This is a genomic window from Shewanella marinintestina (assembly GCF_023283845.1).
Classification (GTDB): Bacteria; Pseudomonadota; Gammaproteobacteria; order Enterobacterales; family Shewanellaceae; genus Shewanella; species Shewanella marinintestina.
Genome location: NZ_JAKILC010000025.1, coordinates 1 through 52981, shown reverse-complemented (window position 1 = coordinate 52981; position 52981 = coordinate 1). Strand labels below are relative to the sequence as shown.

The 52981-nt window shown below is 42.9% G+C and carries 49 protein-coding genes; 30 read left to right on the top strand and 19 right to left on the bottom strand.

Annotation, left to right across the window (positions count from 1 at the left end):
• The 6 genes from ftsY to L2747_RS19970 all read left to right on the top strand — a co-directional run.
• Nucleotides 1-1186, top strand: a 1186-nt coding sequence (ftsY, locus tag L2747_RS19995; protein WP_249000734.1) for a signal recognition particle-docking protein FtsY, incomplete at its 5' end; no start/stop codon positions are given.
• Nucleotides 1187-1281: 95 nt separating this feature from the next.
• Complete coding sequence (gene ftsE, locus L2747_RS19990) at nucleotides 1282-1974, top strand: cell division ATP-binding protein FtsE (RefSeq protein ID WP_249000733.1); 693 nt, start codon at nucleotides 1282-1284, stop codon at nucleotides 1972-1974.
• Nucleotides 1975-1982: 8 nt separating this feature from the next.
• Entirely contained in the window at nucleotides 1983-2948 is a 966-nt protein-coding gene (gene ftsX, locus L2747_RS19985; protein WP_249000732.1) for a permease-like cell division protein FtsX, read from the top strand.
• Between the two features lie 261 nt (nucleotides 2949-3209).
• The gene (gene rpoH / locus L2747_RS19980; protein ID WP_249000731.1) at nucleotides 3210-4067 is read left to right on the top strand and encodes an RNA polymerase sigma factor RpoH; all 858 of its coding nucleotides are present in this window, start codon (nucleotides 3210-3212) and stop codon (nucleotides 4065-4067) included.
• 326 nt (nucleotides 4068-4393) lie between these two features.
• A complete protein-coding gene (locus tag L2747_RS19975; protein WP_249000730.1) occupies nucleotides 4394-4735 on the top strand; it encodes a hypothetical protein in 342 nt (113 codons plus the stop codon).
• A gap of 189 nt (nucleotides 4736-4924) precedes the next feature.
• Nucleotides 4925-5572, top strand: a complete 648-nt coding sequence (locus L2747_RS19970) for a CatB-related O-acetyltransferase (RefSeq protein ID WP_249000729.1) — start codon at nucleotides 4925-4927, stop codon at nucleotides 5570-5572.
• A gap of 74 nt (nucleotides 5573-5646) precedes the next feature.
• Here the strand turns inward: L2747_RS19970 and menE are convergent, their stop codons facing one another.
• Genes menE through menD form a run of 4 tightly spaced genes read right to left on the bottom strand, consistent with a single transcriptional unit; the run spans nucleotide 5647 to nucleotide 10793 of the window.
• Nucleotides 5647-7125, bottom strand: a complete 1479-nt coding sequence (menE, locus tag L2747_RS19965; RefSeq protein ID WP_249000728.1) for an o-succinylbenzoate--CoA ligase — start codon at nucleotides 7123-7125, stop codon at nucleotides 5647-5649.
• Nucleotides 7126-7170: 45 nt separating this feature from the next.
• The gene (menC, locus tag L2747_RS19960) at nucleotides 7171-8253 is read right to left on the bottom strand and encodes an o-succinylbenzoate synthase (RefSeq protein WP_249000727.1); all 1083 of its coding nucleotides are present in this window, start codon (nucleotides 8251-8253) and stop codon (nucleotides 7171-7173) included.
• A 51-nt stretch (nucleotides 8254-8304) separates the two neighbouring features.
• Nucleotides 8305-9084 (bottom strand): 2-succinyl-6-hydroxy-2,4-cyclohexadiene-1-carboxylate synthase, encoded by a 780-nt coding sequence (gene menH / locus L2747_RS19955; RefSeq protein WP_249000726.1) that lies wholly within the window; start codon nucleotides 9082-9084, stop codon nucleotides 8305-8307.
• Nucleotides 9084-10793 (bottom strand): 2-succinyl-5-enolpyruvyl-6-hydroxy-3-cyclohexene-1-carboxylic-acid synthase, encoded by a 1710-nt coding sequence (gene menD, locus L2747_RS19950; RefSeq protein ID WP_249000725.1) that lies wholly within the window; start codon nucleotides 10791-10793, stop codon nucleotides 9084-9086. The genes menH and menD overlap by 1 nt, the downstream gene beginning before the upstream one ends.
• A gap of 246 nt (nucleotides 10794-11039) precedes the next feature.
• On the opposite strand from menD, the gene L2747_RS19945 reads away from it, so the two are divergent.
• On the top strand, nucleotides 11040-12014 hold the full coding sequence (locus L2747_RS19945) for a LysR family transcriptional regulator (RefSeq protein ID WP_249000724.1): 975 nt from the start codon (nucleotides 11040-11042) through the stop codon (nucleotides 12012-12014).
• A gap of 65 nt (nucleotides 12015-12079) precedes the next feature.
• On the opposite strand, the gene L2747_RS19940 is transcribed toward L2747_RS19945, so the two are convergent.
• Nucleotides 12080-13045: a LysR family transcriptional regulator gene (locus tag L2747_RS19940; protein ID WP_249000723.1), complete on the bottom strand. Its 966-nt coding sequence runs from the start codon at nucleotides 13043-13045 to the stop codon at nucleotides 12080-12082.
• A 666-nt stretch (nucleotides 13046-13711) separates the two neighbouring features.
• Between L2747_RS19940 and L2747_RS19935 the strand changes: the two genes are divergently transcribed.
• The 5 genes from L2747_RS19935 to L2747_RS19915 all read left to right on the top strand — a co-directional run bounded on the left by L2747_RS19935 (nucleotide 13712) and on the right by L2747_RS19915 (nucleotide 16587).
• Nucleotides 13712-14083, top strand: coding sequence for a DUF2726 domain-containing protein (locus tag L2747_RS19935; protein ID WP_249000722.1), 372 nt, complete (start codon nucleotides 13712-13714; stop codon nucleotides 14081-14083).
• A gap of 83 nt (nucleotides 14084-14166) precedes the next feature.
• Nucleotides 14167-14637 carry a multiheme c-type cytochrome gene (locus L2747_RS19930; protein ID WP_249000721.1) on the top strand — a complete coding sequence of 157 codons (471 nt, stop codon included), beginning with the start codon at nucleotides 14167-14169 and terminating at the stop codon, nucleotides 14635-14637.
• Nucleotides 14638-14651: 14 nt separating this feature from the next.
• A complete protein-coding gene (locus tag L2747_RS19925; RefSeq protein ID WP_249000720.1) occupies nucleotides 14652-15335 on the top strand; it encodes a 4Fe-4S dicluster domain-containing protein in 684 nt (227 codons plus the stop codon).
• Complete coding sequence (gene nrfD, locus L2747_RS19920) at nucleotides 15332-16273, top strand: cytochrome c nitrite reductase subunit NrfD (protein WP_249000719.1); 942 nt, start codon at nucleotides 15332-15334, stop codon at nucleotides 16271-16273. Before L2747_RS19925 ends, nrfD begins: the two co-directional genes overlap by 4 nt.
• A 23-nt stretch (nucleotides 16274-16296) precedes the next feature.
• Nucleotides 16297-16587 carry a cytochrome c3 family protein gene (locus L2747_RS19915; RefSeq protein WP_249000718.1) on the top strand — a complete coding sequence of 97 codons (291 nt, stop codon included), beginning with the start codon at nucleotides 16297-16299 and terminating at the stop codon, nucleotides 16585-16587.
• A 208-nt stretch (nucleotides 16588-16795) separates the two neighbouring features.
• Here the strand turns inward: L2747_RS19915 and L2747_RS19910 are convergent, their stop codons facing one another.
• The gene (locus L2747_RS19910; RefSeq protein ID WP_249000717.1) at nucleotides 16796-17269 is read right to left on the bottom strand and encodes a tellurite resistance TerB family protein; all 474 of its coding nucleotides are present in this window, start codon (nucleotides 17267-17269) and stop codon (nucleotides 16796-16798) included.
• 113 nt (nucleotides 17270-17382) lie between these two features.
• Complete coding sequence (locus L2747_RS19905; protein WP_249000716.1) at nucleotides 17383-17901, bottom strand: DUF2780 domain-containing protein; 519 nt, start codon at nucleotides 17899-17901, stop codon at nucleotides 17383-17385.
• A 258-nt stretch (nucleotides 17902-18159) separates the two neighbouring features.
• Between L2747_RS19905 and L2747_RS19900 the strand changes: the two genes are divergently transcribed.
• The 3 genes from L2747_RS19900 (at nucleotide 18160) to L2747_RS19890 (ending at nucleotide 22012) form a co-directional block, all read left to right on the top strand.
• The gene (locus tag L2747_RS19900; RefSeq protein WP_249000715.1) at nucleotides 18160-18894 is read left to right on the top strand and encodes a hypothetical protein; all 735 of its coding nucleotides are present in this window, start codon (nucleotides 18160-18162) and stop codon (nucleotides 18892-18894) included.
• Between the two features lie 138 nt (nucleotides 18895-19032).
• Entirely contained in the window at nucleotides 19033-20454 is a 1422-nt protein-coding gene (locus tag L2747_RS19895; RefSeq protein WP_249000714.1) for a DUF4145 domain-containing protein, read from the top strand.
• A gap of 283 nt (nucleotides 20455-20737) precedes the next feature.
• Complete coding sequence (locus tag L2747_RS19890; protein WP_249000713.1) at nucleotides 20738-22012, top strand: hypothetical protein; 1275 nt, start codon at nucleotides 20738-20740, stop codon at nucleotides 22010-22012.
• Between the two features lie 8 nt (nucleotides 22013-22020).
• Here L2747_RS19890 and L2747_RS19885 read toward each other — a convergent pair whose 3' ends face one another.
• Both L2747_RS19885 and L2747_RS19880 read right to left on the bottom strand, forming a co-directional pair.
• The gene (locus tag L2747_RS19885; RefSeq protein ID WP_249000712.1) at nucleotides 22021-22350 is read right to left on the bottom strand and encodes a hypothetical protein; all 330 of its coding nucleotides are present in this window, start codon (nucleotides 22348-22350) and stop codon (nucleotides 22021-22023) included.
• A 170-nt stretch (nucleotides 22351-22520) separates the two neighbouring features.
• Nucleotides 22521-23498 carry a LysR substrate-binding domain-containing protein gene (locus tag L2747_RS19880; RefSeq protein WP_249000711.1) on the bottom strand — a complete coding sequence of 326 codons (978 nt, stop codon included), beginning with the start codon at nucleotides 23496-23498 and terminating at the stop codon, nucleotides 22521-22523.
• Nucleotides 23499-23598: 100 nt separating this feature from the next.
• On the opposite strand from L2747_RS19880, the gene L2747_RS19875 reads away from it, so the two are divergent.
• Together L2747_RS19875 and L2747_RS19870 are read left to right on the top strand one after the other, a co-directional pair.
• Nucleotides 23599-24801, top strand: coding sequence for a multidrug effflux MFS transporter (locus tag L2747_RS19875; RefSeq protein ID WP_249000710.1), 1203 nt, complete (start codon nucleotides 23599-23601; stop codon nucleotides 24799-24801).
• A 158-nt stretch (nucleotides 24802-24959) separates the two neighbouring features.
• On the top strand, nucleotides 24960-25553 hold the full coding sequence (locus tag L2747_RS19870) for a tRNA-uridine aminocarboxypropyltransferase (protein WP_249000709.1): 594 nt from the start codon (nucleotides 24960-24962) through the stop codon (nucleotides 25551-25553).
• 253 nt (nucleotides 25554-25806) lie between these two features.
• Here the strand turns inward: L2747_RS19870 and L2747_RS19865 are convergent, their stop codons facing one another.
• Nucleotides 25807-27933, bottom strand: coding sequence for an EAL domain-containing protein (locus tag L2747_RS19865; RefSeq protein ID WP_249000708.1), 2127 nt, complete (start codon nucleotides 27931-27933; stop codon nucleotides 25807-25809).
• Between the two features lie 347 nt (nucleotides 27934-28280).
• On the opposite strand from L2747_RS19865, the gene L2747_RS19860 reads away from it, so the two are divergent.
• The 3 genes from L2747_RS19860 to L2747_RS19850 all read left to right on the top strand — a co-directional run bounded on the left by L2747_RS19860 (nucleotide 28281) and on the right by L2747_RS19850 (nucleotide 30365).
• A complete protein-coding gene (locus tag L2747_RS19860; protein WP_249000707.1) occupies nucleotides 28281-28640 on the top strand; it encodes a hypothetical protein in 360 nt (119 codons plus the stop codon).
• 48 nt (nucleotides 28641-28688) lie between these two features.
• On the top strand, nucleotides 28689-29324 hold the full coding sequence (locus tag L2747_RS19855; RefSeq protein WP_249000706.1) for a class I SAM-dependent methyltransferase: 636 nt from the start codon (nucleotides 28689-28691) through the stop codon (nucleotides 29322-29324).
• Between the two features lie 69 nt (nucleotides 29325-29393).
• Nucleotides 29394-30365 carry a hypothetical protein gene (locus L2747_RS19850; protein WP_249000705.1) on the top strand — a complete coding sequence of 324 codons (972 nt, stop codon included), beginning with the start codon at nucleotides 29394-29396 and terminating at the stop codon, nucleotides 30363-30365.
• 56 nt (nucleotides 30366-30421) lie between these two features.
• Here L2747_RS19850 and L2747_RS19845 read toward each other — a convergent pair whose 3' ends face one another.
• The gene (locus tag L2747_RS19845; protein ID WP_249000704.1) at nucleotides 30422-31087 is read right to left on the bottom strand and encodes a flagellar brake protein; all 666 of its coding nucleotides are present in this window, start codon (nucleotides 31085-31087) and stop codon (nucleotides 30422-30424) included.
• A 319-nt stretch (nucleotides 31088-31406) separates the two neighbouring features.
• Between L2747_RS19845 and L2747_RS19840 the strand changes: the two genes are divergently transcribed.
• Both L2747_RS19840 and L2747_RS19835 read left to right on the top strand, forming a co-directional pair.
• On the top strand, nucleotides 31407-32738 hold the full coding sequence (locus tag L2747_RS19840) for a M16 family metallopeptidase (RefSeq protein WP_249000703.1): 1332 nt from the start codon (nucleotides 31407-31409) through the stop codon (nucleotides 32736-32738).
• The gene (locus L2747_RS19835; protein ID WP_249000702.1) at nucleotides 32735-34195 is read left to right on the top strand and encodes a M16 family metallopeptidase; all 1461 of its coding nucleotides are present in this window, start codon (nucleotides 32735-32737) and stop codon (nucleotides 34193-34195) included. The genes L2747_RS19840 and L2747_RS19835 overlap by 4 nt, the downstream gene beginning before the upstream one ends.
• Nucleotides 34196-34300: 105 nt before the next feature.
• Here L2747_RS19835 and trmL read toward each other — a convergent pair whose 3' ends face one another.
• Complete coding sequence (trmL, locus tag L2747_RS19830) at nucleotides 34301-34762, bottom strand: tRNA (uridine(34)/cytosine(34)/5-carboxymethylaminomethyluridine(34)-2'-O)-methyltransferase TrmL (protein WP_249000701.1); 462 nt, start codon at nucleotides 34760-34762, stop codon at nucleotides 34301-34303.
• 206 nt (nucleotides 34763-34968) lie between these two features.
• On the opposite strand from trmL, the gene L2747_RS19825 reads away from it, so the two are divergent.
• Together L2747_RS19825 and L2747_RS19820 are read left to right on the top strand one after the other, a co-directional pair.
• On the top strand, nucleotides 34969-35898 hold the full coding sequence (locus L2747_RS19825; protein WP_249000700.1) for a LysR family transcriptional regulator: 930 nt from the start codon (nucleotides 34969-34971) through the stop codon (nucleotides 35896-35898).
• 66 nt (nucleotides 35899-35964) lie between these two features.
• Nucleotides 35965-36471: a GNAT family N-acetyltransferase gene (locus tag L2747_RS19820; protein ID WP_249000699.1), complete on the top strand. Its 507-nt coding sequence runs from the start codon at nucleotides 35965-35967 to the stop codon at nucleotides 36469-36471.
• Between the two features lie 572 nt (nucleotides 36472-37043).
• Here the strand turns inward: L2747_RS19820 and L2747_RS19815 are convergent.
• The 5 genes from L2747_RS19815 to exaC form a co-directional block, all read right to left on the bottom strand.
• A complete protein-coding gene (locus L2747_RS19815; RefSeq protein ID WP_249000698.1) occupies nucleotides 37044-37220 on the bottom strand; it encodes a hypothetical protein in 177 nt (58 codons plus the stop codon).
• Between the two features lie 151 nt (nucleotides 37221-37371).
• Nucleotides 37372-38247 carry a TIR domain-containing protein gene (locus tag L2747_RS19810; protein WP_249000697.1) on the bottom strand — a complete coding sequence of 292 codons (876 nt, stop codon included), beginning with the start codon at nucleotides 38245-38247 and terminating at the stop codon, nucleotides 37372-37374.
• A 624-nt stretch (nucleotides 38248-38871) separates the two neighbouring features.
• Nucleotides 38872-39750 carry a YjjW family glycine radical enzyme activase gene (locus tag L2747_RS19805; protein WP_249000696.1) on the bottom strand — a complete coding sequence of 293 codons (879 nt, stop codon included), beginning with the start codon at nucleotides 39748-39750 and terminating at the stop codon, nucleotides 38872-38874.
• 39 nt (nucleotides 39751-39789) lie between these two features.
• Nucleotides 39790-41343 (bottom strand): YjjI family glycine radical enzyme, encoded by a 1554-nt coding sequence (locus L2747_RS19800; protein WP_249000695.1) that lies wholly within the window; start codon nucleotides 41341-41343, stop codon nucleotides 39790-39792.
• A gap of 222 nt (nucleotides 41344-41565) precedes the next feature.
• Nucleotides 41566-43086, bottom strand: coding sequence for an acetaldehyde dehydrogenase ExaC (exaC, locus tag L2747_RS19795; RefSeq protein WP_249000694.1), 1521 nt, complete (start codon nucleotides 43084-43086; stop codon nucleotides 41566-41568).
• A 246-nt stretch (nucleotides 43087-43332) separates the two neighbouring features.
• Between exaC and acuI the strand changes: the two genes are divergently transcribed.
• Nucleotides 43333-44313, top strand: a complete 981-nt coding sequence (acuI, locus tag L2747_RS19790) for an acrylyl-CoA reductase (NADPH) (protein ID WP_249000693.1) — start codon at nucleotides 43333-43335, stop codon at nucleotides 44311-44313.
• A gap of 359 nt (nucleotides 44314-44672) precedes the next feature.
• Here the strand turns inward: acuI and L2747_RS19785 are convergent, their stop codons facing one another.
• The gene (locus L2747_RS19785; protein ID WP_249000692.1) at nucleotides 44673-45605 is read right to left on the bottom strand and encodes a LysR family transcriptional regulator; all 933 of its coding nucleotides are present in this window, start codon (nucleotides 45603-45605) and stop codon (nucleotides 44673-44675) included.
• 480 nt (nucleotides 45606-46085) lie between these two features.
• Here L2747_RS19785 and ardA point away from each other — a divergent pair, with 480 nt between their 5' ends.
• The 4 genes from ardA to L2747_RS19765 all read left to right on the top strand — a co-directional run bounded on the left by ardA (nucleotide 46086) and on the right by L2747_RS19765 (nucleotide 50904).
• The gene (gene ardA, locus L2747_RS19780; protein ID WP_249000691.1) at nucleotides 46086-47606 is read left to right on the top strand and encodes an acrylate reductase flavoprotein subunit ArdA; all 1521 of its coding nucleotides are present in this window, start codon (nucleotides 46086-46088) and stop codon (nucleotides 47604-47606) included.
• 29 nt (nucleotides 47607-47635) lie between these two features.
• The gene (gene ardB / locus L2747_RS19775; RefSeq protein ID WP_249000690.1) at nucleotides 47636-47989 is read left to right on the top strand and encodes an acrylate reductase cytochrome subunit ArdB; all 354 of its coding nucleotides are present in this window, start codon (nucleotides 47636-47638) and stop codon (nucleotides 47987-47989) included.
• 344 nt (nucleotides 47990-48333) lie between these two features.
• Nucleotides 48334-49578 carry a dimethylsulfoniopropionate lyase DddY gene (gene dddY / locus L2747_RS19770; protein WP_249000689.1) on the top strand — a complete coding sequence of 415 codons (1245 nt, stop codon included), beginning with the start codon at nucleotides 48334-48336 and terminating at the stop codon, nucleotides 49576-49578.
• 216 nt (nucleotides 49579-49794) lie between these two features.
• Entirely contained in the window at nucleotides 49795-50904 is a 1110-nt protein-coding gene (locus L2747_RS19765; protein WP_249000688.1) for a hypothetical protein, read from the top strand.
• 128 nt (nucleotides 50905-51032) lie between these two features.
• Here the strand turns inward: L2747_RS19765 and L2747_RS19760 are convergent, their stop codons facing one another.
• Nucleotides 51033-51920 (bottom strand): LysR family transcriptional regulator, encoded by an 888-nt coding sequence (locus L2747_RS19760; protein ID WP_249000687.1) that lies wholly within the window; start codon nucleotides 51918-51920, stop codon nucleotides 51033-51035.
• Nucleotides 51921-52041: 121 nt separating this feature from the next.
• Here L2747_RS19760 and L2747_RS19755 point away from each other — a divergent pair, with 121 nt between their 5' ends.
• Nucleotides 52042-52689, top strand: coding sequence for a TetR/AcrR family transcriptional regulator (locus tag L2747_RS19755; protein WP_249000686.1), 648 nt, complete (start codon nucleotides 52042-52044; stop codon nucleotides 52687-52689).
• Nucleotides 52690-52981 lie beyond the last annotated feature (292 nt).

Genomic DNA, 52981 nt, shown 5'->3' with positions numbered 1-52981 from the left:
TGAGCAAGCTGAAGCGCAAAGAATCGCAGCAGAGCAAGCGGCGGAAGCTGCTCGCATCGAGGCTGCTCGTCTTGAAGCTGAGCGTGTTGAATTAGAAAGAGTTGCCGCTGAACAAGCCGAAGCCCAAAGAATTGAAGCTGAACGCCTTGAGTCAGAAAGAGTGGCTGCTGAAGAGTTAGCTGCGCAGCAACTGGCAGAGCAACAAGTAGCCGAGGAGCAGCCTGAGCCACAAGCAAAACCTGTTAAAGAAGGTTTATTTGCCCGTCTAAAGCGCGGCTTAAAACGTACCAGTGAAAGTATTGGTAGCGGTTTTATTGGCTTATTTAGCGGCAAAAAGATCGATGACGATCTTTTTGAAGAGCTTGAAGAGCAGCTATTAATTGCCGATGTGGGTGTTGAAACAACCACACGCTTAATTAAAAACTTAACTGAGCAAGCAAGTCGTAAGCAGCTTAAAGACGGCGAAGCCCTGTACGAGCTATTACGTGAAGAGATGCAAAAGACACTCGATCCTGTATCTGTACCTCTTATTCCTGAAAACGCTGATGGCCCATTCGTGATCCTAATGGTTGGTGTTAACGGGGTGGGTAAAACTACCACGATTGGTAAACTTGCTAAGCAATATCAAGCACAAGGTAAGTCTGTGATGCTGGCTGCAGGTGATACGTTCCGTGCTGCAGCGGTTGAGCAGTTACAAGTTTGGGGTCAACGTAACGACATCCCCGTTATTGCCCAGCATACAGGAGCCGATAGTGCGTCTGTTTTGTTTGATGCATTGCAAGCGGCACGTGCGCGTAATGTTGATGTATTGATTGCCGATACCGCAGGTCGTCTACAGAACAAAGCTCACCTAATGGACGAGCTTAAGAAAGTGGTTCGCGTAATGAAAAAGCAAGATGAGTCAGCGCCGCATGAGGTGATGCTAACTCTTGACGCAAGTACTGGGCAGAATGCCATTAGCCAAGCGCAGCTTTTTCAAGAGGCTGTTGGTGTTACCGGTATTACTATCAGTAAGCTTGATGGTACGGCTAAAGGTGGCGTGATCTTCGCGATTGCTGATAAGTTTGGTATTCCAATTCGTCATATTGGTGTGGGTGAGCAGATTGATGACCTACGAACCTTTAATGCGAAAGACTTTATCGAAGCTCTTTTTAGCCAAACAAAAGACGACAAAGACGCGAAATAACGTTAGCTTATAGATTAAGCGTTAACTTAAGATAGCTAAAAATAAGCACCCTGCGGGGTGCTTTTATTAATACTAACTAACAAGAAATCTTATTAATGATTCGATTTGAGCAGGTAAGTAAAGTCTATCCCGGCGGGCAAAAAGCCTTATCGGATGTGAGTTTTCATATAAAGCGCGGGGAAATGGCCTTTTTAACCGGTCATTCTGGTGCGGGTAAAAGTACACTGCTCAAGTTGATCACCGTGATTGAACGTGCCAACGGTGGTCGTGTATCTATTAATGGCCATGATATCGCTAAGGTGAGTCGCTCGCAGGTGCCCTACTTGCGTCGTGATATTGGTATGATTTTTCAAAACCATCACCTGTTAATGAATAAGAGCGTATTCGATAATGTCGCTTTACCGTTAATGATTGAAGGTTTCTCTATTGGTGAGATCCGTAAACGAGTCGCGGGTGCATTAGACATGGTTGGTTTGTATGGTAAAGAGCGCCATAACCCTATTATGTTATCCGGCGGTGAGCAGCAACGTGTAGGCATTGCTCGCGCAATTGTTAATAAGCCTCCTTTACTGCTAGCTGATGAGCCAACAGGTAACTTAGATCCAAAGTTATCGATGGATATCTTACGCTTGTTTGAAACCTTTAACGATGCGGGTACTACAGTGCTTATTGCCACCCACGACTTAGGCTTGATAGCGCGTATGAAATACCGCACCTTAACTCTTAAACAAGGTCGTGTATTGGGTGCCGAAGAGCTTAATGACCTAAATCACTTTGGCAGTAACTGAGAATAGTCATGAGTAAAAAACCTCAGATAAACCGTAGCAAGTTACCGTTGTCAGGCCGTATTGTGATGTTCTTTATTCGTCACGTACAGCATGCCATGGCAAGTATGGGTGAGCTATGGCGCAACCCTGTGTCATCAATTATGACTATGGCTGTATTGGGCGTTAGCTTAAGTTTACCAGCTGCGCTACAGGTATTGGTTAAAAATGCTGAAACCATTACAGAGTCTTGGAATAGCGCGGCAGAGATTTCGCTATTTATTGACGAAGGGCGCAGTGAAACCGTCATTCAAAGCTTAATCACTCGGTTAAAGGTTTATCCAGAAATTAGCGATGTAACTTATATTAATCGCGATCAAGCTTTAGAAGAGTTCCAAAGCTTATCTGGCTTTGGTGAAGCATTATCTTATTTGGATTCCAATCCGTTGCCTGCTGTAGTGATGGTGACTCCAAGTGTTAAATACTCAAGCCCGACCGGTGCACGTGAATTATTACGTAAGCTTGAGCAAGAACCCGAAGTCAGCTTTGGCCGTTTAGATATTGAATGGTTAGAGCGATTGCAAGCTGTGGTTAAGCTGCTGGAACGCACTGTAATGGCTATCGCGGCCTTACTGGTATTAGCGGTAGTGCTGGTCATAGGTAATACGATTCGTTTAGCAATTATGAATCGTCGTACAGAAATTGAAGTCATGAAGTTAGTCGGGGCTACTGAAGCCTTTATTCAGCGCCCGTTTCTTTATACTGGGATCTGGTATGGCGTGATAGGTGGCTTCTTAGCTTGGGTGATTATTAACTTATTGGTTTGGTATTTAGATTCTGCTTTAGCTGAATTATTAGGCCTATACGGTAGTACTTTGCATATGGAATCGCTAAGTGTTGCTGAGTTAGGGCAGCTTGTATTGCTGGCATCTTTCTTAGGTTGGCTAGGCTCATACCTTTCAGTACGCCAGCACCTAAGAGCAATAGAACCGTCATAATAACAAGTTAAGCTTGCCAACCATTGATAGGTTAAAAGATGAACTTTGTTTCATTTGCGTTGCCTATCACTAGGTGTAATATTTTGTTGGCAGCAATATGCCGCTAGCTTTAGTTTGGCTTAGTGCGAATCGATACATATTAGATAACTACGATGGTTGACATATTTTGTCATTTAGTCGATAGTTCACTGTCCATTTCAGTAATGAATGGTCAGCAAGTAGATTTTAGCAAGACATTTGTAAGAAGTAGCAGGAGCGTAAATGACAGATCAAACGCAATCAATGGCACTAATGGTTCCCCAAAGTAGCGGCAGCCTCGAGTCTTATGTTCATTCAGCACACAACATCCCAATGTTGGAAGCTGATAAAGAATATGAGCTAGCGAAGCGTCTGCAAGAAACGGGTGATCTACAAGCTGCGAAGCAGTTGATTATGTCGCATCTACGTTTTGTGGTACATGTTGCAAAAGGTTACTCTGGCTACGGTCTACCGCAAGCAGACTTAATTCAAGAAGGTAATATCGGCCTGATGAAAGCGGTTAAGCGTTTCGACCCTGATGTGGGTGTTCGCTTGGTATCGTTTGCCGTACATTGGATTAAAGCAGAGATCCACGAGTATGTGCTTAAAAACTGGCGCATCGTAAAAGTGGCGACCACTAAAGCTCAGCGCAAACTGTTCTTTAATCTACGTAAAGCTAAAAAGCGCCTAGGTTGGTTTAGTGACAGCGAAGTAGGCATGGTGGCTGATAGTTTAGGTGTATCAAAAGCCGATGTCACCGAGATGGAATCACGTATGGCGGCGCAAGATCCTGCATTTGATCTGGCTAGTGATAACGATGATGAACACGATTATGCTCCTATGCATTATCTTGAGGATCACTCTTCAGATTTAGCGTCCCAAGTTGAAAATGACAACTGGGAACAGAATAACCAAGCGCGCCTGCTATCTGCTATCAAGACTCTTGATGAGCGTAGCCAGCATATTCTTAAAGCGCGTTGGTTAGATGAAGACAAAACAACATTGCAAGACCTAGCGGCGACTTACCAAGTGTCGGCTGAACGCATTAGGCAGCTGGAAAAGAATGCAATGAACAAGCTTAAGGGCTGTATGGAGGCTTAACTCCATTTTGCTTGATAATTAAAACCTGCTTATTTAGCAGGTTTTTTTATGTCTGGAAGATTTATGTCTCGAACAAATGCAAGATTCGTCATTTTAGGTTTATTGTCTTCGCTAGCAGCATGTAAATGAAAGCTTTACACCTTACGTACATCGTCAATTATTCATCCTCGTTTTCCCCTGAGTGATTTGCTAGAGTGCCTATTAACTGCGGAGCTAAACTTATCTGTTAGCACTAATAGATTTACTTTTGGCACATACGAGTAATATTAGGCATACGCACTTGCTTCGCATTCCAAGCTATGTGGTGGGAGAAATAGCTCTATATCATGAATAATCTATTTACTTATGTTTTAGCTGTAAAAGAGCATATTGTTGGCTTATCAGTGCTTGAAACAACACAGTATGGCAGCTGTATTGAAGATGATGACACTTTCATTGAAAGCCATGAATTAGTTGTAAGATTTGAAAATGGTGTAACGTTAAGAAAGCAAACCGAAGTTGATCATACTGAACTGGTTAGCGATGCACTTTGTTCTGAATGCTGGATTAGTTATGAGATTATTGCTCAGCCAGATAGCTTGAGTATTACACCCAATCAGAAAAGTTTTACAAATCAGTGCCAAGAAGATTTTTGGCTGAAAATGAGTAAAGTGCAGGCCAGTATATAACCTATGGTTAGATGCACCGAACCAACCTTTTACGCGCTCCTTTACCGAGTGTTATGTACTATCATTTATTTTCTCAAATTGCAGAGTGTAATTATGCAACTTATCCCTTTGTTAAAGCAGCCTTGGGTTCGCTGACGAGCGTAATGTTATTTCAATATTTTTATATTTAACATTAGCTTGAGGTCAAGTATGCAACAAAAACATTGGTCAAAATTTCAATTGTTACATGAAGTAGTAACAAACCCGAATATCTCAATTAAAGGTACGCATAGCTATTACAGTGATTGCTGGGATAACGGATTCGAAGAGTCGGTAGTCAGGTATTTACATGGTGATGAAGTCAGTCGTAATTGGCAACCAAGATGGGAAATCGACAAGCTACATATTGGTGATTATGTGTGTATCGGTGCCGAAGTCATCATCTTGATGGGGGGAAACCACACTCATCGAGCCGATTGGTTCTGCTTATATCCCTTTATGGACTACATTGATGAGGCCTATGTCGGTAAGGGGGATACTTATATTGGTGATGGCTCTTGGCTTGGAATGAGAGCGATGATAATGCCAGGTGTAACTATTGGAGAAGGGGCGATAGTCGCGGCCAATAGTGTTGTGACCAAAGATGTAGCTCCGTACAGCGTCGTCGGTGGTTCACCAGCCAAGTTTGTTAAGTATCGTTTTGAGCCAGTTATTATCGATGAACTATTACAGCTTAAAATTTATGATTGGCCGGTTGAAAAGTTTGAGGTGTTAAAAAGATATTTGTGCGCATCGGATATCCAACAGCTTAAAATTGCTGCTGCGGCCTACGATGCTAAAAAAGAGCATTGTATTTAAGCTTGTTCTCAACCCATAGTCTTTAGGTTCAAACATAGGGCTTATTTACGTTTAAATAGTTACAGAATGAGGCGTTAACTCTTAACCGCTTCAATGACCTGTTTTCGGATAACCTTAATCCCTGCACTGCTAACCTTGGGCCAAGGGTAATATTGCCTTGGCCTTTTAAAGCGGGCGATCTTATTGGCAAGAAACTCAGTTAACTCTGCTTCGTCAGGCATACGGCAACGAGAGTTATCAAGCTTACTCTCGTTAAGCTTCAGTATGGCTGCCGGTAAGTTGCCAAATTTTACATCTGCCACTGGAAAAACGATGGCCTCACTAATCATAACGTGAAGCTTGAGTGCTGCTTCTATCTCTTCAGGTTGGATATTCTCCCCACCGCTGATAAACATGTTGTCAGCTCTACCATCGATGCAGAGGTTGTCATTTGCGTCAAAGTGACCTAAATCTTTGGTGTAGAACCAGCCGTCGTTATCTAATGGTAGGTTAAAGCCTGCTTTGGTTAGATAGCCTAAAAACAGACTCTTACCTTTCACCCAGATCTCGCCATCCATAATTTTTAGCTCTCTATCTGATAACAACTTGCCGCTAGAACCGTCGGCAAGAGCAATACCTGTGGTGATCTGTGATGCCATTTCGGTCATGCCGTAGCTGGTGTATGCGTTAATGTCGCGTTTAGCTAATTCAGCCAATAGATTGGCAGAAATAGCGCCGCCACCAAGTAGCATAGCCTTAACCTGTGCTAGGCAGTCGTTGTCAACGCCAGTTTCTATCTTACTTTCGTCATTGCTAGTTACGAGCAACAGTTGTAACTGGGCGCTGACTAAGGATAGGTGGCTGATCTCATCTCGAACAAGCTGCTTAGCTAGAGATAAATTTTTGTCTTCAAAGACCACGCAGGCGCCAGCAAGTGCGCAGCGATTTAGTATTGCCAAACCACCTATATGAAACAGTGGCAATGACAATAACCAACTATCGCTTGCTGTAAGCTCTATTAATTCCTTTGAACCTGAAGCGCTCGCTATATGATTCGCTAGGCTATGGGCTGCAGCCTTTGGTGTGCCGCTGCTGCCAGAGGTGAGTATCGCATTCACCGCAATATTGGGATTAACTAAAGTGGCTTTTGAGTCACTAAGAGCATTAAAGTCAAAATTCACACGGGTGAATGATTGTTGATCCTTAAGGGCTAGATTAAGCTCTGATTGCTGCTGTGAGGTCATCCAACAGTATTGATACTGATGGGTCACAATAAGCTCAATGATTTGCTGCGGCGCAAAACGTGGTGAAATCGGACAAAATAACACCCCACTGTCAACACATGCCCAATAGAGTTGCAAAAGCTGCGGGTTGTTATGACTGATACACGCTAGACGATCGCCTGGTTTTAACCCGAGTTCGCTAAGTTGCTCTGCTAAGCCGATAACTTGCTGACTTAAAGTTCGGTAGCTGACTACCGCACCGGAAAAACGGTAGGCTGGTGCCTCACCTTGAGCTAATGCTTGTTGATGAAGCGGCGAGAGGATGTGTTTATTCGAGCGACTAAGCGTCATATCAATGTGCCGTTGACCTTTTAGGTTTGATCAATCAGTTATTATTTACTGGTTACAGTTTGTACTCGCTAACAAGGTTAAGTCATCAAGTTGCAAACATGTTGGCTTTGCAAAGCTTACGACTAAGTCTTGACTGAATGCTGCGAGCGTATCAACTCCAGGGATTTCATCAGGGGTAATGATTGTTGCTAAGCGAGTTAATGCGTCAATTCCAAGGCTTGTTTCTAAGCTTGAACTCAAGATACAGCGCACGCCGTGCTCGGTGGCGGTATCGATTAATTGCTGCAGTTTCTCTATGCTGCCAAGCAACATAGGTTTGATGATTAGCGCGGTTAAGCCTGCTTGCATTGTAAATTGGTAGTCTGGGCTATTTAACGATTCATCTAGTGCCCATGGCATCTCTATCGCCTGATAAAAAGCCTGATTGTCGTCAGGGTTTTGGCAAGGCTCTTCAATATACTCAATACTCGCTAGCGGCAGGCAAGCGGCGAACTCAATTGCTTGCTCTAGGTTAAAGCCGCGATTGGCATCTAAGCGCAACTTTAGATTTGGGCGAATTGCTAAAATTTGATGAATAAGTTTAATTTCATCTTCAAGCGAGTCTTGGGCGACTTTTATTTTTACCGCATAAACGTGACTCGCTAGGCTAGCTACGCGCTCGCTTACTGCGCTTAGCGGCTCATCATTGTGGCGATAAATGAGTGGAATAGTGCGCGGGGTAATGGCGTGACCATCAAATTTGCCTACAAGTTTTGCGTGTAGCTGACTTAGGCCAAATGAGAGTGACGGCAGCTTACTGCTTTCGGCAAAATCTAACAATTGGTCAATCGATTGCTGCTGTAACTGCGGCAGCATGGCTATTAGTTGCTCACTCACTTCAACCAATGTTTCGTGACTAAAACCGGCTAGAGGTTGGCCTTGATTATCTAGACCTGAAAGCGGCGAGATCTCAACTGAAGCTTGCTGTTGCGTAGTGCTATTACTTGCGATTGCGCTAAGCACCAGCCCTAAACGCTGCTCAATACGTTGTTTGCCAACCGGTAATGGTTTGTCTAAATCGATAGTAAACTGATGCAGGCTTATTTGAGTAAGAGTTAATGGCGTTACTTGCTGCTGCGTCGTGGTCATTGGCCTGCCTGATTATCGTTATATTAGGTAATGAATGTTAGCGAATATAAGCTAAGTGAAAAGCATGCGCAATTTATTGCTAAAAGGCTGCGGCGCCGCTAAGTGTACGTTGTGGCCGCTGGCATTAATACAATGTAAAGATAACGGCTGTTGCTGCTGCCAGCGTTTAGCTAACGCCATAAATTTACTGTCTTGGTGACCTGCTATAAAGTGGCTTGCGACTTTTAACTGACTTGGGATATTCCAGAGGTTACCTTGCTCAGCTAGTGACGTAGCTTGGTAGCAATTGGCTAGAACTAACGGATTATTATGTCTGCGCTTTAGTACTAATGCATGTTGCTCGGTAGTCGTTAAATTATTGAACACAGCTTGTTGGTACCAAAGCTGCAAAAATTCACTAATGGGCAGCGTGCTAAGCTTATTCGCCCAAGCACTATCGTTTTGCTTACGTGCAATTTTATCAGCTTCGCTTTCTAGTCCCGGATGGCAAGACTCTAATACTAAGCTTAGGAGTTGCTCTGGGTATAACTTGGCAATATGCAGTGCTATACGGCCACCTAATGAGTAACCGACTAAGTGAAACTGGGAAATATTAAGCGATGAAAGCGTTGCGGCGACTAGCTCTGCGCAGCGGTTAAACCCAGGAGTTGGTAGCTCATATGCACTGATTACTTTGTTATCGCCATGACCAGGCAGGTCGATACTAATGCAGTAAAAATCATCTTTTAGCTGCAAGATGATTTCACTCCAATCGTCTTTGCTGCCTAAGAAGCCGTGTAAAAAAACCACGGCTGGAGCATTGGCATTTCCTGAGCAGCAATAGCTAAGCATTAGTGCTGCTTCACCCAACTAGCGATTTGCGCTATTTGATCGCTAGCTTGGTTTTGCGCAACGCTGACCTCTATCACTGATGGCCCTGAATAGGTCATCGCATATTCATAAGATTCAATAAAGTCGGTAATTGAATCGACCTGGTTATAGGCAAGGCCAAACATGGCGGCACCAAAACCAAATTCAAGGCCGTGAGACAGACGGTAATAGTCGGTGCGTAATTGCTCATTAGGCACAGGTAATAGATTAAATATATTTCCGCCGTCGTTGTTCAAAATGACGATAACTAAAGGGCTGGTGACCGCGCGAGCAATCGCCAGCGAGTTGAGATCATGTAGCGCTGAAATGTCACCAATAATTAGTGTGGTAGGCTTACCTTCTGCACAGGCAACACCACAAGCGGTTGCTAATAGGCCGTCGATACCAGACGCGCCTCGGTTAGTGAAAACCTTAGCACTATCGCTACTAATAGGTGCAAACATGTCATAGAGACGCACCGGTAGGCTATTGCCAATAAATAGCTGCTGCTGGCTTGTCTGTCTTGTTGCTATAGCGCGGATCGTTTGTGCTTCGCCAAACTCGGCATTATCAATCTGCTGTTGATACAGAGTTTCTAGGTCGTCGTTATGTTGAACTAGGTTAAGAGCCCAGTTTGCTTGTGATGATCTTGGCCAAGGCAAAGCTGCAAAAGTATGAGCTGGTGCAAGCCAAAGCTGTTTTGGCTTGTTGCTTGGATCGAGTCTTTGCTGGTGTGGTAGCACCTGCCAATAATCTTTCCATTCTTGCTGTTCTAAATAGCTAATAAGGCGTTTAGATAGAATGCGGCCACCAAATACGATGACTCTTTCGGCTTGTGCTAACAAAGCTTTAGATTTCGGTTGATGCAATAATTGGTCAATGTTGCCAATGGCACCGGGGTGCTGTCTAAGCTGCGACTGTGCATCAGTGACTATCGGCCAGCCAAGCTTTTGTGCTAGCTGAATTAGTGCTTCGCTATGCTGCTCTGGAGCTAAAGTTGCCGCAACGATAACGCCTTTACCATGAACAAAGCGTGCGAGGGCATCTGACGTTGGTAATTGGCCTACATTCATCGTTGCAAATTGGCTATAAGGTGCGGTTTGTCTTTGCCAAGGCTCAATCGGTACAAGGTAACGTGAAAAATCCGCTACCGGTTCATTTGGGTATAGCGGTTCACGGTACATACAGTTTATATGCACGGGTTGTGATTGATTGCTAACGGCTTCATCAAGCAGGCTTAATAGCGCTTGTGGAGCGATATTCATATCAGGTGTTGGTAAGTTAATTTGCTTACCATACTGGGCAAAAATACCAGGCTGAATAATGGCCTGATTAGCACCACAATCAATTAACTCTGGTGGTCTGTCACCTGATAGTACGATTAGCGGAACATGAGTTAGCCATGCTTCAACGACTGCAGGGTATAGATTGGCGACCGCTGTGCCTGAAGTGGTAATTATCGCTACAGGAGCTTGGCTGGCTTTGGCCAAACCTAATGCCATAAAACCGAGTCCGCGCTCATCAAAATGCAGATGTTGCTTTAATTTTGTTTGCTTGGCTGCCGCTAGTGTTAGTGGTGTTGAGCGTGATCCCGGCGCCATACAGACATGCTTAACACCTAAGCGAGTCAGTTCTTCTAAGATCAACGTTCCCCAAAGTAGGTTCAGTTCTGCAGTATGTTCAGTGTGCATAGATAATTACCATATCATTGATACCCTTAGTTTAACTTGCTTTAAGCTAAAGGAGTATGATCGTGCTTGAGTTTTCTTGGCACAATAAGGGGATTAGTCATAGTTAAGGCCGTTACGTCAGTCTTTTGACTGCATCTACCTACTTTTGGGTATTAGGTGTGATTTGTGTGGCAAAATATTTTAGTTATCAGTGTTATAGTTTGGATACAATATTAATTAGAATGATAGGCTGTAGGTTAAATACCGATGCGCAAGGAACTTTCTAAGTTAGATTACTTTACCCTCAAAGTGTTTATTGGTTTAGTTGAGTTTAAAAATGGCTCGGTTGTAGCTCAAAAACTCAATACAACCCAACCTAAAGTGAGTCGAGCTTTAAGCAATATGCGAGAAGTGATTCACGATGAGCTGTTTGTTAGACGTCAGTATGGCGTTGAGCCAAATCTCATGGCAGATAAGTTATATCCTATTGCAAGAGCAATTGTGCAGGCTTACGAGCAAATGGCTGATGTAACAGCTAAAATGCCAGATAAGAACCAGCTGATTATTGCTGCCCAAGAACATCTATCGGAGTTTCTAGTAGAGTCCATCACAGAGATGTGTGAGAGACAGGGGCTAGATATGTCTGTAAGCATTCAGCCTTGGAGCGACAATGTCCAGGAGTTGTTGGCTCAAGGTAAAATTGACTATGCGATAAGTGTGAACTCAAAGCCATCTGAATCGGTCAAAAATGTTAAAGTTGGCAACGTTCAGTATTACTTTTTAGCAGCTAAAAAAGATCATCCATTTTTCAAGCAAGAACTTACGATGGAATGTCTACTGAAAAACAAGCTGGTATTTATTAATTACTCGAAGGTTGGCTTGGTTGACCACTGGTGTGAAACCTATGCCAAGGAGCGATCTCTAGCTCTTAAAGTTAGCTTTAAAACCACGAGTTTGGCGATGGCGCTTAACCACGTTGCTAAGACTGAAGATATTTGCTGGACAGCCTCGATTTTCTCTTATCTTTACTTGAATAACCGCAGCGACGTAGATTATTTGGATGTGACTGATTTTTATGATCAGGTATTGTTCCCAAATGATGAATCTGCTAGTTACAGCTATTATCTACAATATCATCAGTCTCATGAAAACGACTTTTCGATTGGGTTATCTAAGCTGTTACAAGAAAAGCTCACCATAGCTCAAGAAAGCTACGAAACATCAAAACTAGCAGCTAAGTAAGTTGCCAAGCTTCAATAAAAAAAGAGTGTATTTACACTCTTTTTTATTATCTTAACCAAACTGCTTTAATGTAAGAACAGTTCAACTAAGCCTCTCACCTCTGAAGATAGCCAACGAAGATTAGGATCTCTGTTGTTATCGCTATAGACCAAATACAAATTCGGCTCTTTTACATGCATATATAAGCGCTCAGATTCAACGTCTGATAGACGACAAGCATGTAGATCTGGGCAGTTATTTATCATGGTAAAAATGGAGCTATAAGGCAACAATGCAACGCCTTGGCTTGAACGTAGATATTCAAATAATCCAGTTAATCCAGTTAGATTCATCTCGGTTGTTAGTTTGATATGTTGAGTCTGGCAAAACTCTTGGAATGGGCTTTGTTCTAGTTCAGACTGACCAATGTTGCTATTAATAAATGGATAGCGGGCAATGGACTCTAGGTTAATCTCTTCTTTCAGAATTGGGTGTTCATGGTGACAAACCAAAAAAACCTTATTGAGTTTTTTCAGTGGAATCGCATTCAACGAATCGTCGGTATCTTTAATGCTATCAAGCATTTTGCTACAGCATAATCCAAGATCTACCTCACCACTAGTAATGTCGTGAATTGAACTTTTTGTCCATGAAGAGATATTAAAGCTAATATCTTTACCCGCATTTTTGATCGCATTTAACAGAACTTTAGGGAAAGGGTAAGAGATTAAATCTGGAGCAACGATTTCAAAATGATGTGTCGGAGTATTTTCATTCATTCCATTGAGTTTTTGTAAATTTTTAGAGCACTCAATTATCTCTTTGGCAATTGGATAAATCTTTCCCGCGAACTCATTAGGAACTAAACCATGCTTTTTACGTATAAAAAGTTCGTTACCAAATACTTCTCTAGCATGTTTTAAGCAGCGACTAATCTTGGGGGCTGGGACATTTAGTTTATGGGAGACAAAAGTTGCAGACTTATTCTCATATAAATTAACTAAAATATTAATGGATAATAAATCCAAGTCACTAAAACTTATATCTCTCATATTAAATACCTCTTTGGTGGTAAGTATCTGTTTCGATAATAACCAATTCGCAATTTTTTAAACTATTTTTTTTCAATTGCTTTTTAAAATTGAAGCATAGGTCACTTAATAAGTTATTCCCATATTAAATATGGATTATCTTTATTTGGCATAACTCTATAAATACGTGGCTTTAAAAAATATATTTTTAATTATAACCATTATAAAAAAAACACGTTTAAAAGTGTTTTTTGGGTTAAATTTGTATTGTTTTTGTGTCAGATGTTGTTTCTTGCTGCTTGCTCGTCCGGTTTTTTGAACAATTGCTGGCTGATTAATGTTCAGTGCGTATTTTCAAAAAACAAAAAATCACATATTAGACATTCCATTTTTGTATTTATAAAATATTAATTTGATGAATTAGACTACCTCTTTAATTTTCATTTTTATAAACAAGGCTACAGTTTGTTTTTGATTTGGATCAAGGTTTGATAATGGCTAAGTATTAATACTGAATTGGCAGGGAAAATATTATTTTATAATTAAAATGTAAGCTTGGAGGTTGTTATGAGCGCATCTGTAATATTTAGTTATGCTTTCATGTACTTTGTTCTATTTCTAGTTGTACCATTTGTTTTGGTGACGTTTACATTAACATGTATTAAGTTCTTTAAAGGAAATGAGTACATGGCTTCTAATATTAAATTGAAGTCTAACTCATTAGATAATCAACCTGGTAGTTTTATCAATAAATTGAACTCTCTAGTAAAGGGTCAATATAACGTAGTATACGGCACCACATTAGATAGCCTTTGTGATGTAGATAAGGATGAGAAAGAACAAGATGCTCATAGTTATTTACAAGGTTGCCATTTAGATTACGTACTCGTTGATAATGAATCATCAGCAGTAAAATTGGTCATTACTGATCCGCAACACAATTCAGATGAAAACAACCGCTTTATCGATGCAACATTAGCAAAAATGGGTGTGAAAGTACTTCATCTTGCTAAGAATGACTGCGATGCAAACCTAATCAAAAGCTCATTGGTGGCATAACGTCATTTGGTGTTGCAGCTTAGGTTGCAACACCGACTCCCTACTCTCTTTTATTTTATCACTTAGCAATGTGAGGACACTTCATGTCCAGACTATTCAAATATTCAGCCCCAGTGCTAATGAGTATTCTTCTAGTGGTTGCAGCATCAACCGTTTCTATTCAGTCAGTTGCTGCAGAATTCAAAATTAATGAAAATAAACAATGCATTATGTGCCATAAGCGCAACGGAATGATGCATGGCGTTCACGCCAATAACGCTTTGGATATCAGTTGTCAGGATTGCCATGGTGAAAAAGAGGGACATCCAAGAAAAGCCTCAAATCTAGTGGGATTTGGTGACAAGTCGACTGCAGATGCGAATACGCAAACCGAGCGCTGCCTAGCCTGCCACGATCACGAAGTATTGGCGCAAGATGATTGGAGCCACGACGCTCACTCTAACAAAGTGAACTGTGCAAGCTGCCACCTTTTGCATCCAAATACGGACCCGGTGATTGGGGTTTCAGCTAAAGAGCGCAGCGAGTTATGCAGCAGTTGCCACGTGGCTAAGTAATTAGGGAAACGAATATGTCCAATTCTAGAAGATTATTTTTAAAAGGAGCCTGTGCTGCAGTTGTTGGTGCATCAGGTTTCACTATTGCGACCGCAAAAGATCGCACGGCAGGGGCAGCAGAGCCCGCCTGTAAATATGCATTAGTACATGACGAAACTAAATGTATTGGCTGTGATGCTTGCTCTATAGCTTGCCGCGAAGTAAACCAGGTTCCAGAAGGTGTTAGTCGGCTTGAGATTGAGCGTGAAGGCCCATTTGGCGAATATCCGGATCAGTATTTCCGCTTTACTCGAAAGTCTTGTCAGCAGTGCGATGATACGCCTTGCGTAAAAGTCTGCCCAACAGGAGCCGCTTATAAAGATCCTAAAACAGGCATTGTAAGCGTGGATGAATGGAAGTGTGTTGGCTGCCAATACTGTATTGCGGCTTGCCCTTATCAAATTCGTTTTATACATCCGGTGACCAAAGCGGCTGACAAATGTGACTTCTGCAAAGAAACACGCCTCAAAGAAGGAAAATTGCCTGCATGTGTTGATGCTTGCCCGACTAAGGCATTAACTTTTGGCGATATTAGCGACCCGCAATCTCAAGTGGTTCAAGTTTTGAAGGCCGCTCCTAGCTATCGAACTAAGACAGACTTAGGTACTAGACCTAAAGTATTCCGTATCGCTGCAAAAGGTGGGGAGATAAACCTATGAGTCCATTCCATTTTGACAGTTTAGTTTGGCCTTGGCCTATTGCGATTTACCTCTTCCTTGCAGGTATTTCTGCAGGAGCTATTTGTTTTGCGGTGTTACTTAAGCACTTCAAATTAGGGCGAGATGCGTACAAGTCAGGTTTTGTGCAGGCTGCTTGTTTAATTGCTCCATTAGCGGTTTTTGCCGGGCTAGGCATTTTAGTTATCGACCTTACCAAGCCATTCGATTTTTGGAAAATTCTAGTGTTTTACAACCCAACATCGGTGATGTCCGTTGGTGTTGCCGTGCTAATGGTTTACCAAGTTGCGTTATTTGCTTGGTTGGCATGTGTATTTAAAGCGCCAGTACTGAATTGGAGTAATGGTCGCTGGCCTATTCTTGAAAAAATATTTAACGGCATAGCTAAGCAAGAGGCAACAATTACAGGCCTGTTAGTGATATTGGCATTGTCTTTAGGTGCTTATACCGGATTCCTACTATCGGCATTGACGACTTACCCAATGCTAAATAACCCTGTACTACCACTACTTTTCTTGATTTCCGGCCTATCTTCGGGTGCAGCAGGCACCTTATTAGGTGGCGTGTTGTTAAACGGTAACCCAGACGGTAAAGAAGTCCATTTCATTCACAATATAGAGATCCCAATAATTTTGCTTGAAATCATCCTGTTATTCACTTTCTTCGCTGGATTGATTTTAACTGGTGGCCAAAGCCAAGTGGCTGCACTAGCTGCAATTGGAGAGGGCTTCTGGGGCTGGATCTTCTGGGCTGGTGTGGTGGTGGTTGGTTTAAGTATGCCACTCGCCTTTAACCTTTTTATGAAGGCGTCTGCCAAACGTAAGTTCTCTTATGTTGCGGTTACAGCAAGTTGCAGTCTGGTAGGGGTACTTTTACTGCGTAATTTCATTCTGTATACCGGTCAAATGACGGTTGCTTAAACTATGTTCTGAGGGTTTTAACTATGCTTAAGGTTTTAGGTTTAACAGTTTTACTAAGCTTTTCTACTGTAGCGATAGCAGCACCTGTAGCTGATACTCATACGGAAATGGCCGGTTGCGAATCATGTCATCAAGATGGTGCTCCATCGTCTGATATGGCTTTTGAAAATGAGGCATGCATAACTTGTCATGGCTCATTAACAGAGCTTGAGGGTGAAGTGCATAACCAACACGAAGGTATTATCACTTGCAGTGACTGTCATGTGGTACATGAAGAAGGTTCTGCTAACGATACCTGTGCCAATTGTCATTAATTTGCAGGTTATGGTAAGTGCTAAAAAGCTGAGTGTAAGCGAGTTAAATAAACTTTAGCTAGGCAAGGATGTTTCAGGGCAGGAAGCCATTTTTATCTTCTAGCCAATACCAATTATTGCAAATGTAATATGGAGTCGCCAGCCGAATTTGGAGGCTCCTTTTCTATCCAGTCTTATTCCTCAAGATTTTAGTTTGTCATTTCGGCTGTTATTTATCTTCTTTACGTTTTATTTCTTGCTGCTCCATGGCGATATTACGCATTTGGATCAGCTCGCTGTGGCGCAAATAAAATAGCTCTGCGGTGCGGCGAATAATTTGGTCTTCATATTGGCATAAATGACCGTCAGCGTATGCAAGACGCCACATGGCTAAAATGAGTTGCTGTTTTTGTTCTACATCGAAATTGTCGTTAATCGCTTGAGTAAACTCATATAGCGAAGTGGATTTTTCTTGAGATTTTTTAGCGTCGCTAATTAAGTGTTGAGCATCGTCAGGATCTAGATTCAAGGTTGTGGTTAATAGATCTGGTAGTAGTTTAGCTTCTTGTTCAGACATGCTTTCATCGGCCATAACGACTTCTAAAAGTAAACTGGCCGCAGCTAAGTTCAAGTGTTCTGCGCGCTCTTCATCTGAGAGTGTGGCTTGTGGATTACCAAAAAACTGTTTGAGTTTGGCGAGCATACTGGCTCCTATAGCGTTAAAGGATATTAACTGTCACAGAGAGTTAGAGTATTAATTGTGAAGAGAGTTCCTTCTCAACAACAGCTTCATCGTTGAGAAGGTTTAGCAGGCTTTTACAAAATAGCGCCAAGGCCTTTCATCAATAGATCTGATGTGCCTGCACTACCATTAGTATCTAAATAGCCCTTAACTATATCTATCATAGGAGCAGCAAGATCTTTAGAGATCCCTAGCTTCTCAAAAGCATCATAAACCATTGCACCACCTTGCAGTGATTCACCTAGTCCACCCGCTTTTGAAAGCAGTCCCGACATCCCAGAATCACCATCTAACTCAGGTACCGCACCTAAAAGACCGTCAACGCCAGGTATAGAATCAGCAATAGAGCTAAAGTCATTACTGCCCAAAGAGCTTTGTGCTAAAGACAATAAACTGCCTAAGCCACCTTCAGCTTGGTTTTGGCTTAGCCCTAATTGTGACATCACGCTGCCTACAAGATCAGAAGATTCAGCCTGCTCTGTTTGCTGTTTTTTAGTGTCAGTCGCTTGGCCCAATTGATCCAAGATACCAGCACTCGCAGGTGTACTCATTAATGCCGTAATGGCTACCAGACCCACAGTGGTTAATTTCATCTCACTCTCCTTAGTTGGTTATACCCAAATAATCCCAAAGTGCTTGCTGCAAAGCTCCCGTAGGATGCTGAACAAGACAGTGATTGAGACAATGGCTATTCCCTTGTTGATATCAATATTGACTAGTCTAGCGTTTTTAACAATTCGTTTGCATTTTTTTTGAGAACTAATTACTCATTTCAATTGTGCATTCATTTCCAAACTTGGGTATCCTTAGCGCTAACTTATGTAATTGAATTTTATCTTTTGGAAAGTCCTATGCCACTGTCAGCTATCTTGACTCAAGCTTTTAACTTTTTTAAAAACAATATTAGCCAGTTAGCATTTTTGTTTGTACCAATTTTATTCGTACAGGTTGGTATACAATTATGGCTAAGTTTAGAAATTAGCTCGGCTGATCTTGAAAACCCACAATTTGGTACTAGCCACATGGTTGCCATGATGGTGCTATTGTTAGTGTTTTCATTTTTAATTGCCGCGTTAACCCTATTTTTAGAGGTTCGTTCTCAAGGTCATAGCCCTAGTAATAGCATGATTTTAAAGACCAGCTTCAATTTTGTGCCAGCGTTACTTTTAGCCGGAGTGTTCTCTGGTCTTGCGGTTCTAGCGCCAGTATTTATCTTAATGGCGGTTGATCCTATGCTGGGCGTCATAGGCCTGGTTGGATCAATTTACTTATTTGCTCGCTTAGCATTCGTAAACTTTATGGTGGTGGTGGAAAGACTGACACCGATGGAAGCGATTAAACGCAGCTTCAGCTTTAGCGGCCCTATAGCATTCAAGACGATTGCAGTATTTTTACTTTACATTCCACTTTCTCTTTTTGGCGGTATCTTGGCACAGCTCACTGAACTAGGTGGACTTCCTGTTAAGCTAATTGGCGATGTTATTGTGGCCTTCTTTGGCTTATTCGTGAACGTTGCATTGTTCCGTTTGTATATGGTGTCACGTCCAACACCAGAAGTAGCTGGTAACGTCCAAAATGAAGAGTAACAGCGTAATCTAACGCTGTTGTATGAGGCCTTGTAGTGGTTGGCGCTGTAAATTATCACTACAAGGTTAGCCTGTTTCGTGACAGGGCGGTGGGCTTTAATCACGAAACTGTTTAGGTGGTGATTAGAGGTAAGCGTCTTGTTAAACGATATTGAGTTCGTGAATCTGTTTTCTGCTGAATTAGGCGAGGATTATCGTAAGGCTAAAAGCTATGTAAAGGATGTTCCTACTCAAGCGTTGCTGCATGTTCGCAGTTTTAGCCATAAGCTAACCAGTTTGTTGGCCGAACCTAAACAAATCCGTTTTGAAAGTCCCAATCTGTATGATCGTATTGAACAGCTAAATCAGCGTCGCTTGATTGATGTTAAAACGACTCGAGCATTACACAAGCTAAGAGCTGACGGTAACCGTGGCGCTCACCCTGAAAAATATCACCTTACACCTGAGCAGCTGCAGCAGCTGAGTGAACGTTCGATTAAACAACTTTTAGCTTTAGTCGAGTCACTGTTTAAGCTTGTGGCTAAGCAAGAAAAGCCAGAATATTACTTCGAAGATTTCGATTCTTTAGCCGGACGGGATCTTTGTTATCGTGCCGTTATGGAGCGAGATCCTGAATCACAGTATTTAGTGGGTATGTCTTTAAAGACACGAGCGCTAATGCAGCGTGAGCAAGAACTTGCTCTGCAAGAAAGCCGTGAAGAGGCAGTTGAAGATCGCTCTGCAGCGTCATTTAAGCAGGCAAGTTATTGGTTTGCACAAGCTGCAGTAAAAGACTTAAATGCGCTATTTGAGCACGGCGTATCGTTAATCCATGGATACAGTGGTGAAGCTGATGTATCCACAGGTGAGCTGGCTATTGCTAAGGCTGCCGATGCAGGAGTTGCTAACGCCATGGCGCTGCTAGGCTACTTTTACATGGTAGGTAGCGAGCAATTTAATGCCGATATGCTGCAAGCAGAAAAGTACCTTACCCAAGCTGCAAAGCTTGAACAGTCAGAGGCAATGGCCAACCTTGGTGTTTTGTATTATCAGCAAAGTAATTTACCTGCTGCCTATAAATTTATCCATCGTGCGGCGCAAGCGGGTTACCCTCATGCCCAATATCATTTAGCCTTGATGCTTGCTCGTGGTGAAGGTTGTAAGCAAGATACGGTAATGAGCGAATATTGGATGGCAGAAGCCGCTGAGCAAGGGCAGGTCGATGCTATGTTATCCCGCGCGCAAAGTATGTTGCATGATGATAGTGCATTGGGTCATGATTTTTCGCAGGCAGAATCTTATCTGCGCGAGGTGATTAAATACGGTCATAGCGTACCGGCAATGATTGAGCTAAGCATTGCCTTAGCCGATGGTATTTTGGGGCGTATTGATGTGGTTTCAGCCGCTGCGTTGCTTAAAATGGCGCGAGAGCGCGGCAATGAACAAGAGCTAGCCGTTATCTTACCACTTTGGGATTCATTAGCTCAGCAAGTTGATGCCGTATTAGCTGTGACTCAATCAGAACAAGAGCGACTGTCACTAAATAAAGCGGCAGAGCTATTATCAGAGCCAACGCAGTAAGTTTTCTTCGTCGCTTAGCTGGTGGTTAGCCATTAATAAAAGCTCGTTAATTATCATGCCTGCTTAGTTTTTTGCTATGCAGGCCGAAATATTTTCATGTTTGATTTTATTCCAGCCAGTACTTTTGACTTAAGTCCCTTATCCCCTCAGTACGCACACCTTAATTTTACAGGGTAGTTCCTTTTTCCTGTTCGTTAACCACATCGACTCTCACAATTGTATAATGTATACTTTGAGTTAGTATTTGCTCAATTTGATTCTTTGCTAACGATTAGGAGTGCATTTGCCAAACTTAAATACCGCACAAGAAAGCAATTCACGGTTAACGTATCAGGCACAGGAAGAACAACTAAATCAGTTTGCAGAGCGTTATATCAAGTTGGTTTTAGCTGTTGGACAGCATGATTGTTATTATGTAGACGCTTATTACGGGCCCGTACAGTGGCGAAAAGACACGTTTTGGCAGCCTCTTAGCGAGTTGCAAGCTCAGCATCAAGCAGGAACAGAGTGGCTTTCAGTGCTTGCTGCGCAAATTATTGCAGCAGACCTTAAGCTGCGTTATCAATTTTTAAAAACACAATGGCATTCAATTGCAGCTTATCTCACAATTTTACAAGGTAGCCAGTTAAGCTTTACCGCTGAAGCAGAGGCTTTGTATGACTGTAAGCTCCCACCATACTCATTAGCAGAGCACCAACAAGTACTTATCGAAATAGATGCTTTATTGCCAGGCGAAGGCGCACTAAGCGATCGTTATAACGAGTTTAAAGCGCAATTCATTGTGCCAAAAGATAAGGCTGCCGCGGTATTTACAGCATCAGTGAATATTGCACGAAAGCTGACAAGCAAGCATATGGATTTACCCGTCGAGGAAAGCTTTGAGATTGAGTATGTCAATGACAAGGTTTGGACGGCTTATAATTGGTACAAAGGGGATGCACATAGCCTTATCCAGTTAAATCAAGATCAGCCTTTAGGTATTGAACGTTATTTAGAGCTGGCGTCCCATGAGGGGTATCCTGGACACCATGTATTTAATGTGCTGCAAGAGCAAAGGTTGGTAAAGGCTAAGCAGTGGTTAGAATATGCCATCTACCCGTTGTACAGCCCTATCTCGTACCTGTCAGAGGGCAGTGCTAATTACGCGTTAAGTTTGATTATGACTGATGCTGAAGTACTGGAGTTTGAGCGTGATGTGTTGATGCCATTAGCAGGGCTGGAAGGCGATTTAGCACTATTTCACCAAGTATTAAAACAAGTGAAGAAGCTCAGCTATTACGAAAACCACGTAAACCAATGTTTAACGGACAAGTTGATTGATACTGAGATGGCTGAAAGTATGCTGATTGAAGGCGCTTTGTACCCGCAAGCACGTGCAAAACAGCGTGTGAGATTTTTTGAGCGTAACCGCTCATACGTGATTAATTATAACGTCGGGGAGGATGCCGTAGCGGCTTGGGTTGAGACAAAGGCGCAGACGACTGCTGATAAATGGACACGTTTTGAGGCCTTACTTTCTAGGCCTCTCAACGCATCAGCTCTCAAGCTTAACGACTGATACTCGCGTTAAACAGGTTCGTTTGGGTTGTGCTCAAATGTACGACCCTGTTTAGGAGCTGCTCGAGTAGACTCTTTAAAAATAGTCTCTTGAAATTCTTCTTGATGATGAAACTCTTGGTTTGCTTGCTGTTTTTGAAAACGAGCGAGCTGGCGCTTCAAAAATACGCGTCCAAATAGACTTAGAGCAACAAAAGTAATGGCGCCAAATAGCAGTAAAAACGGTAAGGCGACAAGTGCTAGCGTCATAAAGGCTAAGCCGATAACAAATGCTAACCAGCCACGAGTGCCAGAGAATCGGTTATTCATCGGATTGTGTTGAAATTGGCTATAAATCATAAGTTCTCCCAAATATCTTAATGCTAGCTTACACCAAAAGGATGAATGCAGACTGAATGGCAGTGTCATTAATACTGACAGGTCTTTAATTGGTGCTGCTTGTGCTAACGGTTAAATAGTATATTGCCGAGTTATTAATCGAAGATCACGTTAATAAAGCTTCATCTTAATCAAGCTGGTAGCGATTTGTGGCTTGAGAAAGCATTGGCGACACTTTCACAAATGATCTCTTTAACCCAGCGATGTCCCGGATCATCTGCATTTCGTTCATGCCACAGCAACACATATGCTAGCGGAATAAATTCAAAAGGTAATGGTAGTTCAACTAACGGATAGAGCTTTTGTGCGTGTTGAGCAAAACTCGATGGTAGGGTGAAAATAAGATCGCTATGGGCACAAACACTCGCTGCTCCATAAAAGTCAGGCACAGTGGTGCTTAGGCGGCGATGGTGACCTAAATCGGCTAAGTGGTAGTCTAGCGCCCACCAGTCATTACCTTCACAGCGCACCTGCACATGTGACATTTCCAAATATATATCTAGATCCCAATGACCTGCTGCAACGGTTGAAATGATTGGGTGGTCTTGGCGCACTAAGCAAACTTGGTGGTCGGTAAATAAGGTTTGGTGAGCAATTCCTTCTGGTAGCCTATCGACTTGAAAAGCGGCTTGTGGGTGTAGTTCTCGCCCTGAAATGCCAAAGTCTAGTTGGCCTTGCTGTAAGGCTTGTATTGAGTGTTCGTTCCAGCCAAAACTGTCGAGCTTTAAGTTCGGCGCACGCTCAAGCAAGGTACCTATAAAATAGGGGATCAAGGTTTCATAAGCGCTTTCCACCATAGCAAACGAAAACTGGCGAGTGCTGTTATGTGGTGTAAAATTAGGCGGCAGGGTTAGCTGATATAAACCTTGCAAGCTTTGTGGTAGCAGTTTACCTAGCTGCACGGCATGAGCTGTGGGTTTTAAACCATGAGCAGTGCGTAAAAAAAGCGGATCGCCTAAGGTTTCACGTAAACGGTTTAAGCTCTTGCTGAGGGCCGACTGACTGACATGTAAGCGGCTTGCTGCTCGGGTTACGCTCTCCTCTTCTAGAAGTACTTGTAAAATAACTAATAGATTAAGATCGATGCGTGCGAGGTTGTCGAGTTTCAAAGATATTCCTCAGTGGAAATTCATAACGGAAATAATATCATTTCTGTTCATACCATAGTTTGATTACTATAGCGCTGTTTTCCAAATACAGAGAAAGATAATGCGTCGCAGTTTGTTACCCATTTTATTGCCAATGGTGATTTTAAGCCCATTGGCTATCGATATATACCTTCCTTCCATGCCTACAATGGCGGCAGAATTTGCTGTGTCTGCTAGCGAAATTCAGTCAACGTTAGTGCTGTTTTTATTTGCTATGGGTACAGGTCAATTGCTTATTGGCCCGCTAGCGGATCGTTACGGTCGTCGTCCTGTCGCGATAGGCGGCATCATTTTCTACATGATTAGTAGTGTGTTAGCAGCAGTGGCAGTGGAGTTCCATTGGCTTCAAATTGCGCGGGTGATGCAAGGGTTAGCGGCATGCTCAACTTCGATTGTGGTGTTTAGCGCTGTGAGAGACTGTTTTTCTCCAAAGGAGGGCGCACGTTATTACAGTTATCTAAATGGCATGATCTGTATTATTCCTGCTTTAGCCCCTACTTTGGGTGGCTTGTTAGCGCTGCAGTTTGGCTGGCGTTCTACTTTCGTGTTTATGGCGCTATATGGTTTTGTTGTTTTAATGCTAGTGAGTCTGCGTCTACCAGAAACTCGTCCACAAAATACTGTTAGTGATGGGCCACTTTATCGTTGGGCTCGTTATAAGCCGGTGATTACTGAACCACACTTTGTGTTTTATGCACTTGCTTGTATGGCTGGCATGGCAGCAATTTTAAGTTACGTATCTTACGCGCCAGTTTGGTTAATTGAGAATTTAGGGGTGTCAGAGCTGACGTTTAGTGGTCTATTTGGATTAAATGCGGCTGTGAATATTGTTGCTTGTTTTACTGCGCCTTTGGTGATTAAAAAGTTGGGTAACCGTCCTACAGTGATTGCTGCGTTAACCTTGATGTTAGCCTCTGCTGCGACACAAGTTATTGTGCAAACAGTGGGCCCACAAACGGGCATGATGGCTGCATTTAGCTTTATGTTGCCTATGATGCTGCTTTGTATTGGTTTTGCGCTATTACTTGGCCCAGCAACAAGTATGGCACTGTCAGCTTTTGGTGAAAGAGCGGGAACTGCGACGGCTATGTTGGGCTTCATTCAAATGAGTGGCGCGTCATTACTGACCGCTTTGATACAGCAAACCAGTCTGCCAGCACCTTACGCAGTTGCATTTTTGATGGGGGGATTAGCTATTGCTTTACTTGCGATGATGGCAATGCCGAAGTTAGATCATTGGCATCAAGAGCAGCATGCCCATTAGTAAGATTTTGATTAAAAGTTAGATTCGTTTCAACCTGAAACACCCTTAGCCTGCATAGACTAACCATCTAGGCAGGCTTTTTTTATTTTGCATTGCAGTACCTTGGCCCGCTCAGCTAAACTTCTACCGCTTACCATAAAGTACTTTATTGAGGTTCTGTGTCCCGTCCTAATTGCCCAAACTGTCACTACCCGCAAAATGCGTGTTTGTGTGCAAATATTCAAACTATGCAAATCAAACCTAAGCTGATTATTTTGCAGGATCCTAGCGAAGTGGGGCATGCAAAAAATAGTGTGCGTTTGATGGAGTTGGTTATTGCTAATACTCAAGTCGTAGTAGGTGAGACAGCCGATGATTTTGCAGGCTTGCGCGAGCAATTAGCCCTGTCTAACAAGCCTGTTTATTTAGTTTATCCATCAGATAATAGCGTATCGGCAAACGAGACTCAGATAGCGCAAGACGTTGTACTGCTTTTCTTGGATGGCACTTGGCGAAAGGCCTATAAATTACTGCAACTGAACCCTTGGTTACAGGATTATCCAGCCTTACACCTTGACCTGGATTCTGCTTCAAATTACACCATACGTAAGGCGAGCCGCAGTGATAGCTTATCGACTTTAGAGGCTGCAGCTATGATGATTAAAGCGATTGATAACACGCAAGATATCACTCCATTAACCAATGCATTAAGTGCAATGGTTGAACAAAGATTAGCATCAATGCCTGCAGAGGTTAGAGCGCGATATCGTTAGAAATATGAGCTTTGCTGATAATGACCTTTGCCTGCTGTAAAACATCTAATTGAATGTGGACTTTTGTGATTTGTATTGGTAATTGATTGAGGAAATCTCGTCGAAATCACGCAAATTTTTTACCCAATGAGGTCTAATACTTTTGTCATCTAAAGATGATAGGAGTAGCTACGCCGGCACAAGCTTTTGCAGGGAGCGATACTGAATAACCTATTCGGTGTGCTTGGCGTAGTTGCGCTTCTATTCAGTCTTGTTAGACGTTACAGCTAGCTAAAGACAGTTGTTCTGCATGGGTTAATATTTGTAATGAAAATGTCTTTGCTTTTAAAGGCTTACCGAAATAAAAACCTTGTCCCATACCCTTGCCGATAGTTAGCAGCGTATCGCGCTGATGTTGGTTTTCAATTCCCTCAACGATAAAGCAGATATCTAATGTTTGCGCCAATTGAATCACGGCTTTGCAGAGTTTTTGCCCTTGTGGGCTATCTAAAGCTTGAGCAAAACCAGAGTCAATTTTTAGTGCATCTATAGGTAAACTACTAAGTCTACTTAGCGATGATAATCCGGCACCAAAGTCATCAATTGCGATGCTGATATTCATCGACTTTAATTGATTTAATACCTTAGTTATTAGCGCAGGACGTCGAATTAGAGCGCTTTCTGTTACTTCAATCACTAACGCGTCTGCTGGCAACTGTGTGCGATCTAAGGTATCGCGAACCATACTAATAAAATCCGGATGCTCTAGCTGAGAAGCTGAAATATTAACACTAATTTTAAGCGTTGAATTAAACTCTTTATGCCACTGGACCATCTGTAAGCATGCTTGCTCTAAAACCCATTGACCAACACTGACCATAGAGCCTGTTTCTTCCAAAAAAGCTAAGAAATCATGGGCTTCTATCATCTCGCCATTATTACGCTGCCAGCGTAATAAAGCTTCCACGGCAACAAGAGCGTTAGATTCAAGATCTACCACACTTTGGTACACTAGGCTAAATTGTCTTAGGCTTTGTGCGTGGCGTAAGTCATTGAGTATATGTAGTTTCTCTTCAGCAGCTTCACGAATCGTCGCATTATAAAAACGAATATGGCTAGGGCTGTTCTTAGCGGAATACATAGCTGTATCTGCCATGCTCAATAATTGATTTGGTTCATCACTTTGTTGTGGAAACAGAGAGATCCCTATGCTGGTACCAAGGTAAAATTTTTGACCATTGATTTCGAATGGTGCTTCAAATAACGATAAAACCAACTCAGAAAAAGCTTCTATCTCTTCGGTTGTGCGGCACTCTGGCAGGACTAATGTAAATTCATCACCACCGAGGCGAGCAATTTCCGCATTTTCAATACAACAAGCTTCTAAGCGCGCAGCGACCAGCTGCAAAACTTTATCGCCAGTTGAGTGACCAAAGCTGTCGTTAATGTTTTTAAATCCGTTAAGGTCTAAAAACATCAACGCTCCCATCAAGCCCGGAGATTGCTTAATATTGCTAATCGCTTTATTGAGTATTTTGATTAAATGAAAGCGATTTGGCAGGCCAGTTAACCTGTCGTACATGGCTTGTTGAGTGAGCTTGGCTTCAAGGGCTTTTTTCTCGCTGATATCACTAAACAAGTTGACGTAAAAAACTTGCTCATCGGCGTATATACGGCGGCAACTTTGCCATGCTGGAAAAGTAGAACCATCAGAGCGACACTTCCACACTTCTCCCTGCCAGCTACGTTGGCTCGTTGAGCTGTTATTTGATTTGCTTAGCTCAAGATTAAGATCGGCTGGTTTCTTATTCAGTAAGTGCTCAGCGCTGTAACCGCAAATGCGACACATGGCTTTATTAACTGCCAAGATCTGATCATGCTCATCTGTGATATAAACGGCTTCAGCACTGTCTTCAAGCGTTACTGACATTAGCTCTTTAGGTAAGGTTTCAAAGCCGTTACTGATCTTTTTTCGAGTACGTTTACGTCTATCCATCGGCTGGAAAGAGATTACGGTTATCGGGGTGTCGTCTAATTCTGCAGGGTGTAAGGTGAGCATGGTTGGCAGCTCTTTACCTTGTTGACTCATGTGTAGCCAGCTAAAAGAAAGGGTTTCTCCTTTAGCTGCTTTTTTTAGCATCTGCTGGCCATATTCAACGCTACTCTTACCCGAGGATTGAATGCGTGGCGAAAAGTCGAATGGCGTTGCATGCAGAAAGTTTTGTTCTTGGCTCTCAAAGTAATTAAGAGTAGAAGTGTTGGCAGCAATAAATTGTTGCCCTTGAATAATGGCTAATGCTGGAGATTCCGCAGTGGTCTGCGCAAGCTTGAGTTGCTCTAGTAATGTCGGATCTGTGGCCGTTACACGGGAGTATAGTTTGGACCACATTGACGCACTCATACACTCTTCCCTTTTGGCATGACATTATTCAGTTGAAAAATAACGCAAATATTGATTTAAAAATCATCAATTCGATGGAGTTTTAATAATTAAGCGTCAAAAATACCTTTATTTGACGCTTTGCACAATTAAGATGTAACAAAATTGAATCTAGAGAACATTAATTTGAAAATATTGCGACAACGCCAAAATTAATAGTCACTTGTCGTTAACTTAACCGCTAAACGGTTATCGCAGCAGTTATTTTAAAGCGCTGCTTCAATTATAATCAAATAAAGAATATTGGATTCTGGCGCTATCGGAAAAATAGAAACCTGTGATGCTAGGTAACAAGGAAAAGGTTAACCATGAATATATTTGTAAAGATTAGTCATCCACTTATTTTGCTAGTTGCTGCATTGAGTAGTTTTGCGGTAATTGCTAGTGATGACCCGACCCAAAAGCGCGCTGACTCTTTGTCGCAGCAAGCTGAGCAGGTAAAGCAACAAGTTGAACAAGAACAGTTACAAAAGGCCCGTGATGCAGCTGAGCAAAGGACGCAACGAGAAGCAGATGTATTGAAACGACAACAGCATGGTGATTGGGAAAACGATCAAATAGAAAAAGCACAGCAACAATTTAAGCAACGAGAATCGCGAGAAGAAAAATATTTACGCGAAGCGCGAGAAGCGGCCAATAAACAACGTAAAATACCTAAGCCGTTTTAAGTTGTTTCAAATTGGTAATTACCAGTTGAGTGATAGTAGGAATATCTTTTGAGTCATTGTCCTTTATGCCAGCAGCATAGTTTAGTCGCTTTTCATCAAGATAAATTTAGACGTTATATGCGTTGTGGCCACTGCTTATTAGTCAGCGTGCCGAGTGAGTTTCTATTGAGTACTACAGATGAAAAAGCGATTTACGATCAGCACCAAAATAATGCCGAGGACTTAGGTTATCGGCAGTTTTTGTCACGTGCAGTTGATCCTATTTTAGCGCGAGTGAACGCTAACAGTCAGGGCCTAGATTTTGGCTGCGGCCCAGGCCCTACCATTAGTGTTATGGCAGCAGAGCAAGGGGTTAAAGTTGATAACTATGATCTTTACTACTTTAACCAGCCTGAAAAGCTCACACGCCAATATGATTTTGTCACTATGACGGAAGTCATAGAACATGTAGCTGATGCCAAAGCGCTGTTAACGACACTCGATAACCTATTAAAACCCGGTTCATTGATGTTAATTATGACTAAGCGTGTCAGTGATCAAGCAGCATTTAGCAAGTGGCACTATAAAAACGATTTAACCCATATTAATTTCTACTCGACTGAAACTTTTGAGTGGATAGCGCAGCAATATAACTGGTCATTAGAAGTGTTAGGCAATGATGTGGTGTTATTTACTAAGTGTTAAAAGCGCTTGATAGCACTGCCAGCTTGTGACTAAAGTGTTTGGCAAAATATGAACAAAGGAATGAGTAGTATGAAAGCGACAGTATCGACACTTATCTATGGCATGTGGTTTTGTTTGAGTATCTCATTATCGGGTACCAGCTTAGCAGCTACCAGCGATTCAATAGCATTTCTTAATAAGGTTGATGCTGCAACTGTATTAACTCAAGAGGATGATTTTGTTGGTGGTATTAGCCAATTTGATATGGCGTCACGCATGAAGCGTGCAGACAGCCCAAGCAAAGCGGAATACTTAGCTTTTGTTGCTAGCCAAACTTTAGATTGGAGCGAGCAAGAACGAATAGCGGTGGAGCAAGCGTATGGTAAAATATTACCTAAACTTAAACAGTTAAATGTGTCTTTACCTAAGCCGATTCAGTTTATTAAAACCTCTGGCCTAGAAGAGGGCGGCGCGGCTTATACTCGCGGTCAGGCTATTATTTTGCAGCAAAAGCAGTTAAGTCATGCTGACGGCCTCCCAGGTTTGGTTGCCCATGAAATACTGCATATATTTTCGCGCTTTAACCCAGAGGTAAAACAAAAGCTGTATCAAGCAATTGGCTTTTATCCGGTTGGTGAAATTGCTTTTCCTAGCGACCTGTTGAAACAAAAAATTACTAACCCTGATGCACCTATTAATAACTTTGCAATTCAAGTGAGTTATCAAGGCAATATGGTTTGGGCAGTACCGATTCTTTATTCTGCAGAGCCGCAATATAGCCTAGAAAAAGGCGGTGAGTTCTTTGACTATCTTGAGTTTAACTTTGTTATTGTTGGGGATTCTGAGCAAGCGAGCACTAATATTTATGACCCTGACAATGCTCAAATTGTAAAAGTTTCAGAGTTAAAAGGATTCTTTAAACAGATTGGCCGCAATACCAATTATATTATTCATCCTGAAGAGATTATTGCTGAAAATTTCTCCTTTTTAATGACTGGAGAAACTGAGCTTAAATCACCTAAGTTGTTACATCACATTGAGCAGGTGTTTCTTGCGCGGTAATTAAGGTATCGCAGCAGTGATGGATTCGTTTATCGGGTGACTGCTGCGCTATTCTGTTAGCTGTTTAAGTGCTGTAGTACCACTTTTTGCACTAAATCTTCGGTTTCTTCAGCGCTAGCATCAATGATAAAACCATATTGGGCTAGCCCGGTTTGCGCTTCTAATTGCTGATTTTTTAGGATCACAGCAATAGTTTTAACTTCATCATCGAGCTCAATTTTAAGACGAAACTGACTATCTATAACAAAGTCTGTTCTAGCATCACCGGCAAAAGCACCGCCTTTGATTGAAATATCCTTCAAATGCCCGCTCAACACTACATCGCTAGCATCTGCCGAAATTAGGCTAGCTTTGATATTTATAGGTACACGAGAGTGTTGTCTTAAAGATACGGTTTGCAGCTCTTTGGGGTAGGTGATGATTAACCATTGCCCAGTCTCGCTGACGACTTTTTGAATCGTGCTGCGAAACGCTAAAATGTTAGCATCTTGCTCATCGCTATTGACCACGCGGATCACTACGCTCTGTCTTTCCCGGATATATGGGTTAGCGGTTTGCCAGCTCTTATCGTTACCTAAGGTTAAAATTACCGAGCGCCCGGGATCGACGCCGATTAAACGGCTACGCAAACGTATGGTCTGAGTGGGAGTGAGTAACTGCAAATGTACGTCTGTGTTGCAGTTGAGCGTATCTAATGTATTGAAGTCCTTTTCTGACTGCATAAGCGGCCTACCTCTCGCGGAACAGAATTAGAAACTAGCATAAAACCCTTGCTAACAAAACGTCATTACAGCTTTGTTAAGCCATGTTTACCTAGGGTTACAAATATTTGCTGTCATTAATTTGATTTTCATCGCCATTTGCTTTTTGATGGGGGCGGAATTCATAGTGAGAATCGCTATGATTTATAGCCGAAAGCCGAGTTTTGGTTATATTGTGGCTATAAAAATCAGCATATAACAAGAGTGCTTATAACAATCAGTATAAAACGTTGACTAGCACAACTTCTTATACTGGTTGCGATTAAACAAGGAGCGAATAATGAAGCGCTATACCAAGGCATTATTTTTAAGCCTAGGCATGCTGCTGGCAATGCCGATGGCACAAGCCACAGAAGCCACAGATATTCAAAGTTTCACTTTGGACAATGGCATGAAGATTATGGTGTTAGAGGACAGTTCAATCCCTAACGCCAACATGTACCTTTTCTGGAAGGTTGGTTCACGGAATGAAGTTCCGGGGATCACTGGGATCTCACACTTTTTCGAGCATATGATGTTTAACGGCTCTAAGAAGTATGGCCCAAAGATGTTTGACCGCACTATGGAAGCGGCCGGTGGTGCAAACAATGCCTACACTACCGAAAACTTAACAGTGTATACCGATTGGTTCCCAGCCAATGCCATTGAAACTATTTTTGATCTTGAAGCCGATAGAATTGAAAACCTCGATATTAATGAGCAGATGGTGGAAAGTGAGCGCGGTGTGGTTGCATCAGAGCGTTTAACAGGGCTGGAAAATTCTAACTGGCGAGTGATCCAAGAAGAGCTAAAAGGAGCGGCATTTAGAGCGCACCCTTATAGCTGGTCGGTGATTGGCCATGAGTCAGATATTGAGGCTTGGACCTTAGATGATTTAACTCAATACCATAAAACGTACTACGCGCCGAACAATGCCGTCGTGGTGATTGCAGGTGATGTAAAGCTGGCCGAAGTGAAAAAGCTCGCCAATAAATACTTTGCTCCAATTCCGGCACAAGCACCGCCAAGAGAGGTGAAGACCGTTGAGCCGCTACAAAAAGGTGAGCGCCGCGTATTTGTGCAAAAAGCCTCAGTGAGCACGCCAAATGTAATGTTGGGTTACCACGTACCAGCTACATCAAATAGCGACTACTATGCGCTGGATCTATTGGCATCGATATTAACCACAGGCAACAGCTCACGTATGTATCAAGGCTTAGTAGATAAGCAAGTTGCCATCGAGGTCGATACTTATATGCCTATGTCGTTTGACCCTAACTTATTTTACGTTATGGGGGTGGCAAACCCAGGGGTAACAGCACCTGAACTTGAAGATGCAATGATTAGTGAAATCAATCGAATTTCACAACAAGGTGTGACAGAAGCTGAGCTTGAAAAGGTTAAAAACATTAAGCTGATGGGCTTTTACCGTGCGATGGAGACTATTAATGGTAAAGCCAATACGATTGGTACTTATGAGCTATTTTTTGGCAGTTACGACAAGTTATTTAACGCGCCAGAGGCTTATAACAAGGTGACGCCTGCAGACATTCAGCGTGTGGCACAAACTTACCTAAAACGTTCAAATCGCACCGTTGCTGTGCTGGCTGCAGAAGAGGAGGCTGACCAATGAAGACCTTATATTCAACCTTAAGCGGCAGAACGTTACAGCAACCTAAGCAGCTGCTCACGGCAATCGCCGTTGCGGGCGCGTTAGCTTTATCTGGTTGTGCAACGACGCAAGCACCAACAACCATTGATACTGGTAGCTTTAGTGTTCCAGCTTATCAACAGGTTAAGCTTTCTAACGGCTTAACTGTGTATATGATGCCGCAACGTGAAGTGCCACTCATTACCATAGATGCCACAGTACGAGTTGGTGCCGTTAACGATACAACTTCTGGTGTTGCAGAGATGACCGCTGCTGGTTTGATGCTAGGCGCCGCGGGCAAGACTAAGCTTGAAATTGAGCAAGAAATTGACTTCTTAGGTGCGAGCTTAAGCAGTGGTGCAGGTAAAGAAGGTAGCTTTATTAGCAGTAATTTTATGGCAAAAGACGCTGATAAAATGTTGCCGCTAATTAAAGACATGCTGGTTGCGCCGGACTTTGATGCCACCGAGTTTGATAAATTACGCCAACGCGAAATCGCCGGACTATCGCAAGCAAAAGAGAGTCCGCGAGCGGTGATTAGTCGTTACTACGACAAGCTGATTTTTGGCGACCATCCCTACGCGAATGCGACATCGGGTAACCGTGATTCATTATCTGAGTTAACGGTAAATCAGCTGCGCGCTTTCCATAAGAGTTTCTATCAGCCATCAAATACTGCTATTAGTATTGTTGGTGATTTTGAACCAGCAAAGATGCAAGCTAAGTTAGAAAGCTTATTCGTTGACTGGCAAGATACCGAGCCCGCTGCGCTTATCGACTTATCAAAAGGTTTGCCTAAGCTAGATGCTGCCGAAGTGTTGTTAGTCGACAAGCCTGATGCGATTGAAACCACGTTTTTAGTCGGTGGCATGGGCATTAGCCGTGACAATCCTGACTATGTTGGCCTAACCGTGATCAATACGGTGCTGGGTGGTCGCTTCACCTCATGGCTTAATGATGAACTGCGAGTCAATGCCGGTTTGACCTATGGTGCACGCTCAGGTTTTACCCCTTACTCGGCCTCTGGTACCTTTAAAATCAGTACCTTTACCCAAACGGCGACCACTAAGGAAACTATCGATCTAGCCTTAAAAACTTATGCAAGACTGTGGGAGCAGGGCTTAGATCAAGTCACCCTAGACTCGGCTAAAGCCTACGTTAAAGGGCAGTTCCCGCCTAAGTACGAGACCAGTGGTCAGCTTGCAGGGCTAATGTCTGATATGTATTTATATGGTTTTGACGATGCGTTTATTAATGAGTTTCAGGCTAAAGTTGATGGCTTAACGCTAGAAGAGTCAAAGCGCTTAATTGATACTTATTTCCCTAAAAAGAACCTGCAGTTTGTCATCATAGGTAACGCCGCTAAGATTGCGCCGATAGCCCAAGAGCATGGCAAGGTTAAGCAAGTGAATATGACCGATGTAGGTTTTGGTGGATAAGCATAAGTTTTAGATTGCTTACATCAGCTTAAATAGCCAAAAGCCGCGATTATCGCGGCTTTTTAATGTCTGGAACATTTATGGCTGTATTTTTTTAGCTAAGATTTACACGCCTGCGTAATCTAGCTGACGCCAAGCCTCATAGCTGATAATGGCTACCGCATTCGACAGGTTTAAGCTGCGGCTAGTAGACATCATCGGGATGCGTAGGCGCTGCTCAGTTGGAATCGAATCGATGATATCTGCCGGCAAGCCGCGGCTTTCTGGGCCAAATAGCAATACATCGTCTTGCTTAAATGTTAGCTCTGAGTGCGGTCGGCTGCCCTTAGTCGTGCAGGCCATAATGCGTTTGCCAGCCATTGCTTCAAGGAAGGCTTCAAAGTTTTTATGGTGGGTCACATTGGCTAAATCGGCGTAGTCTAAACCGGCGCGGCGTAGCTTCTTATCTTCTAAATCGAAGCCTAATGGCTCAATCAAATGCAGGTGGCAGCCGTTGTTAGCGATTAAGCGGATGATATTACCCGTATTTGGGGCGATTTCGGGTTCGTAAAGCGCGATATTAAACATGCTGATCTGCCTAAAAATTAGTGAGCCGAGATTATACGGTAAAAATTGCTAAGCGGAAAATAGCTATCATAGCCAAGTCAGGTCGTACAAGGCAATGCAATCGCGTGCTTACGTGAGGCGGCTCGTAATAATCGCAACAGGTAATATACGGCTGCTAGCTTTACTACTATATTGCAGCCTATCGATACCTGCTTTTAGGCTCATTAATGGATCTCGCCAAACTCTCGCGGATCAGCATGAAACATCTGATCACCTTGCATGTGATGCTCGACACCTTGAGCGTTACAGCCAGTGCTGAGCGATTATGCTTAAGTCCATCTTCGGTGAGTAAAACTTTAAGCCAGTTAAGGCAAAGCCTTGATGATGAGTTGTTTTATCGACACGGTAACAAGCTGGTGGCAACCCCATTAGCGAGGCGACTCGGGCCGAGTGTGCATCAAATTATCAATGATATGAATCAGTTGATGACTCAAGAGGCTTTCAATCCTGCAGAGTATAGTGGCCGTTTTTCATTGGCGATGCGTGAGAGTACCTTTGAACTACTTGCCGCTAAATTTAGCGCGCATATATTGCGTTTAGCGCCAAATATTCGTTTCGATATTTGCGCTAAAGATAGCGTTGGTTTTGACGGTTTAGTTAAAGGCAATTTAGATTTTATTGTATTACCTCATGATAGAAGTCAGCCGCCAATTTCACAGCAAGAATTGGTTTGGCAAACTTTGATTACTGACGAGATGGTGTGCTTGATGAACCCAGAGCATCCACTTGCACAGCAACAACAGATGTCGATCCACGACTACCTCAGCTTTAGTCATATTGGCATTAGCGATACTGACCTCAATACGCCTTTTTTTGAGATGCAATTAGCCCAGCAGTCGCGCAATCGCGCAGTACCAATTTCGGTGGCCGACTTTGGTAGTGCGGCATTACTGTGCCATCACAGTGAATTACTGTTTACCTGCTCACGGCGTTGGGCTGAAAATGCTATTCAAGCCAAAGGCTTAGTAACTAAGGCTATGCCGCTGGATTATGGTGAGGTGGCTTATAGTTTGGTGTGGCACAAGCAAAGTATGAATGACCCAGCACTGCGGTGGTTGCAACAACAGTTAGTTGAGTTTGCGCGCCAAGCGTTTTAGCAAGTTAAAACAAAAGTAAACCGCTACATAGGTTTTGAATTAATTACGTTTTCTAGGGGATTGGTCATGACTATTCATATTCGTAAAGAACAAGCGACTGACGTACAAGCTATAGATTCGGTAACCGTCGCAGCATTTCTTGAAGCGCCGCACACAGATCATACTGAACAGTTTATTGTTAAAGCGCTGCGCAGTGCTGGGGCATTATCGATATCGCTTGTGGCCGAAGAGGGTGACGCGATTGTGGGGCACGTGGCAATTTCTCCGGTAACGATTAGTGATGGGGCTGAGCATTTGTATGGCCTAGGCCCAATATCGGTATTGCCAACAGAGCAGGGTAAAGGGATCGGTAAAGCATTAATGCTGGCCGCCATAGATGAGTTAAATGCCCTTAATGCGGCAGGTTGTGTAGTACTTGGGGAGCCAAGTTATTACGGCCGTTTTGGTTTTAAAGCTAAGGCTGAACTCGTGTTAGCCGGTGTGCCAGCGGAGTATTTTCAAGCGTTGCAATTGCAAGGTGATTTGCCAGCGGGTGAAGTGCATTACCATGAAGGTTTTGCAGCACAAAGTTAGCTTGATTTAACGGTCGATAAAATCATTGCAAGTGACTGGCTGAGGCGTTGTAGTGAATAACTCTTCTGTTGCTAGCTTTAACGCTAACTAACAGAGCTAACTCTCCTGAAGTGGCCTTTGAGTAGTTTTTAAACGCAAACAAATAAAAGTTTGACACGCGTCACGTTTTCTTGCTAGTTTGAACTCAGCGGTTTAGGTCGGAGAGTTCATTGATATAACGAGGACTCAATCGACTGGGAGTTCGACATTAGCTAGCTCCGCTGGCTGGGCCGGATTCGACAGAGCTGAGGCATTGTTATTAGAAGCTTCGACCGGACTACTTTTCAATCCGACTCTTGAGTACATTATCGGATACCCATTGAGTTACCCACGGGTAACTTTGATAAGCCTAATAAGTTGAGTTTTACCTTAGGCTGTAAAACAAAAAAGCATCCCAATGGGGTGCTTTTTTTTGCTTTGCGTTTTGGGTTGATGGTTAGACGTTGTCTAACAACTTTGTTTATCAGACTACGTCTGACCTTTAAGTTAGACTTCGTCTAACAATTAAAGTCGTGGCTTTGCCACTTATCAGGCTACGCCTGACTTATGCAATCAAACTTCGTTTGATAAAGGTCGTGAGCTTCCAGCTCACACTCGGCCAAGAGGGGATCAACAGCAATCCCCTCTTGGATCCCCCCTGCCGCCCCGACGAAGTTGTTGATCCTCATACTCCAATAAAAATCGCCTAACGGCTCAGATGGGACATCCATGTCCCCCCGAGCCTGAACCATCATCCATGATGGTTCCACGGCATTTTTATCTACGTATTTCGGCAACTTCGATGGGGGAGTAGGTGTTCCTTTTAAGTATGAAGTAGCCGTTAGTTAAAGGTTTCTGGTTAAAGAGAAATATGCTTCTATTTTACCAATCGTCCCAAATTGCTTTGTCTTCGACTGCTTGCTGAGCTGGCGTAAGTTTCGGTTTTAGTTGTGATTGACCATATTGTGGTTGTGGGGCATTAATTTGATCGAATAGTTCTTCGTTTTCTAACGCGTATTCTACTCCGTCAGTAGTTAGGTTATAAGCGAACCACTCATTACCATTCCAGTCTGACTCGATCACTTTTTCGATAAAGCCAGCTCTTAGTAGTTTGAGGACTGCTATATGTAGCTTTTGCTCTGGAATACCTTTGCATTCATGCTGAAGTTGATGCATAGCAAAGGAGTCGTTAGTTGTTGCTGTAGATAATAATATGCTAATTAGCTTAAGGGATACTTCATTAAGGGAATAAGTCTTATGAACTTTAGGGTTATTGATAAAGTCTTTAACTTTTTTGTGAAAGTGACCAAGTTTTCCCATTTGCTTTATGAATTGAGAGCAAGCTGCATTTACCGCTGAGTCCAGCTCGCTGTCAGATCTGTTTGGATTATAATCCTGCGTGTTAATGCCTAGAAGGTCCGTTGGGAAGTGGAGGTCTTCGCCTCTTGGTTTTAAAATAAAACATCGCTCTTGCCCTAAAGCACCAATAAAAAGACCTAATTCAAATAATACGTTATCTCTGACAGTTGGTTTTTCTTTACCACGCATAACAGTCAAATCGTCAGGTGTAAAAATAAATAGAGCAAAATCAACATTAGCTGCTTTTTCTGTCAGGGTCTGTAGAGTGGTTCCACCGGGAACAAAAATCTGTGTCCAAATTGTTGGTTCGGCTTTTCTATCCATACAAGTATTGCAGGCTGACGCTACTTCATAACTTTCAGAAGATGACGCAATAAAAATTCTTGGTAAACCACTCATGTACTTATCTCAATTCGCAGATGGATTTTGACTTTATCATAAGGCTGTTGGGCAATAAAATCTTTTATATTATGTAGTTATGTTTGTTAGGCATACTGTTTAAACCCAACGATTATTTGTTGTATCGCTTAGCCTAATTACTCTGCTTTTCCAACCTCGTGTAGATGCGGCTTAGGCCTTTGATGGCATGGATGCCATCGTAGAGCTTACACGGACGTACTTGCAGCGTGCCTAAGAAGTGTCTGCACATACGCCGGCTGCAAGCCATTGGAACCACTGATGTCGGAAGCTATATCAAATGCTAACTAAGTATTAGCAACTTAGAGGTTCGCCGCTGTAGGTTTTTCCGAGCCCTCATACGTAGGCTAGAACCGTATATCAAAACGCCGGCTGCAAGCCATTGGAACCATAAATGTATGAAGTTGGTTTATGGATGCAAATAACGAATAACCTAAAGATTCACCGCTGTAGATTCTTCCTAGCGTTAACGCGTTGGCTAGAACCGCGTATCAAAACGCCGGCTGCAAGCCATTGGAACCAAGTTACTTCATAGATCCAAATTAACCAGCAACCCAAAGGTTCAGAGCTTTAACCTAAAGCGCCACACTAGGCTGGGAAGAAAGCCTACAAATAAACATTGGGTAATATAAGATTAGCCACACCACGTTCAGTCAACCGTGCCGCTAACTCAAGCATCTTTTCTTCACTGCATGTTTCCCACTGACGGGCTTCGCCGGTGACGCCATGATGTTGAAAGGCATTAAGCTTTACCCTAACACTCGCAGGTAACTGGGTTAAATAGCCTGCTATGGCGTTAACCTCTGTGTCGATATCACTGATTTTGGGAATATACAGTAGGCGTATTTCGTATAGCTTATCTGCTGCGACAAGCAGCTTTAAACTGCTGAATACTCGATGGTTGTCACGACCGGTAATGTAGCGATGGGTGTGTTCTTGCCAAGATTTTAAATCAATCATTGCGCCATCTAGATAAGGCATGACTTGTTGCCAGCCGCCTTCAGAAACATAACCGTTACTGTCTATCATGCAACTTAAATGGGCTAAATCTACGCTGGTTTTAATTGCTTTAAACAGCTCAATGATAAACGGCAGCTGCAGAGTTGCTTCCCCGCCGCTGACCGTGATGCCATTAATAAAATGCACTTGCTTGCGAATAAGCTCTAGCATCTGCGGCACACTGTATTGGGGGGTCTTAGGGCTAGATTGTCTAGGGCAGGTAGATAAACAGGTATCGCAATGAGTGCAGAGTTCACTGTCCCACACAACCTTAGGCTTACCTTGAGCGTTGTGAGTCAGTGACAAGGCACTCGTTGGGCAGGTAGCCACGCAATCGCCGCAACTGTCGCACATATCTATGGTGTACGGGTTGTGGCAATTTTTGCAGTTGAAGTTACACCCTTGCAGGAAGATGACCAGACGGCTGCCTGGTCCATCGACACAAGAGAAGGGAATAATTTGGTTAACGGTCGCGACTCTGCCCATCTTGTTGATCTACATCCTTACGCCAATCTTTTATTTGTATTACTTGTTGTATGCCGGTGTGTGTTCATTCGCTACAACGCGTGGCTGACGCTCTAAAATCTTGGTGTTTTGTGCGGCCTCTGCGCCTAACCATGTGGTGTTGGTGCGTGAGCCTTCCTCTTTAAAGCGGGCAATGTCTGACAGTTTCACCATGTAACCAGTAACGCGCACTAAATCGTTCGAGGCAACGTTTGCGGTAAATTCTCGGAAACCTAGGCTGAGTGCGCCTTTACACAGCTGCATCATCGCTTGCGGGTTAGCTTTAATGGTTTCATCGATAGTCAAAATATCACTGATGCCTGAGGTGTAATATTGGTGATGCTCGGCTAGCGCTTGAATATGAGCAATTGGGTTTGGTTCGGTACCGTAGGGAATGCGCACACCCGGAGTCACGTCTTTGTCTATGCTGATGCCGCCTTGCGAGTGCAGTAGTGCACGGCCATTATAGCCATAGGTCACAGGTGTTGATTTTACTATGGCATCAAGTGCTTTAGATATCTCATGCCCAAGCTCATTCGCTGCTGTGTTGTGGCCATAATGACTGCTAGGCTTATCTATGTTGTCTTCATTGAAATCAGGTGTGCCTTGCAAGATATTGACTGCTTCAGCCATCCCATAGATCCCAAACATTGGCGCGAAACGCGACTCTTCAATCAAGCCTTCTTGGACTAAGAAGCTATTGAAGAAATTGGACTCTTGGTGCAAAAACTTAGCGCGGGCTTCGATTAGCTCGAAGGTTAGCTGGCAATAGTGAGGTAATGCATTGGTGAAAAAGTCACCTAAGCTGCTAGCTTTTAATGCGACTTCTTTTAAATTTAAGCGCACTAACGTATTGGCACCACCTGCTAGTGGTAATGAGTTGTAGCAACTCACAATACCAAAGCCTTGCGTGTCGAACGAGCTGGCATGGATTGGGTAATTGGCAATATGTGGTTTACTGCATTCGCAAATATTGCTGACGGCAATTTGTAGCAGTTCATCAGAGGTCACTGCTGGGTCATACATAAAGGTAAGGTTAGGCGCTATCTGTTTTAGCTCGGCATCAACACGTAAAATTGTACGGCAGACGATATTGTCAGTTGGGCCAATATTCACGTGCATAAAGGCATCTGGCAAGGTGCGATCTAGCATGATCCAAAATAGTCTTAGCTTGCGGTAAATAGTCTCGTCATCTAACCCTTGGCAATAAGGCAATAACACATCGTCAAGCTGACCTAAGTAAACTGGGATATTGGTGACCGATGGCACGTGATGATAAATAATCGTTAGTGCGTTTAAGGCTTCGTCAAGATCTTGTGCTGGGCTTAGCTCCAAATATTCAGAACCATTTTGTAAGAATTTGGCATAGTCTGGTAGCACATATCGTGGCTTGAATGGCGCATTGCCTTCAAACATATCGCAAATTACCCCTTGGGTTTTGGCCTGTGCTAAAGCCTCTGAGATCTTTACATATGGCAAGCTTGATTCAGCTTCTAAGGCTAAGTAGTTGGCTTTTTGTTTTGGCGATAGACGAGGGTCACGGGTAATTTGTGCGAAACGATTTTCTACAGTCATGATGCAGTATCCACTATTTTTTGTGGGGATATTTTACTGCGCTAAAATTGAATTCTAATAGTGAAAAACTGCTAAAAAGTGATTTCCATTATGGAAATACGCTTGGTGAGATCGCAAGTTTCGGGAAACTGCTAACTAACATAAAAACAGGCTAGCAAAAGGGGTCGCTAGCCTGTTGGATGAACATAAAGCCGTTAGGCTTATTTAGTGACCATAAGCCGACTAAAAAAAGCCCAGCGGGTTAGCATCGTAGCTAATCAATAGGTTTTTAGTGTTTTGATAATGATCCAGCATCATCTTGTGGGTTTCACGACCAATACCAGATTTCTTGTAGCCACCAAAGGCAGCGTGAGCAGGATAAGCGTGATAGCAGTTAATCCACACGCGTCCTGCTTGAATACCGCGGCCCATACGTTGGGCGGTATTCATATCGCGAGTCCAAACACCTGCACCTAGGCCATACTCTGTGTCGTTGGCTATGGCTAAGGCTTCAGCCTCATCTTTAAAGGTGGTTACCGAGATCACTGGCCCAAAAATCTCTTCTTGGAAGATACGCATATCATTGGTGCCTTTGAGAATGGTCGGGGTAATGTAAAACCCTTGGCTTTGATCGCCTTCAAGCTTGCATAAATCACCGCCAATAAGCACTTCAGCGCCTTCATCTTTACCTATCTGTAGGTAACTCAAAATCTTATCAAACTGCTCTTGCGAGGCTTGTGCGCCCACTTGAGTTTCAGTATCTAGCGGGTTGCTTTGCTTAATGGTTTTACTGCGCTCAATGACCTTGGCAATAAACTTGTCGTAAATCGACTCGTGAATTAAAGCGCGTGATGGGCAGGTACACACTTCGCCTTGGTTGAAAAACGCCAGTAGCATGCCCTCAACGGCTTTATCTAAATATTCATCTTCATGATCCATCACATCGGCAAAATAAACATTGGGCGACTTACCGCCTAGTTCAACGGTCGACGGAATTAACGACTCGGCCGCGCATTTTAGAATATGGTGACCGACTTCTGTCGAGCCCGTAAAGGCAAGCTTGGCAATGCGTTTGCTGGTGGCCAGTGCTTGGCCTGCTTCAGCGCCAAAACCGTTAACTACGTTTAGCACACCCTTAGGCAGTAGGTCTTCAATCAGCTCTAGTAATACTAAAATTGATGCAGGAGTTTGTTCGGCAGATTTGAGTACCACGCAGTTTCCGGCAGCAAGCGCTGGAGCGACTTTCCACGCAGCCATTAATAATGGGAAGTTCCATGGAATGATTTGGCCCACTACACCGAGTGGTTCTGGAAAGTGATAACTCACGGTATTAGCGTCAATATCAGCGGCGCTGCCTTCTTGGGCGCGTATACAGCCGGCAAAATAACGGAAATGGTCGACCACTAGTGGCAGATCGGCTGCGAGTGTTTCACGTACCGCTTTACCGTTGTCCCATGTCTCTGCAATTGCTAGCGATTCGATGTTTTGTTCGATGCGATCGGCAATGCGCAGCAGGATGTTGGCGCGCTCGGCGACCGAGGTTTTGCCCCAGTTGTCTTTGGCGGCGTGAGCGGCATCGAGCGCGAGTTCGATATCGACAGAACCTGAACGTGGTATCTGGCAGAATACTTGGCCGTCTACCGGTGAGGTGTTGTCAAAATAGAGGTCATTTACAGGTTTAACCCACTCACCACCAATGAAATTTTGGTACTGTGACTTGAAGTTAACTTTAGCGCCGGGTGCACCTGGCTTGTTATAAATCATACTGTTCTTCCTTGTACGTTTTTTATGCGACAACTCAGTGTAGTCTATAAAATAGTGTTGGCAGTATAGGAATAAAGTCGACTAGATAAGCGATGGTTTTCTAGTCTAATATTGCTGAGCCGGACTATTAGCTGGTTACTTTTTATTGTTATGCGTGTAGTGCATTGTTCTCATGCAAAATATGCACTTCATTCATATTGATTTATCGCCTATCCTTATCAGCATCAGATTTAATAGGAACTTGTCATGTTTAACGCATTGGTTTTGACCCAAGAAGAAAAACGTACTTTAGCGAACGTTAGCCAAATTTCAGAAGCTGATCTTCCTGAAGGTGAAGTATTGGTTGAGGTGGCTTGTTCATCACTAAACTATAAAGACGGTTTAGCAGTAACAGGTGTTGGCAAAATTATTCGTAACTTTCCAATGGTGCCGGGCATTGATTTTGCGGGTACGGTACTTGAGTCAAGTGATGAGCGTTATCAAGCCGGTGACAAGGTTATCCTTACTGGCTGGGGCGTCGGTGAAAATCACTGGGGCGGCCTAGCTGAAAAAGCCCGTGTTAAAGCAGATTGGCTAGTGCCAATGCCAAGTAATTGCGACGCCGCTAAAGCGATGCAAATTGGTACTGCAGGTTTAACTGCGATGTTGTGCGTACAAGCGCTGCAGAAAGCAGGTATTAAGCCTGAAGATGGTGATATTTTGGTAACCGGCGCCAGTGGTGGTGTTGGTTCTGTTGCGGTGACCTTGCTAGCGCAGTTAGGTTATCGTGTGGTGGCAAGCTCGGGTCGTGTAGAGCAAAATGGCGCCTTGCTAACTAAGCTAGGTGCTAGCGAAGTCATCGACCGCAGTGAGCTTGAAGCTGACTCGCGTCCACTTGAAAAGCAGCGTTGGGCTGGCGTAGTTGATACCGTAGGTAACAAGGTATTAGCGACTGCATTAGCGCAGATGAATTACGGCGGCGCCGCGGCTATTTGTGGTTTAGCGGGTGGTTTTGCACTACCTACTACGGTAATGCCATTTATTCTACGTGGCGTAAACCTTCTTGGTGTTGACTCCGTTTCTTGTCCATTCGACAAGCGCCAAGCAGCATGGCAAGCCGTGCTCGAACTATTACCTGCTAGCTACTTTGAAGACGCTTGCGAAACGATTTCCCTTGAGCAAGTGCCTGAGTTTGCTCAGCGCATCATTAAAGGCCAAGTAACAGGCCGCGTATTGGTTCAGCTATAAGTAGGTGCTAGGAAAAGCTGAGAAAGGTTCTAGGTCCTAGGGAAAGCCGGAAAGCATGTTTTTTGTAGGTTGGGCTTTAGCCCATCAAGCTTGGATTTTATATAGTATTTGACGGCATAAATACCGACCTACAATGTAAAGCGAAGAAGGTCCTAGGCCCTAGGAAAAGCAAAGATGGCTAAGCTGAGACGAAAAAGCGGCTTCAATCTTACTGTTGTAGGTCGGGCTTTAGCCCGTAAATCTTTTGATTTTCCTAGCAGGGCATAGCCCGTCCTCGTAGCGTAGCGTCCTAGGGCCTAGTACCTTGTTTATTCAGTCCGTCCTCGAAGCACAGCGTCCTAGGATCTAGGTTCTAATAATTAAATATTTTGTGGAGTCTGGGTGAGTAGGTCTTTGATGGCTGAAGCAAACTGTTCACGTAGCCATCTTTGCGCTTTATCTTGATCGCAGCGAGAATGCCAAAACAGATTGTAATCCAAACTCTGCAGCTTAAAGGGCAGTGGTTTAACTTTAAGTTTATGACGCTGCGCGGCAATTTCTGCCATACCTTCAGGCAAGGTTATAATTAGCGGATTAACCGATTGCAGTGCCAGTGCAGTATCTAGATGCGGTGTTCTAAGTAGCTCTGTACGTGCTGGGTATTGGCTAATCGCCTCATCAAGTAGCGCTTTCACCCCGTCACTAATTGCGATGGTGGCATGGGGATAATATAAATAATCCTCTAAGGTGATATCGTTATTTGCCAGCGGATGATTAGGTGACAATAAGCAGCTGACCCCCACCTTACCCAAGAAAGTGTGCTGTAAATTTCCGGTTTGACCGATAGCACGGCAAATTGCCATATCGGCCCCTTTTACACTGAGCTGTGCCTGTAACTCTTTTTGTTGCACCGGTACAATTTCAAGGCGGATCTGCGGCGCCTTTTGATAAATGCTTGGTAAAATAAACGGAATAAGTGCCTGCATTGCATAATCGGTAACGGCAATAGAAAACTGTTGCTGGCACTCCTCAGGTACAAATGCTTTAGGCGTTAGTAGTTCGATTAATTGCCCTGTTGGTTGCCGCAACTGCTGATAACACTCAAGTGCAAATGAAGTTGGCACAAGCTGTTGACCAACCCTGGAAAATAGCGGGTCATTGAGCATTTCTCGTAGGCGCGACAATATACGGCTGGTGGCAGACTGACTTAAATGCAAACGCTTAGCCGCTTGAGTGACACTACGCTCTTCTACCAGAATTTGCAGGGCAATCAATAAGCTTAGATCCTGACGATAGATCTCTTCTAGTTCCATAACTTCCTACGTTTGTTAAGCTATAAGGCTTGTTAATAGGGGATTTCTCAATGTTAGCCTAATGATGGCATAGGAAGTGCGTTACGCAAAAATATTATCCAATTTCCACAAGATAATCCCTTACTATTTAGTTGGTTATCGGCGTCTATTTTTACAAAAAAATAACAAGCTTTTTAAAGCGTATTATTAGCACTTTAGATAGTGGTAAATGACATTTTAAAAAGTCGGTGATAAATCAAATAAAATTGCACTAAGTCAGAGCTATGAAGGTTTTGTTGTTTGAAATTTTGCACTGTAGCGACATTTGGAATTGGTTCCAAAATACCTCTAAAGTAATAAAAAACAGCAATATTAGACTTGGGTTAAAAATCATCAATGTTATTTTCTTGTATGCAGAAAATACTTGTTCAACTCCCGTTTTGGAACTCATTCCAGCTTTATCATTCTTGCGTCTAATAAAAACTAATAGGGTGATGACAGATGAGCAATAAAGATCTGCTAGGACGCCGTAATTTCATTAAAGGATTCGGAGCTGCAGCAGGCGTAGCAATAGCTGCACCAGCATTAGCCGTATCTGAGAAAGCGGATGGCGTTAAATGGGACAAAGAAGTTGAAGTCCTAATTATAGGTTCAGGTTTTGCGGGTTTAGCGGCGGCAATTGAAGCCACGCGAAAAGGTGCAAAAGATGTGCATATTTTTGAAAAGATGTCTTACTTCGGTGGTAACTCAGCCATTAACGGTGGTTTGTTCGCAGCCCCAGGCACACCAATGCAAAAGCAAGAAGGTGTTAAAGACTCTGTAGAGATTATGGTGGCTGACCAATTAAAGTCAGGCCGTGGTATTGCTGATGAAGCCTTATTACGTCACGTCGCTGAACATGCTGTTGAAGCATTGCAGATGACTTTAGATGCGGGTTCTGAATATCACCCATATCTACAACAATTAGGTGGCCACTCAGTTGCTCGTACTTACCAAACGACAGTGAGCTGTGGCGCTGGTATTACTCAGCCGCTATTACATGAGTGCCGTAAACTTGGTGTTCATACTCATAACCGCGCTAAGTTCGAAGGTTTCTTAGTGGGTGATAAAGGCGAAGTTGTTGGCGTGAAAATGCGCGATAACTATCACTTTGGTGAAGATCAACCAGGTAAAGTGACTAATATCCGCGCAACACGCGGTGTGATAATGGCTACAGGTGGCTTTGCTCAAAACGTTGATTTACGTATGGCGCAAGATCCAACTTTGACCGCAGAAGTAGGTTGTACTAACGCACCAGGCGCTACTGGTGAAGGTATGTACGAAATGTTCCGCCTAGGTGCGGTACCTGTCCATTTGGCACATATCCAGTCTGGTCCATGGGCATCACCTGATGAAGGTGGTTTTGGTTATGTATCTAACTACTCTATCTATAACTTCCCGCATTCAGTGGCGATTGACCGTCTAACCGGTAAGCGCTTCATGAACGAAATTGCAGACCGTAAGACGCGTGCCGACGCTGAGCTGAACTGTCGTGATGAAAAGGGTAATGCACTGCCTCCAATTTTAATTACTAGCTATGAAGATTCGAAGAAGCATCCAAATACTAAGAAAGTTATTAAGTACAACGTAGGTTGGAAGTTTGATTCAATTGAAGAGCTAGCTAAGCATTTTGATGTGCCATTGGCGCCACTTAAAGCACAAATTGCTGAGTATAACGAGTACGTTAAGACTCAAAATGACCCGCAATTCGGTAAGAACATGACCGAAGCTAAGGGCAAATATATTAAAGCGCCATTTACTGTTGTTCGCTTATGGCCAAAAGTGCATTACTGCCAAGGTGGTGTGCAGATCAACACAAATGCAGAAGTGAAAGACAGCTTTACCGGCCAAGCTATTCCAGGTCTATATGCGGCTGGTGAAGTGTGTGGTGGTATTCATGGTGTGAGCCGTTTGGGTAGTTGCTCAATTCCTGAATGCATGGTGATGGGTATGACTGCTGCACGCAGCATGATGAAAGCCTAAATTTGCCAGATAATAGAGAGGAATGAGCGATGATTAAATTAAAAGCGGTATTAGCGCTAACCTTTGGTTGCCTATTAAGCCTATCTGCACAAGCTGTAGAGATACGTGACCACCACAAAGAAGTGATTGGTAAAGACTGTAAAACATGTCATGACAATGGCATTAAACAGTTTCCATCAGATCAGGCGTGTTTACAGTGTCATGACGTTGATGACTTAGCAGAACAAACTGCACGCAGTGAAGAAGATAAGTGGCAGAATCCACATAACAACTTGCACTATGGTAAAGAGCTTCCTTGCCAAGAGTGTCATAGTGAGCATGGCACTAAGCAGCCGCTATGTAGCAATTGTCATACGTTTAAGTTTGATAAGTTTAAAAAGTAATTTTAACTCAAAAAGTCTTAATGTAGTTTCATCTCAGCTGCAATAAGAAGTGAGTTTGGCCATAAGGATTCGAGTTATGGCCTCTTCCCTGCATTGTTCTATTTCGGCCTTTCAATATTATTGGAAGGCCTTTTTTATCTATTAGCCTTTCTAAATTTATTTTCTTTTATATTAACTAATTCCAATATTTCTATTTTTTGCATATTTAAAATCTTTGTTTTAAATATGTGACGAATAATGGATTTTATTGGTTATAATTAGCTATTGCCCCATTTTTGGAAATAATTCCAAATATAGTATTTAAATGGAGATTAAAAATTATAATTTAAATAATAGGGTGATATATGAATAGTAAACTAGTACTAGCAACAATGCTGTTATCAAATAGTGTTATAGCTGCTGATATTCCAGAGTTTCTTGATAGATCTGATATTGATAACGCTCAATTTCAGTGTTTAGGTGAATCACCTAAATATAATGCAAAAGATCAAAAGTATATTGATATTTTGTGGGATGAAACACTGACTTATTTACGAGCCTATGCTGAAGCATTAACTAATGATCAAAACAGTGGCTGCCTAAACTCTGATATGGCAATGGTTGACTCAACTGAAGGTGGCCAGCACATGTGTGTAATGGATCGCCGTGATATGAAGCTGATGGTTAAGAATATCTATCAAGTGATTAATAACGCGGATGAGGCTAAGAAATGTTTTGGCGCCCGTGAAGATGTGAGTTGGATTTATAACCCAGGCGGAGAGTTAACTGAAAACTCTCCGGTAGCGCAGCATTTCAAGCGCACGACCTTTGAACAATTCTTCGATAACAAAGTTACTGATAAGCAAGTTAAAAAGCATGGTGAGAGCTTTACCAAAAACTTTTACAAGATGGTGACAGGCGATGAAGTAAAAATGCCTGCAGTATTCCCATATGACATCAGTGCTAATTCATTACCTAACTTATGGGCTTCAGCGGGTTGGTTCCCTATGTATGCTGAAGAAGGTAAGCGCAACGATAAGAACTTTGACAACATCCGCGGCGGTTACGCTTACGCAGAAATCTTTGGTCATTGGGGACTATTGCGTATTGATGAAATCAATGGTGAGAAGGTCGGTGCTGAAGTGGGCATGACAGTTCAATCTGTTGATACGCTATATCCGTTCCACAACCATGCGATCTCTGAAATGTACTACAACATGCGTGTGCCAGCCTGTACTAATCAGTTTAAGACTATTGCAGTTCGTGAAGATTCGCCGTTCGTTAAAACGGTAAAAGAAGACGACAGCATGCGCCGTGTTCAGTTTGATGAAGGGCAACATAACTCGCAAACCATGTGGTTATCTGGCAGTGCAGAGCAAGATTCATTGATGTATTTCCACCAAAATACTATTCATGCTTTTGATGTTGATGGTAGCTGCGAAGCGAAGCCAGAAGAGCGTGCGATTGTGTCTGTTTGGGCTCGCAGTAACGCCAATGATAAGCGTAATGACTATGGCACAACATTATTGTGTGAGTCTGCTGAAAACCCTGGTACACCCGCTAAGCGTGGTGAAGTTATTCAGTGTGATTTAACTAAAGTTAAATGGTAATTCATTGTTAGGTGTGGGCGCCTAGAGCTCCCCTTGGCGCCCTTACCAAGGAATACATGGATTTCAGCATATTAATAAAAATATAAATTATAAAAATGGGGTTAGAATTTAGGTATCTTAATTATTAAAGTATGACAATGTATATTGAATCCATAAATTGATTTTTATGATATTTAGATTTTGCTGAACCCCTCTAATATTAAATGAAGGGTGATTATGAAAAAGTCTATTATTAATTTAGCAGTAGCAAGTATATTGCTTCCAGTTTTTGCAGCTCCAGCAGTTGCAGATGATTTAAATATTGGTGGTTCTGTTAGAGCTAATTACAGCTATAGCGATTATTCTGAGTCTTCTAAAGATAAAGGCGGTGATTTCGATTTTAACTTAGTGTCAATTACCTTTGCAGATAAGTGGAATGATATTGGCGTGAAAGCTGAATATCGATTCTATGACGGTTACGATCATTTAAAATATGGTTATGCATTCTGGGATGTTAATGAAGATCTAACGATTAATGGTGGTGCTATCAGCAAACCATTTGGTAATAAAGGCTATGCCTCTCACAACTGGTGGTACAGCTTAAATTATTACATGGGCTTTGAAGATGATTACGGCGTGGGTGTGAGTGCGCAGTATGAAAATGGTATCTCTTTATCTGAATTCGCCTTCATTAAAAATGCTATCTATGGTGGTACTGACCACCGTGACTTTGCAGGTACGGTAGCCAAAGGTACTGTTGGCGATACCAGTTATAACAATGAAGAAACCAATACGTTAGCTGGCCGTCAAAGCTTCACATTAACCAATGGTGAGTTAACGACGATAGTTGGCGCTTCTGTTGAATATGGTCAGCTGTATAACTCAGAGTTCGGTGAGAATGGCGATACGTTTAATTATGCATTGCACCTAGATATGAACTATGCCGGTTGGGGTTTGCAAGCTCAATATCTGGCGTATGACTTTGACCAATATGATGATGGCAAGATTGATCCAAATAAGATTGGTATGGGGATGCTAGGTGGTTTTTATGAGGTCGCAAGTAAAGGTAATATTTACACTGCTAACCTTTCTAAAAATATCGCCACTTCTTGGGGCTCGCTAACTGTGTACAATGATTTCAGCATGGTGCAGCCAGATGTAGAAGAATTTGATGATTCAATTTTAAATACAACTGGTGTTTCTATTGCCTATGGTCCTCTATTTATTTACGTCGATCATTATATGGCGAAAAATGTGCTGTGGCTTGGTGGTAACAGTTTAGGTTTAGTGCAAACCGATGATGATTGGGATCACCGCTTCAACATCAACTTCGCTTACTATTTCTAAGTTATAGAATCGCGGTATTTAGTCACTATTGCTAACATAAATGCCAACCTAAAGGGTTGGCATTTTTAGTTTTAATCTCGCATTTTTATAAAGGCTTGTTTCTAGCTTAGCTTCTTTTATTAACGTAATTAGCCAAGCATTTGTGCTTGATTGACTTCACCTAGCCCTAACACATTAGCCTTAATCAAGTTGATCAATTGATTGGTCGCATCAGTTTGTGTGTCAGGATTAAGATAAAGCGACTCATTAAAGGTTGGTAGAGGCGGGATGTTGCACTCTATCGGATCGATGATCTGCATTTTATCGGTAATACGAAATTCGGCAATAGGGGCGATTACTAAATCGTTTTCTACAGCCATACACATTGCCGTTGGCGAAGGCGTTGATAGCAATACGCTCATTGGGCGCATTGATATTTGGTGGTTAGCAAATACTTGTGCGCGAATAGGGCAGTTCTCAGGGTAAAGGGCCATAGGTACTGTTTCGCGTTTATGGGCGCTACCGCCTTTGGCAGCAACCCAATGAAAGCGTCGTTCAAACAATAGCTCCCCGTGGCCTGCAGCTGGCGGTTGCCAGTGAGTAGCCACAATCACATCAAACTCACCGTTATGCAGGCGCTTATAGAGGTTGCCGCTAACGTCAGTATCGATGACTAATTCGATACAGGTAAACTCACGAATAAACTCTAATAAGAAGCTTCCAAGATAACGATTGATATAATCTGTAGGTACACCAAGGCGTATCACTTCACGGTTTTGGCAATCTTTTAGCTCATCAATTGCCTGTGAACTGAGCTGCAACATCTTATAGGCATAGTTAAGAAGCGTCTTGCCTGCATCGGTCATCGTAACGCCTTTGTTATCTCTAAGTAACAAAGGTTTGCCAACGCTCTCTTCTAACTTCTTGATTTGCAAACTGATGGTTGACTGTGTACGGCAAAGTTTCTCAGCCGCTTTGGAAAGATTTCCGCATTCAACTACAGCAATAAAACTTTCTAATAGTTCAATTTTTAGCATGAGATATCGATTTTATTCATAGTGGTATCAGTATTACTCAATATCTGAATGCGGCCTAGAGTGCTACTTTATCAATGTGAACTAAATTTCAATTGATTGTTAGATTTGTGAAGAGGTCGACATGAGTAACTGGCAGCAACGAGAAAGCTATTTAACCGATATTGCTGAACGCTGTTTACGTGGTCATAAAAGTTTTGATTTGCGTCGTTCACATCTTGTTGAAGCGAGTCAGATCTCCAAAGGCACTATTTACAATCATTTTCCCAGTGAAGCTGACTTAATGGTTGCGGTTGCTAGCGCACATTATAGAAAACGCTTAGAGCGAGCTGCTGTTGATGATTGCGATTATCAAGATTGTTTAATTCGGTTTTTAATGCACCATTGTTGGGGCCTTCGCGACGATCTGCTTTACGACCGCTTTATTATTTCGCGGGTCATGCCAAACGTTGAATTGCTCGAGCAGGCCACAGACGATAATCGTGCTGCATTTGAGCAGGTTTATGGCGAATATATTCAGTGGAATAATGCCTTAATACAGTCAATTGGTGTGGTTGAAGGCTTCAATCGTGCGGAGTTGGTTGCTAATTACTTACGCGGCGCACAAATTAACTGTGATGACGCAGGTAAGCATTACAATGATGCCAGCATGTACCATCAGTTTAGTTTTGCGTTAGCTCAGTTGATGGGCCACTCAGATAAACGTCTTCCTAAACTCGCTGCATATATAAGCTGGCTTGCCGAACAAGAAGAAACGGCAAACGCAGCTTAAACTGTTGTGTACGCCCAGCATGGGCATGAACTAATGAGGTGAAAGTCCTCTGTAGGAAGGTCACCGTTCAATAACATGCTGTTATTAAACGTTAACTACTAGCGAATGGCAAGGGCTTATCCGTGAGGGTTGGTCTGGAGGAAGCCGCTAGCAAATTTGCGAGCTGATGAACAAGAACATTATATGAGGCGTAGGCTAGAGGTGAGTTGGCACAAGACGACGAAACCACGTGATCTAATGGCCACCGTAAATGATGCAGCAGTGCAAAGAAAGTTCATGTTCTTATCTGGGG

Bases quoted from the DNA above. Each gene is read 5' to 3' on its own strand.
- ftsE (WP_249000733.1), top strand. From the start codon at position 1,282: ATGATTCGATTTGAGCAGGTAAGTAAAGTCTATCCCGGCGGGCAAAAA.
- ftsX (WP_249000732.1), top strand. From the start codon at position 1,983: ATGAGTAAAAAACCTCAGATAAACCGTAGCAAGTTACCGTTGTCAGGC.
- rpoH (WP_249000731.1), top strand. From the start codon at position 3,210: ATGACAGATCAAACGCAATCAATGGCACTAATGGTTCCCCAAAGTAGC.
- L2747_RS19975 (WP_249000730.1), top strand. From the start codon at position 4,394: ATGAATAATCTATTTACTTATGTTTTAGCTGTAAAAGAGCATATTGTT.
- L2747_RS19970 (WP_249000729.1), top strand. From the start codon at position 4,925: ATGCAACAAAAACATTGGTCAAAATTTCAATTGTTACATGAAGTAGTA.
- menE (WP_249000728.1), bottom strand. From the start codon at position 7,125: ATGACGCTTAGTCGCTCGAATAAACACATCCTCTCGCCGCTTCATCAA.
- menC (WP_249000727.1), bottom strand. From the start codon at position 8,253: ATGACCACGACGCAGCAGCAAGTAACGCCATTAACTCTTACTCAAATA.
- menH (WP_249000726.1), bottom strand. From the start codon at position 9,084: ATGCTTAGCTATTGCTGCTCAGGAAATGCCAATGCTCCAGCCGTGGTT.
- menD (WP_249000725.1), bottom strand. From the start codon at position 10,793: ATGCACACTGAACATACTGCAGAACTGAACCTACTTTGGGGAACGTTG.
- L2747_RS19945 (WP_249000724.1), top strand. From the start codon at position 11,040: ATGCGCAAGGAACTTTCTAAGTTAGATTACTTTACCCTCAAAGTGTTT.
- L2747_RS19940 (WP_249000723.1), bottom strand. From the start codon at position 13,045: ATGAGAGATATAAGTTTTAGTGACTTGGATTTATTATCCATTAATATT.
- L2747_RS19935 (WP_249000722.1), top strand. From the start codon at position 13,712: ATGGCTTCTAATATTAAATTGAAGTCTAACTCATTAGATAATCAACCT.
- L2747_RS19930 (WP_249000721.1), top strand. From the start codon at position 14,167: ATGTCCAGACTATTCAAATATTCAGCCCCAGTGCTAATGAGTATTCTT.
- L2747_RS19925 (WP_249000720.1), top strand. From the start codon at position 14,652: ATGTCCAATTCTAGAAGATTATTTTTAAAAGGAGCCTGTGCTGCAGTT.
- nrfD (WP_249000719.1), top strand. From the start codon at position 15,332: ATGAGTCCATTCCATTTTGACAGTTTAGTTTGGCCTTGGCCTATTGCG.
- L2747_RS19915 (WP_249000718.1), top strand. From the start codon at position 16,297: ATGCTTAAGGTTTTAGGTTTAACAGTTTTACTAAGCTTTTCTACTGTA.
- L2747_RS19910 (WP_249000717.1), bottom strand. From the start codon at position 17,269: ATGCTCGCCAAACTCAAACAGTTTTTTGGTAATCCACAAGCCACACTC.
- L2747_RS19905 (WP_249000716.1), bottom strand. From the start codon at position 17,901: ATGAAATTAACCACTGTGGGTCTGGTAGCCATTACGGCATTAATGAGT.
- L2747_RS19900 (WP_249000715.1), top strand. From the start codon at position 18,160: ATGCCACTGTCAGCTATCTTGACTCAAGCTTTTAACTTTTTTAAAAAC.
- L2747_RS19885 (WP_249000712.1), bottom strand. From the start codon at position 22,350: ATGATTTATAGCCAATTTCAACACAATCCGATGAATAACCGATTCTCT.
- L2747_RS19875 (WP_249000710.1), top strand. From the start codon at position 23,599: ATGCGTCGCAGTTTGTTACCCATTTTATTGCCAATGGTGATTTTAAGC.
- L2747_RS19865 (WP_249000708.1), bottom strand. From the start codon at position 27,933: ATGAGTGCGTCAATGTGGTCCAAACTATACTCCCGTGTAACGGCCACA.
- L2747_RS19860 (WP_249000707.1), top strand. From the start codon at position 28,281: ATGAATATATTTGTAAAGATTAGTCATCCACTTATTTTGCTAGTTGCT.
- L2747_RS19850 (WP_249000705.1), top strand. From the start codon at position 29,394: ATGAAAGCGACAGTATCGACACTTATCTATGGCATGTGGTTTTGTTTG.
- L2747_RS19845 (WP_249000704.1), bottom strand. From the start codon at position 31,087: ATGCAGTCAGAAAAGGACTTCAATACATTAGATACGCTCAACTGCAAC.
- L2747_RS19840 (WP_249000703.1), top strand. From the start codon at position 31,407: ATGAAGCGCTATACCAAGGCATTATTTTTAAGCCTAGGCATGCTGCTG.
- L2747_RS19835 (WP_249000702.1), top strand. From the start codon at position 32,735: ATGAAGACCTTATATTCAACCTTAAGCGGCAGAACGTTACAGCAACCT.
- trmL (WP_249000701.1), bottom strand. From the start codon at position 34,762: ATGTTTAATATCGCGCTTTACGAACCCGAAATCGCCCCAAATACGGGT.
- L2747_RS19825 (WP_249000700.1), top strand. From the start codon at position 34,969: ATGGATCTCGCCAAACTCTCGCGGATCAGCATGAAACATCTGATCACC.
- L2747_RS19820 (WP_249000699.1), top strand. From the start codon at position 35,965: ATGACTATTCATATTCGTAAAGAACAAGCGACTGACGTACAAGCTATA.
- L2747_RS19815 (WP_249000698.1), bottom strand. From the start codon at position 37,220: ATGGATGTCCCATCTGAGCCGTTAGGCGATTTTTATTGGAGTATGAGG.
- L2747_RS19810 (WP_249000697.1), bottom strand. From the start codon at position 38,247: ATGAGTGGTTTACCAAGAATTTTTATTGCGTCATCTTCTGAAAGTTAT.
- L2747_RS19805 (WP_249000696.1), bottom strand. From the start codon at position 39,750: ATGGGCAGAGTCGCGACCGTTAACCAAATTATTCCCTTCTCTTGTGTC.
- L2747_RS19800 (WP_249000695.1), bottom strand. From the start codon at position 41,343: ATGACTGTAGAAAATCGTTTCGCACAAATTACCCGTGACCCTCGTCTA.
- exaC (WP_249000694.1), bottom strand. From the start codon at position 43,086: ATGATTTATAACAAGCCAGGTGCACCCGGCGCTAAAGTTAACTTCAAG.
- acuI (WP_249000693.1), top strand. From the start codon at position 43,333: ATGTTTAACGCATTGGTTTTGACCCAAGAAGAAAAACGTACTTTAGCG.
- L2747_RS19785 (WP_249000692.1), bottom strand. From the start codon at position 45,605: ATGGAACTAGAAGAGATCTATCGTCAGGATCTAAGCTTATTGATTGCC.
- ardA (WP_249000691.1), top strand. From the start codon at position 46,086: ATGAGCAATAAAGATCTGCTAGGACGCCGTAATTTCATTAAAGGATTC.
- ardB (WP_249000690.1), top strand. From the start codon at position 47,636: ATGATTAAATTAAAAGCGGTATTAGCGCTAACCTTTGGTTGCCTATTA.
- dddY (WP_249000689.1), top strand. From the start codon at position 48,334: ATGAATAGTAAACTAGTACTAGCAACAATGCTGTTATCAAATAGTGTT.
- L2747_RS19765 (WP_249000688.1), top strand. From the start codon at position 49,795: ATGAAAAAGTCTATTATTAATTTAGCAGTAGCAAGTATATTGCTTCCA.
- L2747_RS19760 (WP_249000687.1), bottom strand. From the start codon at position 51,920: ATGCTAAAAATTGAACTATTAGAAAGTTTTATTGCTGTAGTTGAATGC.
- L2747_RS19755 (WP_249000686.1), top strand. From the start codon at position 52,042: ATGAGTAACTGGCAGCAACGAGAAAGCTATTTAACCGATATTGCTGAA.